52 protein-coding genes and 1 pseudogene (2 of these 53 running past the window's edge) are annotated in these 56,992 nt (G+C 73.1%); 34 read left to right on the top strand and 19 right to left on the bottom strand.

Going from position 1 to position 56,992, the window contains the following annotated elements:
* Positions 1 to 1,046: the 3' portion of a pyruvate dehydrogenase gene (locus tag HEK131_RS20635; RefSeq protein WP_244336500.1), read on the top strand. It extends 697 nt beyond the left edge of the window; the window shows 1,046 of its 1,743 coding nt (coding positions 698-1,743); its start codon lies off the left edge, out of view; its stop codon occupies positions 1,044 to 1,046.
* A gap of 355 nt (positions 1,047 to 1,401) precedes the next feature.
* Positions 1,402 to 1,845 (top strand): ATP-binding protein, encoded by a 444-nt coding sequence (locus HEK131_RS20630; RefSeq protein WP_374201512.1) that lies wholly within the window; start codon positions 1,402 to 1,404, stop codon positions 1,843 to 1,845.
* Between the two features lie 69 nt (positions 1,846 to 1,914).
* Here the strand turns inward: HEK131_RS20630 and HEK131_RS20625 are convergent, their stop codons facing one another.
* Both HEK131_RS20625 and HEK131_RS20620 read right to left on the bottom strand, forming a co-directional pair.
* Entirely contained in the window at positions 1,915 to 2,955 is a 1,041-nt protein-coding gene (locus HEK131_RS20625; RefSeq protein ID WP_217465322.1) for a DUF2637 domain-containing protein, read from the bottom strand.
* A gap of 197 nt (positions 2,956 to 3,152) precedes the next feature.
* Positions 3,153 to 3,998 (bottom strand): (2Fe-2S)-binding protein, encoded by an 846-nt coding sequence (locus HEK131_RS20620; protein WP_217465321.1) that lies wholly within the window; start codon positions 3,996 to 3,998, stop codon positions 3,153 to 3,155.
* 203 nt (positions 3,999 to 4,201) lie between these two features.
* Here HEK131_RS20620 and HEK131_RS20615 point away from each other — a divergent pair, with 203 nt between their 5' ends.
* Positions 4,202 to 5,005, top strand: a complete 804-nt coding sequence (locus tag HEK131_RS20615; protein ID WP_432215653.1) for a GntR family transcriptional regulator — start codon at positions 4,202 to 4,204, stop codon at positions 5,003 to 5,005.
* Between the two features lie 16 nt (positions 5,006 to 5,021).
* Here HEK131_RS20615 and HEK131_RS20610 read toward each other — a convergent pair whose 3' ends face one another.
* Complete coding sequence (locus tag HEK131_RS20610) at positions 5,022 to 5,789, bottom strand: hypothetical protein (RefSeq protein WP_217465354.1); 768 nt, start codon at positions 5,787 to 5,789, stop codon at positions 5,022 to 5,024.
* A gap of 213 nt (positions 5,790 to 6,002) precedes the next feature.
* Entirely contained in the window at positions 6,003 to 7,676 is a 1,674-nt protein-coding gene (locus HEK131_RS20605; RefSeq protein WP_244336499.1) for a PucR family transcriptional regulator, read from the bottom strand.
* Positions 7,677 to 7,957: 281 nt separating this feature from the next.
* Here HEK131_RS20605 and HEK131_RS20600 point away from each other — a divergent pair, with 281 nt between their 5' ends.
* From HEK131_RS20600 to HEK131_RS20580, 5 genes are read left to right on the top strand one after another with little or no spacing between them, the layout of a single operon-like run.
* Positions 7,958 to 8,851, top strand: coding sequence for an FAD binding domain-containing protein (locus HEK131_RS20600; RefSeq protein WP_244336498.1), 894 nt, complete (start codon positions 7,958 to 7,960; stop codon positions 8,849 to 8,851).
* Complete coding sequence (locus HEK131_RS20595) at positions 8,851 to 9,402, top strand: (2Fe-2S)-binding protein (protein ID WP_244336497.1); 552 nt, start codon at positions 8,851 to 8,853, stop codon at positions 9,400 to 9,402. Before HEK131_RS20600 ends, HEK131_RS20595 begins: the two co-directional genes overlap by 1 nt.
* A gap of 1 nt (position 9,403) precedes the next feature.
* Entirely contained in the window at positions 9,404 to 11,797 is a 2,394-nt protein-coding gene (locus tag HEK131_RS20590; protein WP_244336496.1) for a xanthine dehydrogenase family protein molybdopterin-binding subunit, read from the top strand.
* Between the two features lie 25 nt (positions 11,798 to 11,822).
* A complete protein-coding gene (locus HEK131_RS20585; RefSeq protein ID WP_244336495.1) occupies positions 11,823 to 12,974 on the top strand; it encodes an XdhC family protein in 1,152 nt (383 codons plus the stop codon).
* A 54-nt stretch (positions 12,975 to 13,028) separates the two neighbouring features.
* Positions 13,029 to 13,667, top strand: coding sequence for a LysE family translocator (locus tag HEK131_RS20580; protein WP_244336494.1), 639 nt, complete (start codon positions 13,029 to 13,031; stop codon positions 13,665 to 13,667).
* A gap of 2 nt (positions 13,668 to 13,669) precedes the next feature.
* On the opposite strand, the gene HEK131_RS20575 is transcribed toward HEK131_RS20580, so the two are convergent.
* From HEK131_RS20575 to HEK131_RS20560, 4 genes are all read right to left on the bottom strand, one after another.
* On the bottom strand, positions 13,670 to 14,110 hold the full coding sequence (locus HEK131_RS20575) for an SRPBCC family protein (RefSeq protein ID WP_217465313.1): 441 nt from the start codon (positions 14,108 to 14,110) through the stop codon (positions 13,670 to 13,672).
* A 221-nt stretch (positions 14,111 to 14,331) separates the two neighbouring features.
* Positions 14,332 to 15,123, bottom strand: coding sequence for a S1 family peptidase (locus tag HEK131_RS20570; protein ID WP_161146941.1), 792 nt, complete (start codon positions 15,121 to 15,123; stop codon positions 14,332 to 14,334).
* 236 nt (positions 15,124 to 15,359) lie between these two features.
* On the bottom strand, positions 15,360 to 18,197 hold the full coding sequence (locus HEK131_RS20565; protein ID WP_244336493.1) for an ATP-binding protein: 2,838 nt from the start codon (positions 18,195 to 18,197) through the stop codon (positions 15,360 to 15,362).
* 182 nt (positions 18,198 to 18,379) lie between these two features.
* Positions 18,380 to 19,213, bottom strand: a complete 834-nt coding sequence (locus HEK131_RS20560) for a LuxR C-terminal-related transcriptional regulator (protein WP_244336492.1) — start codon at positions 19,211 to 19,213, stop codon at positions 18,380 to 18,382.
* Positions 19,214 to 19,371: 158 nt separating this feature from the next.
* Here HEK131_RS20560 and HEK131_RS20555 point away from each other — a divergent pair, with 158 nt between their 5' ends.
* A complete protein-coding gene (locus HEK131_RS20555) occupies positions 19,372 to 21,045 on the top strand; it encodes an AMP-binding protein (RefSeq protein WP_244336491.1) in 1,674 nt (557 codons plus the stop codon).
* Between the two features lie 2 nt (positions 21,046 to 21,047).
* A complete protein-coding gene (locus HEK131_RS20550; RefSeq protein WP_279614289.1) occupies positions 21,048 to 22,646 on the top strand; it encodes an AMP-binding protein in 1,599 nt (532 codons plus the stop codon).
* A 192-nt stretch (positions 22,647 to 22,838) separates the two neighbouring features.
* Here the strand turns inward: HEK131_RS20550 and HEK131_RS20545 are convergent, their stop codons facing one another.
* The gene (locus tag HEK131_RS20545; RefSeq protein WP_217465308.1) at positions 22,839 to 23,072 is read right to left on the bottom strand and encodes a hypothetical protein; all 234 of its coding nucleotides are present in this window, start codon (positions 23,070 to 23,072) and stop codon (positions 22,839 to 22,841) included.
* Positions 23,073 to 23,242: 170 nt separating this feature from the next.
* On the opposite strand from HEK131_RS20545, the gene HEK131_RS20540 reads away from it, so the two are divergent.
* From HEK131_RS20540 to HEK131_RS20510, 7 genes are all read left to right on the top strand, one after another.
* The gene (locus HEK131_RS20540; RefSeq protein WP_244336489.1) at positions 23,243 to 25,657 is read left to right on the top strand and encodes a GH92 family glycosyl hydrolase; all 2,415 of its coding nucleotides are present in this window, start codon (positions 23,243 to 23,245) and stop codon (positions 25,655 to 25,657) included.
* A gap of 93 nt (positions 25,658 to 25,750) precedes the next feature.
* Entirely contained in the window at positions 25,751 to 25,999 is a 249-nt protein-coding gene (locus HEK131_RS20535; RefSeq protein ID WP_217465352.1) for a hypothetical protein, read from the top strand.
* Positions 26,000 to 26,362, top strand: a complete 363-nt coding sequence (locus tag HEK131_RS20530; protein WP_244336488.1) for a helix-turn-helix domain-containing protein — start codon at positions 26,000 to 26,002, stop codon at positions 26,360 to 26,362.
* 125 nt (positions 26,363 to 26,487) lie between these two features.
* Positions 26,488 to 27,009: a 2-oxo-4-hydroxy-4-carboxy-5-ureidoimidazoline decarboxylase gene (gene uraD, locus HEK131_RS20525; protein ID WP_244336487.1), complete on the top strand. Its 522-nt coding sequence runs from the start codon at positions 26,488 to 26,490 to the stop codon at positions 27,007 to 27,009.
* On the top strand, positions 27,006 to 27,350 hold the full coding sequence (gene uraH / locus HEK131_RS20520; protein ID WP_217465305.1) for a hydroxyisourate hydrolase: 345 nt from the start codon (positions 27,006 to 27,008) through the stop codon (positions 27,348 to 27,350). Before uraD ends, uraH begins: the two co-directional genes overlap by 4 nt.
* 5 nt (positions 27,351 to 27,355) lie before the next feature.
* Positions 27,356 to 28,279, top strand: a complete 924-nt coding sequence (pucL, locus tag HEK131_RS20515; protein WP_217465304.1) for a factor-independent urate hydroxylase — start codon at positions 27,356 to 27,358, stop codon at positions 28,277 to 28,279.
* A 38-nt stretch (positions 28,280 to 28,317) separates the two neighbouring features.
* The gene (locus HEK131_RS20510) at positions 28,318 to 29,697 is read left to right on the top strand and encodes an 8-oxoguanine deaminase (protein ID WP_244336486.1); all 1,380 of its coding nucleotides are present in this window, start codon (positions 28,318 to 28,320) and stop codon (positions 29,695 to 29,697) included.
* 23 nt (positions 29,698 to 29,720) lie between these two features.
* Here the strand turns inward: HEK131_RS20510 and HEK131_RS20505 are convergent, their stop codons facing one another.
* The 3 genes from HEK131_RS20505 to HEK131_RS20495 all read right to left on the bottom strand — a co-directional run bounded on the left by HEK131_RS20505 (position 29,721) and on the right by HEK131_RS20495 (position 32,080).
* Positions 29,721 to 30,143 carry an acyl-CoA thioesterase gene (locus HEK131_RS20505; protein ID WP_217465302.1) on the bottom strand — a complete coding sequence of 141 codons (423 nt, stop codon included), beginning with the start codon at positions 30,141 to 30,143 and terminating at the stop codon, positions 29,721 to 29,723.
* Positions 30,144 to 30,194: 51 nt separating this feature from the next.
* A complete protein-coding gene (locus tag HEK131_RS20500) occupies positions 30,195 to 30,800 on the bottom strand; it encodes a hypothetical protein (protein WP_244336485.1) in 606 nt (201 codons plus the stop codon).
* Between the two features lie 71 nt (positions 30,801 to 30,871).
* Positions 30,872 to 32,080, bottom strand: coding sequence for a pyridoxal phosphate-dependent aminotransferase (locus HEK131_RS20495; RefSeq protein WP_244336484.1), 1,209 nt, complete (start codon positions 32,078 to 32,080; stop codon positions 30,872 to 30,874).
* 87 nt (positions 32,081 to 32,167) lie between these two features.
* On the opposite strand from HEK131_RS20495, the gene HEK131_RS20490 reads away from it, so the two are divergent.
* Entirely contained in the window at positions 32,168 to 32,803 is a 636-nt protein-coding gene (locus HEK131_RS20490) for a winged helix-turn-helix transcriptional regulator (RefSeq protein WP_244336483.1), read from the top strand.
* A gap of 35 nt (positions 32,804 to 32,838) precedes the next feature.
* Here the strand turns inward: HEK131_RS20490 and HEK131_RS20485 are convergent, their stop codons facing one another.
* The 3 genes from HEK131_RS20485 to HEK131_RS20475 are packed head-to-tail and all read right to left on the bottom strand — an operon-like array spanning position 32,839 to position 36,431.
* Positions 32,839 to 33,639, bottom strand: a complete 801-nt coding sequence (locus HEK131_RS20485; protein ID WP_244336482.1) for a hypothetical protein — start codon at positions 33,637 to 33,639, stop codon at positions 32,839 to 32,841.
* Entirely contained in the window at positions 33,639 to 34,904 is a 1,266-nt protein-coding gene (locus HEK131_RS20480; RefSeq protein WP_244336481.1) for a VWA domain-containing protein, read from the bottom strand. Before HEK131_RS20480 ends, HEK131_RS20485 begins: the two co-directional genes overlap by 1 nt.
* A 9-nt stretch (positions 34,905 to 34,913) precedes the next feature.
* Positions 34,914 to 36,431: an IucA/IucC family protein gene (locus HEK131_RS20475; protein WP_244336480.1), complete on the bottom strand. Its 1,518-nt coding sequence runs from the start codon at positions 36,429 to 36,431 to the stop codon at positions 34,914 to 34,916.
* A gap of 105 nt (positions 36,432 to 36,536) precedes the next feature.
* Between HEK131_RS20475 and HEK131_RS20470 the strand changes: the two genes are divergently transcribed.
* Positions 36,537 to 38,054, top strand: a complete 1,518-nt coding sequence (locus tag HEK131_RS20470; RefSeq protein ID WP_244336479.1) for an IucA/IucC family protein — start codon at positions 36,537 to 36,539, stop codon at positions 38,052 to 38,054.
* 60 nt (positions 38,055 to 38,114) lie between these two features.
* Positions 38,115 to 38,710, top strand: a pseudogene (locus HEK131_RS20465) (YdeI/OmpD-associated family protein).
* A 49-nt stretch (positions 38,711 to 38,759) separates the two neighbouring features.
* On the opposite strand, the gene HEK131_RS20460 reads toward HEK131_RS20465, so the two are convergent.
* Positions 38,760 to 39,173, bottom strand: coding sequence for a hypothetical protein (locus HEK131_RS20460; protein WP_244336478.1), 414 nt, complete (start codon positions 39,171 to 39,173; stop codon positions 38,760 to 38,762).
* Between the two features lie 168 nt (positions 39,174 to 39,341).
* On the opposite strand from HEK131_RS20460, the gene HEK131_RS20455 reads away from it, so the two are divergent.
* From HEK131_RS20455 to HEK131_RS20445, 3 genes are all read left to right on the top strand, one after another.
* Entirely contained in the window at positions 39,342 to 39,740 is a 399-nt protein-coding gene (locus HEK131_RS20455; protein ID WP_244336477.1) for a hypothetical protein, read from the top strand.
* A 156-nt stretch (positions 39,741 to 39,896) separates the two neighbouring features.
* Positions 39,897 to 40,811: a HipA family kinase gene (locus HEK131_RS20450; RefSeq protein WP_244336476.1), complete on the top strand. Its 915-nt coding sequence runs from the start codon at positions 39,897 to 39,899 to the stop codon at positions 40,809 to 40,811.
* Positions 40,812 to 40,821: 10 nt separating this feature from the next.
* A complete protein-coding gene (locus HEK131_RS20445) occupies positions 40,822 to 41,109 on the top strand; it encodes a SelT/SelW/SelH family protein (protein ID WP_244336475.1) in 288 nt (95 codons plus the stop codon).
* A gap of 6 nt (positions 41,110 to 41,115) precedes the next feature.
* On the opposite strand, the gene aceB is transcribed toward HEK131_RS20445, so the two are convergent.
* Both aceB and HEK131_RS20435 read right to left on the bottom strand, forming a co-directional pair.
* Complete coding sequence (gene aceB, locus HEK131_RS20440; RefSeq protein WP_244336474.1) at positions 41,116 to 42,738, bottom strand: malate synthase A; 1,623 nt, start codon at positions 42,736 to 42,738, stop codon at positions 41,116 to 41,118.
* 101 nt (positions 42,739 to 42,839) lie between these two features.
* The gene (locus HEK131_RS20435; protein WP_244336473.1) at positions 42,840 to 43,478 is read right to left on the bottom strand and encodes a nucleotidyltransferase family protein; all 639 of its coding nucleotides are present in this window, start codon (positions 43,476 to 43,478) and stop codon (positions 42,840 to 42,842) included.
* 283 nt (positions 43,479 to 43,761) lie between these two features.
* Here HEK131_RS20435 and allB point away from each other — a divergent pair, with 283 nt between their 5' ends.
* From allB to HEK131_RS20415, 4 genes are all read left to right on the top strand, one after another.
* Positions 43,762 to 45,093: an allantoinase AllB gene (gene allB, locus HEK131_RS20430; protein WP_244336472.1), complete on the top strand. Its 1,332-nt coding sequence runs from the start codon at positions 43,762 to 43,764 to the stop codon at positions 45,091 to 45,093.
* 47 nt (positions 45,094 to 45,140) lie between these two features.
* Positions 45,141 to 46,271 (top strand): allantoicase, encoded by a 1,131-nt coding sequence (gene alc, locus HEK131_RS20425; protein WP_244336471.1) that lies wholly within the window; start codon positions 45,141 to 45,143, stop codon positions 46,269 to 46,271.
* A gap of 87 nt (positions 46,272 to 46,358) precedes the next feature.
* Positions 46,359 to 46,967 carry a dihydrofolate reductase family protein gene (locus HEK131_RS20420; RefSeq protein ID WP_244336470.1) on the top strand — a complete coding sequence of 203 codons (609 nt, stop codon included), beginning with the start codon at positions 46,359 to 46,361 and terminating at the stop codon, positions 46,965 to 46,967.
* Between the two features lie 139 nt (positions 46,968 to 47,106).
* Positions 47,107 to 47,502 carry a ribonuclease domain-containing protein gene (locus HEK131_RS20415; protein ID WP_217465286.1) on the top strand — a complete coding sequence of 132 codons (396 nt, stop codon included), beginning with the start codon at positions 47,107 to 47,109 and terminating at the stop codon, positions 47,500 to 47,502.
* A gap of 76 nt (positions 47,503 to 47,578) precedes the next feature.
* Here HEK131_RS20415 and HEK131_RS20410 read toward each other — a convergent pair whose 3' ends face one another.
* Complete coding sequence (locus tag HEK131_RS20410) at positions 47,579 to 48,601, bottom strand: Gfo/Idh/MocA family protein (RefSeq protein ID WP_244336469.1); 1,023 nt, start codon at positions 48,599 to 48,601, stop codon at positions 47,579 to 47,581.
* Between the two features lie 119 nt (positions 48,602 to 48,720).
* Between HEK131_RS20410 and HEK131_RS20405 the strand changes: the two genes are divergently transcribed.
* The 7 genes from HEK131_RS20405 to HEK131_RS20375 form a co-directional block, all read left to right on the top strand.
* Positions 48,721 to 49,470 (top strand): GntR family transcriptional regulator, encoded by a 750-nt coding sequence (locus HEK131_RS20405; RefSeq protein ID WP_161147059.1) that lies wholly within the window; start codon positions 48,721 to 48,723, stop codon positions 49,468 to 49,470.
* 198 nt (positions 49,471 to 49,668) lie between these two features.
* Complete coding sequence (locus tag HEK131_RS20400) at positions 49,669 to 50,685, top strand: sugar ABC transporter substrate-binding protein (RefSeq protein WP_244336468.1); 1,017 nt, start codon at positions 49,669 to 49,671, stop codon at positions 50,683 to 50,685.
* A complete protein-coding gene (locus HEK131_RS20395) occupies positions 50,682 to 51,758 on the top strand; it encodes an ABC transporter permease (RefSeq protein WP_244336467.1) in 1,077 nt (358 codons plus the stop codon). Before HEK131_RS20400 ends, HEK131_RS20395 begins: the two co-directional genes overlap by 4 nt.
* Positions 51,755 to 52,546, top strand: a complete 792-nt coding sequence (locus HEK131_RS20390; protein ID WP_161150765.1) for an ATP-binding cassette domain-containing protein — start codon at positions 51,755 to 51,757, stop codon at positions 52,544 to 52,546. Before HEK131_RS20395 ends, HEK131_RS20390 begins: the two co-directional genes overlap by 4 nt.
* A gap of 80 nt (positions 52,547 to 52,626) precedes the next feature.
* Entirely contained in the window at positions 52,627 to 53,772 is a 1,146-nt protein-coding gene (locus HEK131_RS20385) for an ROK family glucokinase (RefSeq protein WP_161150764.1), read from the top strand.
* A complete protein-coding gene (locus HEK131_RS20380) occupies positions 53,769 to 54,350 on the top strand; it encodes a sugar kinase (RefSeq protein ID WP_161150763.1) in 582 nt (193 codons plus the stop codon). The genes HEK131_RS20385 and HEK131_RS20380 overlap by 4 nt, the downstream gene beginning before the upstream one ends.
* A gap of 82 nt (positions 54,351 to 54,432) precedes the next feature.
* Positions 54,433 to 56,992, top strand: the 5' portion of a protein-coding gene (locus HEK131_RS20375) for a DEAD/DEAH box helicase (RefSeq protein WP_244336466.1). The gene runs 287 nt beyond the window's last position; 2,560 of the gene's 2,847 nt are visible here — the first part of the coding sequence; it begins with the start codon at positions 54,433 to 54,435; the stop codon falls past the right edge of the window.

The following is a 56,992-nucleotide window of genomic DNA, read 5'->3' as shown; positions in this document are numbered from 1 at the left end:
ACGCCCTGCGCGGCAAGGAGTGGATCCAGTACGACAACCCCTACGACGTGGGCATGAGCGGGCTGCTCGGCTACGGCGCCGCCTACGAGGCCACCCACGAGTGCGAGCTGCTGATCCTGGTCGGCACCGACTTCCCGTACAACGCGTTCCTGCCCGACGACGTGAAGATCGCGCAGATCGACGTGAGGCCCGAGGTCATCGGGCGCCGCTCCCGGCTGGACCTCGCGGTGTGGGGTGACGTCCGCGAGACGCTGCGCTGTCTGATTCCCCGGGTCCGGGAGAAGACGGACCGCCGCTTCCTGGACAAGATGCTGAAGAAGCACGCCGACGCGCTGGAGGGCGTGGTCAAGGCGTACACCCGCAAGGTGGACAAGCACGTTCCCATCCACCCCGAGTACGTGGCGGCCGTACTGGACGAACTGGCCGACGACGACGCGGTGTTCACCGTCGACACCGGGATGAACAACGTCTGGGCCGCGCGCTACATCTCGCCCAACGGCCGCCGCAGGATCATCGGGTCCTTCTCGCACGGCTCGATGGCGAACGCGATGCCCATGGCGATCGGCGCCCAGCTCACCGACCGGGACCGGCAGGTCGTCTCCATGTCCGGTGACGGCGGGTTCACCATGCTGATGGGCGACTTCCTGACCCTGGTGCAGCAGGATCTCCCGGTGAAGATCGTGCTGTTCAACAACTCGGCGCTCGGCATGGTGGAGCTGGAGATGCTGGTCGCGGGCCTGCCCTCGTACGGCACCACCGACGTCAACCCCGACTTCGCCGAGGTCGCCCGCGCCTGCGGCGCCTTCGGGGTGCGGGTGGAGAAGCCCAAGCAGCTCGCAGGGGCGCTCAAGGACGCCTTCAGGTACAAGGGTCCGGCGCTGGTGGACGTCGTCACCGACCCCAACGCCCTGTCGATCCCGCCGAAGATCAAGGCCGAGATGGTCACCGGGTTCGCGCTGTCCGCGTCGAAGATCGTGCTGGACGGCGGGGTCGGCCGGATGCTGCAGATGGCGCGCTCCAACCTCCGCAACATGCCCCGGCCCTGAATCCGCAACGTGCCCCGGCCCTGAACCGGCCCCCGGAAGCGGTGATTTCCGGTCAGTTTCACCGCGTGTGACCGGTTGGGGGCAGTGGGTGTCCGAATGGGCCCGCAGGAGTCGTCAGTCGGCTCCTGCGACGTCTTCAGGCCGCCGCGGCGCTTTCCGTACGGCTTCCGGGACGCCGGCCGGGCCGCCCGTGCGACCACCGTGCGTGGCCGAAGACCCGGCGGTCGCACGGCGGCCATGACTGGCCGGTGGCCCGCTGGGCAAGCATCCGTCGTGGACGCGGTCGACCAGAAGGGGGAGGGCCGGCGACGTGTGGGCGGGGGTCATGACGATGCAGGCGCGAGGGGGTGGTCCCGTGGCGGTGGGGGCCTCTCCGGCGGACATGGGGGACGACGAGACGGGCGGCACGCGTGAGGCCCAGCGGCTCAGACGGGACCTGGTGAGGGCCGACCTCGCGGCGGTGCCCGAGGCGCGGCGCGAACTGCGCGCCCTGCTGCGGCACTGGGACCGGCCGGACCGGTCCGACATAGCGGAACTGCTCACCAGCGAACTCGTCACCAACGCCCTGGTGCACACCGATGACGACGCGGTCCTCACCGCCGTCGTCTCCCCGCGCGGACTCCGTGTGGAGGTACGGGACTTCGTGGCCCGCGGCCCCCAGGTGCGCACCCCCGAGCCCGAGGAGGACACCAACGGCCGGGGCATGGTCCTGGTCCAGTCCCTCGCGGACGCCTGGGGCGTACGGGCGCACGACGTCGGCAAGTCGGTGTGGTTCGAGCTGGGCGCGGAGGCCGCGTAGGCGGACACGGCGGCGGGGGCGAGGAAGCGATTCATCAGGATCGCCTCCCCGCCCCCGCCGTGACGGAACTCAACCGAACTGCTGCTCGAGGTCCTTCAGCTTGCGCTCCAGCGAGTCGAGCCGGGGCAGTGCCATCGTGTCGTCCTCCGCGGTGAGGTCGACGGTGACGGGTTCACCGCCCTTGCGCACCGACTGCAGGGACGGCCGCTGGCGGGCGGTCAGCTTGTCCGGCGCCGCTATGGCGGGCTCCCCGGTCGCGGAGGCGGGGGCGCGGTCCATCTGCACCTCCACCGTCCGTGCGGGCGTCCGCGTCACGACGCCTCGGGCGCCTCGGCTGAGCGCCTTCAACTGGGCGCGTTCCACCCGCTGCTGGTCGCGCCGGCGCTGGCGTGCCTCGTCCTTCTGCCGCTTGTCGTCGCGCACCTCCTCGACCGCCTCGTCCAGGCTGCGCACGCCCTCCAGGAGCATGAGCGACCAGGCCCGGTAGGTCTCTCGGGGCGCCCGCGCCCAGCGGACGATGCGGATCTGGGGCAGCGGGCGCGGCACCAGACCCTGTTCGCGCAGGGCCGCCCGGCGGGTCTGCTTCAGCGCGCGGTCGAACAGCACTGCCGCCGAGAGGGACATGCCGGAGAAGAACTGCGGCGCCCCGTCGTGGCCCATCCCCCTGGGCGCGTGCACCCAGTTGAACCAGGCCGCGGCGGCGGCGAACATCCACACCAGCATCCGGGAACCCAGGGCGGCGTCGCCGTGGCTGGCCTCGCGCACGGCGAGGACCGAGCAGAACATGGCCGCGCCGTCCAGGCCGAACGGCACCAGGTACTGCCAGCCGTCGGTGAGCCCGAGGTTCTGCTCGCCGAAGCCGACCAGGCCGTGGAAGGAGAGGGCGGCGGCCACCGCCGCACAGCAGAAGAGCAGGACGTACGAGGCGCTTCCGTAGAAGGCCTCCTTGCGCCTGCGGCGCTCCTCGCTGCGTTCCCAGGAGTCGTCCGCGGCTGTCTTCTCCCCGGAAGAGCGCTTGCCGCGCGCGAGCACCGCGATCGCCGCCAGCAGGCCCAGGAGCAGCACGGCGCCCGGAAGCAGCCAGTTCAGCGATATGTCGGTCATTCGCATCAGGGGTCCCTTGCCTTGGGATAGGGCGTATCGCCCGTCATAGTGACCCATTCCCGGCGACCGGCCGGGGATTTCGAGGCAATGGACCGCCAAAGGGGCCCGAGGTCGGGGAGGTGACCGTGTTTTGCTCGAACTCATCGCGGTGAAGGGGCGGTTGAGTTCGATTAGCGGTGCTCGAACGAGTGGTTCCGGCGGCCTCAGGCGGCCGCGGCGGCGGTCAGCTTGGCGATCCGGTCGCTGTCGCAGGTGCGCGGGCAGGTGGCGCAGGTGTCCTCGGGGCGCAGCGTATAGAACATGCAGCAACTGACCCGGTCGCGGGTGGGCAGCGGCTCGCCGCCCGGGCCGGTCAGCTCACGGAAGGCGGCCGAGCCCGCGTACGGCGCGGTCGCGCCCGGCAGCAGCAGCTCCAGCTCGCGCACCGCGCGCCCCTCCTCGCCCTCGCCGAACAGGGAGGCGAGGTACCACAGGCTCTCCACGACCTCGTCCGTCGCCATGCCCCACAGGGCGCGGCCGCGCCGCCGCATGCGCGGCCCGAAGCCGCCCAGCACCGGTTCCAGGTGCTCGGCGACGGCCGCGCGCACCTCGGCCCGAAGCGCCTCCTCGTCGGCCACCACGACAGCCTCGGGCAGTCCGGCCGCCGGGTCGTCCGGCAGGCAGGCGAACCCGGCGGGGCGCACGGCCATGCGGCCCTCGGTGCGGTGGTAGGCGACGTGGGCCGCGGGCAGCCGGGGCACTCGGCGCTGCAGGAACCAGGGGACGGTGATCAGGAGGCAGGCGGGCCAGGCGTAGCGGTGCAGGCCGAAGCCGGCGATGACGTCCGGGCGGGCGGCCCGGCCGTAGTCCCGCAGCACCTGGGCGTCGTCCCAGGCGAGGAAGGAGTCGAGCTGGACCCCGCCCGCGGCGAGCCCGTCGGCGCTCACCCAGCCGTCGCCCGCGGGCAGCACCCCGTCCGCCGCGTCCTCCAGGACCGTCACGCTCAGCCCCGGATAGACCTCGCCGAGCCGGGCGTACGCGGCGGTGAGCGGCGAGGCCGTAGCGAGCATGGCGGGACCACCGATCCTTCGAACACGGGGGCGGGTGTAGAGGTAAGCCTAACCTTACCCGTCTCTCCGGGAATTTGAACTGCCGCCTCCTGCGCCTAAGGTGCTTGACGGACATGTGACGGTCCGTCGTCCGTGTCCCGGGGCCCGGCCCCAGGGCCGGGCGCCCCCGAAGCCCCGGCCGCCGACCAGCCCGAGGAGGACCCGTGAACCAGGGCCTGCACGACGTCTCCGGGACGGGGCTGCCCTGGCATGCCGCGCAGCCCGCACCCCCGCGGGTGCCGGCCCGGTCCGGCGCCGCCGAGATCCGCGAGCGGGCGGCGGGCACCTCCGGTGTGCGCGGTGAGCACACGCACAGCGAGCCACCGCTTCCCCGGCCGCGCACGGTCGTGCAGCGGGCCTCGGTGCGCGGCCAGATCCTCGACGCGCTGCGCACCGCGCTGACGACGGGCGAACTGTGCCCCGGCGAGGTCTATTCGGCACCGGTGCTCGGCGAGCGCTTCGGGGTCTCGGCCACCCCGGTCCGCGAGGCCATGCAGCAACTCGCGCTGGAGGGCGCCGTCGAGGTCGTCCCCAACCGGGGCTTCCGGGTCGTACGGCGTGGTGCCCGCGAGCTGGCCGAGCTGGCGGAGGTGCGGGCGCTGCTCGAAGTCCCCGTACTGCTGCGGCTGGCCGGCACCGTCGCGGCCAACCGCTTCGCCGAGCTGCGCCCGCTCGCCGAGGACACGGCCCGCGCCGCCGCCTCCGGCTGTCCCGCCCGGTACGCGGAGGCCGACCGCGCCTTCCACCGCGCCCTCCTCGCCCTCGCGGGCAACGAACAGCTCCTCCGCATCGCGGAAGACCTCCACCGCCGCGCCCAGTGGCCCCTGGTCGGCACCCCGCCCCGCCAGCACCGGGCCGTCCTGCTCCGGGACGCCGCCCAGCACACCGCCCTGCTGGACGCGTTGGCCTCCGGCGACCTCGACGCGGTGGGGGAACTGGTCGCCGAGCACTTCGCCCAGCGGGACTGAGCGGAGCCGTAGTCCGTCAGGCCGTGGCCGCCCCCGGTGCCGGTGGGGTCAGGTGGTCCGCGAGCCAGGTGGGGACCCCGCCGAGCAGGCGGAAGAGGCGCCGGGCTTCTTCCCGGAGGCGGGATGCCTCCGGTTCGGGCTCGGTCTCGGCGAGGGAGACCAGGGCGGGCGCCGTGCCGACCAGGTAGCCGAGTTCCTCGCGCAGGCGGAGGGACTCGGTGAAGCCGTGCCGCGCCTCGGCCAACTCGCCCTCGCGCAGGGCCAGTCCGGCGAGGTGGCGCCAGGTGAAGGACAGCAGGAGCGGCTCGGACTGGGCGGTCGCGCCCGCGTGGGCCCGGCGGTAGGCGGCGCGGGCGGCCTGCGGGGCATGAGCCAGGTTCTCGGCGAGCAGCCCCCGGCGGAAGTCCAGCAGGGCCCGCCCCGGAGCCCCCGGAGGGATCAGCGCGGCCGCCCGGCCGAGCGCGGCCCGTGCCTCGTCCGCCCGGTCTCGTACGCCGTGCAGCGTGGCGGTGTAGGCGAGCTGGCCGCGCTCGCAGGCGGCCGCCCCGCGCTCCTCGTCGCTGTGGGCCCGCGCCTCGGCGGTGCGCAGCGCGTCCTCGGCCGCCTCCCAGCCCCGCTCGGTGTACAGGCACCGCTCCACCAGCAGCGCGGCCCGCTGGAGCGTCGCCCTCGGGGTGTCCGTGGGCAGGAGGGCCGCGGCGTCGGCCCAGCAGGCCCGCGAGCGCAGCCGCCACACCGCTGTCTGGAGCGGATCGTCATCGGCGGTCGTTCCGTTACCAGACATGGCGGGATGCGCCACGTTGCCCTCCCCGAGCACGCCGTCGAGCTGTTGAGTGGTGGCGTGCATTCCAGCACCGATCACCGGGCCGGGCCAAGAGGGTGGGTGAAACTTTTCACAAAGTTCCGGAGCGGTGGCCGATCGGCCAGCCGGTGGCGCCGGAAGATCGAATCCGGTCCCCGGCGCCGACCGCCGCTGATCACGGGCGTGGGGGTGCGCTCAGCTCATCCTGAGGGCGAGGAAGAAGTCCAGCTTGTCCTCCAGGCGCGACAGGTCGCGGCCCGTCAACTGCTCGATGCGGCCCACCCGGTAGCGCAGGGTGTTGACGTGCAGATGGAGCCGGCTCGCGCACCGGGTCCAGGAGCCGTCGGAGTCGAGGAACGCCTCCAGGGTCGGGATCAGCTCGGCCCGGTGGCGGCGGTCGTACTCCGTGAGCGGGTCCAGCAGCCGGGCGGTGAAGGCGCGGCGCACGTCGTCCGGGACGAACGGCAGCAGCAGGACGTGCGAGGCCAGTTCCTGGTGCCCGGCGGCGCACACCCGGCCGGGCCGGGCGGCGGCGACCCGGCGGGCGTGCCGGGCCTCCTCCAGTGCCCCGCGCAGCCCCTCCGCCGAGTGCACCGCGGCGCTGACGCCGAGGGTGAGCCGCCCGTCGCCCTCCAGCCCCGCCGACAGCGCCTCGCGCACCGAGCGCAGCAGGGCGTCGGCGTGCAGGCCGGCCTCGGAGCCGTCGTGCTCGGCGGAGACGGCGGGCAGCGGCACCAGCGCCACGGCCTCGTCCCCGGTGTGCGCCACGGCCACCCGGTCGGCCGGCTCCGGGCCGGTGGCCAGCGGGTCGACGAGGACCTCCTCCAGCAGCGACTGCGCGACAGGACCGCCCGCGACGGCGCCGTCCTCCCACTCGACGCGGGCCACGACCACCTGCCAGTGCGGGGCCGCCCCGAGCCCCGGCAGCAGCACCGGCGCGGCGACGCGGAGACGCGCCGCGATCTCGGCTGGCGCGGCGCCGCTCTGCACCAGCTCCAGCACCTCCTGGGCGAGGCGGCGCCGCACCGTGCGGGCGGCGTCGCGCCGGTCCCGCTCGACGGCGATCAACTGGGTCACGCCCCGGAGCAGGTCGAGCCGCTCCTCGGGCCAGTCGGCGGCGTCCGCGTCGACGGCCAGCAGCCAGTCCGACAGCACGGTCTCGCGCACGTCCCGCACGGCCTGCGGGGCGCGGCCGGAGGAGCGGACCGGGAACAGGGAGTACGTGGTGCCGTCGAGCTGGACCCGGTGGGGGCCGCGCCGCCCGGTGCGCACGGCCGCGAGATGCTCGGCGGCCAGTCGCGCGCAGGTCTCCGGCGGCAGCGCCGGGCCCGCGACCTTGGACCCGGCTATCAGCCGCCCGGTCGGGGAGAGCACCCAGGCGCGCAGGTCGAGGTCGCTGCCGAGCAGGTCGAGGACCACGTCCGGGCCGCCGCCGGCGGGGCCGGAGGTCATCATCCGCCGGTGCCGGTCCACCACGGCGGCCAGGTCACCGGCCCGCTCGCCGGACACCTGGCGCACCACATGCTCGGTGATGGTGGCGAAGGCCACCGACTCGTGCACGGCGAACAGCGGCATCCGGTGCCGGGCGCAGGCCAGCACCAGGTCCTCCGGTACGTCGCCCAGCTCGGCCTCCCCGGCCGCCAGGGCGGTGACCCCGGCCTGCACCAGGAGGCGGACGAACGGCTCGGAGTCGGCGGCGTCGCGGCGCCAGGCCAGGCCCGTGAGGACCAGCTCACCCCCGGAGAGATAGCGGCTCGGGTCCCGCAGGTCGGTGGTCATGACCCCGCGGACCGTACGGTCCAGCTCGTCCTCGCCGCCGAGCAGCCGCAGCCCCAGCGCGTCGGTGTCCAGCAGTGCGCGCAGCCGCATCTCGTCGCCGCCGTTCTGTGTCGAAACTTCGATTGATCCTGATGGGTGACGGAGGCGGAGCCGGTGCGGGGCGCGCGGGCCGTGCCCCGCACCTGCGGTGTCTCCTGTGTTTCACGGGGAAAACAGAGAGGTTGCCGATGGCCTTCGTTCATACGAATCTACAAGATGACCGCCGTGGCCAGCCAACTCCTTCGGGTTTTCGGTGACTGACCCCGTTGGAACAAGACGGGTGTACTGACCTCACGACCCCCGTGCCACAAGACGGAAGAAGAGGGCCGGCCATGGACTTCCTTCGCCCCGCCAGTTGGGAGGAGGCGCTCGCCGCGAAGGCCGAGCACCCCACCGCCGTGCCGATCGCGGGGGGCACCGATGTGATGGTGGAGATCAACTTCGACCACCGCCGCCCCACCCACCTCCTCGACCTCACTCGCATCGGCGAGCTGACCGAGTGGGAGACCGGCGCGGACACCGTGCGGCTGGGGGCCTCCGTCCCGTACGCGCGGATCATGCGTCATCTGCGCGCCGAGCTGCCCGGTCTCGCGCTCGCCGCGCACACCGTCGCCTCACCGCAGATCCGCAACCGGGGCGGCGTCGGCGGCAACCTCGGTACCGCCTCGCCCGCCGGTGACGCGCACCCGGCACTGCTCGCGGCCGGGGCCGAGGTCGAGGTCGAGTCGGCCGCGCGCGGCACCCGGCTCATCCCGATCGACGCCTTCTACACCGGGGTGAAGCGCAACGCCCTCCAGCCCGACGAACTGATCCGCGCCGTCCGGATCGCCCGGGCGGACGGCCCCCAGCAGTACTCCAAGGTCGGCACCCGCAACGCCATGGTCATCGCGGTGTGCGCCTTCGGCCTCGCCCTGCACCCCGAGACCCGAACGGTCCGCACCGGCATCGGCTCCGCCGCACCCACGCCGATCCGGGCGGAGGTGGCCGAGCAGTTCCTCGACTCGGCTCTGGAGGAAGGCGGGTTCTGGGACAACGGCCAGGTGATCGCCCCCTCGGCCGTGAAGCGGTTCGCCGCCCTGTGCGCCGCCGCCTGCAACCCCATCGACGACGTGCGCGGCACCGCCGACTACCGGCGCCACGCGATCGGCGTGCTGGCCCGCCGCACGCTGATGTGGGCCTGGGAGTCGTACCGCGGAGAGCGCCGAGCCACCGAAGGAGCCGCGTGATGCGTGTCAGTCTGACCGTCAACGGACGCCCGCAGCAGGCGGACGACGTCTGGGAGGGCGAGTCCCTGCTGTACGTGCTGCGCGAACGCCTCGGCCTGCCCGGCGCCAAGAACGCCTGCGAACAGGGCGAGTGCGGGTCCTGCACCGTCCGCCTCGACGGCGAGCTGGTCTGTTCCTGCCTGGTCGCGGCGGGCCAGGCCGAGGGCCGCGAGGTCGTCACGGTGGAGGGCCTGGCCGACCACGCCGAACGGCGCCGGACCGCCGCGCCCGGTGTCGGCCTCGACGAGGCCCGCGACTGGCGGCCGGTGCCGGGGGACGGCACCCGACTCGCGCCCGTCCAGCAGGCGTTCGTCGACGCGGGCGCCGTCCAGTGCGGCTTCTGCACCCCCGGCCTGCTGGTCGCCGCCGACGACCTCCTGGCGCAGAACCCCGAGCCCACCGACGCCGACATCCGCGAAGCGCTCTCGGGCAACCTGTGCCGCTGCACCGGCTACGAGAAGATCATGGACGCGGTCCGCCTGGCGGCCGCCCGGCAGGCCGAGGAGGTCTGAGATGCCCCGAACCGGACCGGCCGGCGTCCCGACCAGGATCACCCAGGGTGCCCAGACCGCGGGCGGCATCGGCGAGTCCACGCTCCGCCCGGACGGCATCCTCAAGGTCACCGGCGAGTTCGCCTACTCCTCCGACCTGTGGCACGAGGACATGCTCTGGGGCCACCTGCTGCGCTCCACCGTCGCCCACGCCGAGATCGTGTCCATCGACGTCTCCGAGGCCCTGGCCCTGCCCGGTGTGCACGCCGTCCTGACCTACGACGACCTGCCCGCCGACGTGCGCACCTACGGCCTGGAGATCCAGGACACCCCGGTCCTCGCCCACGGCAAGGTCCGTCACCACGGCGAACCCGTCGCCGCGGTCGCCGCCGACCATCCCGAGACCGCCCGCCGGGCCGCCGCCAAGATCCGGGTCGAGTACCGCGAACTGCCCGTCATCACCGACGAGTTCTCCGCCACCGCCCCCGACGCGGTCCTGGTCCACGAGGGCCGCACCGACCACCACGCCCCCTACGTGTCCCACCCCAACATCCTGCACCGCCAGCCCATCGTGCGCGGCGACGCGGCCGCGGCCGCCGAGCGGGCCGATGTGATCGTGCGCGGGGAGTACACCTTCGGCATGCAGGACCAGGCGTTCCTCGGCCCCGAGTCCGGGCTCGCCGTGCCCGAGGAGGACGGCGGGGTCCACCTCTACATCGCCACCCAGTGGCTCCACTCCGACCTGCGCCAGATCGCCCCCGTCCTCGGCCTGCCCGAGGACAAGGTCCGCATGACGCTGGCCGGGGTCGGCGGCGCGTTCGGCGGCCGCGAGGACCTGTCGATGCAGATCCACGCCTGCCTGCTGGCCCTGCGCACCGGCCGCCCGGTGAAGATCGTCTATGACCGCTTCGAGTCCTTCTTCGGCCATGTCCACCGCCACCCGGCCAAGCTGACCTACGAGCACGGCGCGACCAGGGACGGCCTGCTCACCCACGTGAAGTGCCGGATCGTCCTGGACGGCGGCGCCTACGCCTCCGCGTCCCCGGCCGTCGTCGGCAACGCCGCCTCCCTCGGCATCGGGCCGTACGACGTGGACGACGTCGACATCGAGGCCGTCGCGCTCTACACCAACAACCCGCCCTGCGGGGCCATGCGCGGCTTCGGCGCGGTCCAGGCGTGCTTCGCCTACGAGGCACAGATGGACAAGCTGGCCGGGGAACTCGGGCTGGATCCGGTGGAGTTCAGGCAGCTCAACGCCATGGAGCAGGGCAGCACCCTCCCCACCGGGCAGGTGGTCGACTCACCCGCGCCGGTCGCCGAACTCCTGCGTCGCGTCAAGGCGATGCCGCTGCCGCCCGAGCGCCAGTGGGAATCCAGCGAGGGCGCCGACGTACGGCAGTTGCCCGGCGGCCTGTCCAACACCACGCACGGCGAAGGCGTCGTACGCGGGATCGGCTACGCGGTCGGCATCAAGAACGTCGGTTTCTCCGAGGGGTTCGACGACTACTCCACCGCCAAGGTCCGCATGGAGGTCGTCGGCGGGGAACCAGTCGCCGTCGTGCACACCGCGATGGCGGAGGTCGGCCAGGGCGGGGTCACCGTGCACGCGCAGATCGCCCGCACCGAACTCGGCGTGGAGCAGGTCACCATCCAGCCCGCCGACACCCGTGTGGGCAGCGCCGGTTCGACCTCCGCCTCCCGCCAGACGTACGTCACCGGCGGCGCCGTCCGCAACGCCTGCGCGCTGGTGCGGGAACGGGTGCTGGAGATCGGCCGCCGCAAGTTCGGTACCCACCACCCGGCCTGGGCGACCGCCGAACTCCTGCTGGAGCGCGGCAAGGTGGTCACCGACGGCGGTGAGGTCCTCGCCGACCTCGCCGATGTGCTGGAGGGGGAGAGCGTCGAGGTCGAGCGGGAGTGGCGGCACCGGCCGACCCAGCCCTTCGACCGGCGCACCGGCCAGGGCAACGGACATGTGCAGTACTCCTTCGCCGCGCACCGCGCCGTCGTCGAGGTCGACACCGAGCTCGGCCTGGTCAAGGTGGTCGAGCTGGCCTGCGCCCAGGACGTCGGCAAGGCACTCAACCCGCTCTCCGTCCTCGGCCAGATCCAGGGCGGCACCGTGCAGGGTCTGGGCGTCGCGGTGATGGAGGAGATCCTCGTGGACCCGGTCACGGCGAAGGTGCGCAACCCGTCCTTCACCGACTACCTGATCCCGACCATCCTCGACACCCCGACCATCCCGGTCGACATCCTCGAACTCGCCGACCACCACGCCCCCTACGGCCTGCGGGGCGCCGGCGAGGCCCCCACCCTGTCGTCCACCCCGGCCGTGCTCGCCGCCATCCGCGCCGCGACCGGACTGGAGCTGAACCGCACCCCGGTACGGCCCGAGCACCTCACCGGCACGGCATGAGAGCGATTCCCCAGGAGACCGACAGATGCTGGACATCGCCGAGGAACTGAACGCGTGGGCCGCCGAGGGCCGTGACTTCGCGGTCGCCACCGTCGTCGCCGTCAGCGGCAGCGCCCCGCGCCGCCCCGGCGCCGCCCTCGCGGTCGACGCCGTCGGCACGGCCGTCGGCTCGGTCTCCGGCGGCTGCGTGGAGAGCGCGGTGTACGAGCTGTGCCGACAGGCGCTGGCGGACGGCCGGCCGGTGCTGGAACGCTTCGACGACGACGAAGACGACGACGACGAGGACGGCCTCGGCACCGGGCTCACCTGCGGCGGCGCCATCGACGTCCTGGTGCTCCCGGTCCATGCCGCCGGGCCGGTCCGGCCGGTGCTCGCCGCCGCGCTGGCCGCCACCGCGAGCGGCGGGGCGGTCGCGCTCGCCCGGATCGTGACGGGACCGCCCGCCCTGCTCGGCGGCGCCCTGCTCGTCCACGGCGACGGCACCCGGCACGGCGGCTTCGGCGGCCACCCGGAGCTGGACGACACCGTCGCCGCCGAGGCCGCCGCCTTCCTGGACGCCGGCCGCACCGGCACCGTCGAGGTCGGCGGACGCGGCGCGCGCTGCGGCTCCCCGGTCACCGTCCTGATCGAGTCCGCCGTCCCCGCGCCCCGGATGATCGTGTTCGGCGCCGTCGACTTCGCGGCCGCGCTGGTCCGCGTCGGCAAGTTCCTCGGCTTCCACGTCACGGTGTGCGACGCGCGGCCGGTGTTCACCACCCGCGCCCGGTTCCCCGAGGCCGACGAGGTCGTGGTCGACTGGCCGCACCGCTACCTGGAGCGCACCGCCACCGACGCCCGCACGGTGCTGTGCGTCCTCACCCATGATCCGAAGTTCGACGTACCGCTGCTGCGGCTGGCCCTGCGCCTGCCGGTCGCCTACGTCGGCGCGATGGGCTCCCGCCGCACCCACCTCGACCGGCTGGAGCGGCTGCGCGAGGCGGGCGTGACCGAACGCCGGCTGGCCGGGCTGCGTTCGCCGATCGGGCTCGACCTGGGCGCCCGCACCCCGGAGGAGACGGCGCTGTCCATCGCGGCGGAGATCGTCGCGGCGCGGCGCGGCGGCACCGGGGTCCCGCTGACCGGCGCGCACACCCCGATCCACCACGACGGCCCCCTAGGGGTGGGGTCACCGGCCTGAGAGCGTGCGGAAAATTGGTTACGGCCGGTGCGGCGGGCGTGCTTGCATGAGGGCATGCTCCCCGCCGACCGGCTCCTCGCCTTCGCCGCGCTGTCCCTGCTGCTGATCGTGGTGCCGGGACCGAGCGTGCTGTTCGTCATCGGCCGGGCCCTCGCCCACGGCCGCCGCGCGGCACTCACCACCGTCGTCGGCAACACCTTCGGCGCCTATGTGCTCGTCGCGGCCGTGGCGCTCGGCGTCGGCTCGGTCGTCGAGCGCTCGCTCCTGGCGTTCACGGTGCTCAAACTCGCGGGCGCCGCCTATCTGGTGTACCTGGGCATCACGGCGTGGCGCCGACGCGGCTCGATGAAGGCCGCGTTCACGGGGGACGCCCCGGCGCACAGCGGTCCGCGCACCCTCTGGGACGGCTTCGTGGTCGGGGTGGCCAACCCCAAGACGATCGTGTTCTTCGCCGCCGTGCTGCCCCAGTTCACCGACCCCGCCCAGGGCCGGGTCCCGGTCCAGATGCTGCTGCTCGGGCTGGTGTTCAACGCCATCGCCCTGGCCTGCGACAGCGCGTGGGGGCTGGCCGCCTCCGCCGCGCGGGGCTGGTTCGCCCGGTCCCCGCGCCGGCTCGCCGCGGTCGGCGGCGCGGGCGGGCTCGCCATGGTCGGGCTCGGGGTGACGGTCGCGGTCACGGGCCGTACGGACTGAACTCACCCGCGCCTGAGCAGCCCGTTCACCACGCGTCCGAACATGGTCTGGGCGGCGCTCGTCACCACGCCGTCGAAGGCGCGCGGCAGGAAGGACACCCGCAGCTCCTCCCGCCACAGCACGCGGGTCCGCCCGCCGGGCCCAGGCCGCACCTCGATCTCCGCCCAGCCCAGGACCACCCGGCCGCGCTTCTCCAGGCGGCACAGCCCCGGTTCGTCGTCCAGCGGAGGGCACCACACGGTGATGTCCATCGGATCGTCGAAGAGCAGCGGGCCGACCCCCGTACGGGCGACGATGCGGGTGCCCACACCGGTCGGCGGGGGCGTGGCCACCGTCATCCGGGTGAGCGGCACCAGGTCGCCGTGGCCGGGCCAGTCGGTGAGTCGGCGCCACGCCTCGTCGAGGGAGAGCGGGACCGTGCGTTCGAGCGTGAAGAGAGACACGGCACGATCGTAGGGAATCCCCGTCCGCCGCCCGGAGGTTCACCCCGGCGGGTCACCTGCCCGGTGGAAGGACCGGAGTGCCACCGGCGCGCGGGGGGTCGCGCACGCCCACCGGCACGCCCCTTCACCGCAGATGGATAGGGAGGCGCTGCGGGCCGCTCGTGGTGGCTCGCAGCGCCCCCCTGGTCATGCACCCGAGCGCACTCGGGAAGTCCTTCCGGTCACGAGTTGACCTGTGCGGTCACCAGGCTGGAGAAGGTGGTCAGCCGGGTGTAGACACCCGGGTAACCGGCCTCCGCGCAGCCCTCGCCCCAGGAAGTGATCCCTGCCAGGACGCCCCCGATGATCAGGGGACCGCCGCTGTCGCCCTGGCAGGTGTCGACGCCACCGGACGTGAGTCCGGCGCAGACCATGTCGGACTGGACGAAGTCCGAACCGTAGGAGGTGCGGCAGCTCGAGTCGGACACGGTCGGCACGGTCGCCGTCCGGAGCTGGTTGGAGGAGCTGCCGTTCTCCGAGGTGGTGCCCCAGCCGAGGATCCGGGCCGTGGTGCCGGCCGCGTAGACGCCCGTCTGGGAGGAGGAGACGTAGGACACCGGGGTGTACGGCATCGACGTCGACAGGGTCAGCACGGCCACGTCGTCGCCGCGGGTGGCGTCCGTGTAGTCCGGGTTGATCCAGATCTTGCTGACGCGGCTCACCGTGCCGTTGGTGCCGTTCAGATAGGTGCGGCCACCGACCACCCGGACGCTGCTCGTCGACTCGCCGACCATGCAGTGCGCCGCCGTGACCACCTTCTTGGCGGACACCAGGGTGCCGCCGCAGAACTGGCTGCCGGACGCGTCCGTGATCTGCATGACGTACGGGTACGCGGTCGTGGTGGTGGTCGTGCCGCCCACGATGGGCTGGGGCGCGGCGCTCGCCGCGGGGGCGGCCACGAGCGCGGTCGCCGCGGCGGCGGCGGTGGCCAGCACGGTCGCGGCGGTCTTTCTGGCACGTCTGAGCCCGAACATGAGTCTCCTCAGTGGGGGTTGCCGGTGGGGGTCGCGCGGGTGTGGGGTTGGTGCACGGGGACGGGGCACCCCCGACTCCGGTGGAGCGGAGAGCGGAGACGTTCCGAACCCGTGTGCCCGGCGAGCGGCACGACCCTCACGCTAGGACCCGGAACTCCCGCCTCCCAATGAGGGAACCCCCTAGGGGGTCGCGGGAGGGAAAACCCTCGGTCCGGCTCAGTTAACCGGGGGTGCCGTCACTTCGCGCGGCGACCTGCGGCCAATCGGACGATGTCCACCCGCGACCGGATGCCCAGCTTCCGGTAGACCCGTGTCAGGGTCGCCTCCACCGTCTTCACGCTCACGAACAGCCGTGCCGCTATCTCCCGGTTGGTGGCGCCCTCCATCACCAGCGCGGCCACCTGACGCTCCATCGCAGCCAGCCCCGCCAGCGCGTCGAGCGCCTCCGGGGCGTCCGGCACCGGTACCGGCGGGGCGGGTTCGGGCGCGGTACGGGCCTCGTCCACCTGGCGCAGCCACGGCAGCGCCCGGCAGCGCCGGAACAGCCGGGTCGCCTCGTCGTACGCCGTGCCCTTCCGGCGGGCCCCCTCGGCGGAGCGGGCGCGGAGCTGGGCCAGGGAGAACGCGGCGCGGGCCGCCTCCAGGCCGTAGCCCAGCTCGGTGAGCCGGTCCTGAGCGGACGTCAGCCGGGTCAGCGCCCCCTCGTGGTCGCCGCGGGCCGCCAGCACCAGGGCCTCCGCCCGGTCCAGGACCGCCAGCACGCTCGCCCGGCCCAGCCGCTCGGCGTGCTCCCGGCTGATGTCGATGACGTCCTGCGCCTCGGCCGGTTCACCGATCCGGACCAGCGCCTCCGCGAGATCGCCGTGCCAGCGGCCGCGCGCCGGGTCGGTGATGCCGAGGTCCTGCTCCAGACGGCGTACCCGGCGCAGCGCGCGTACCGTCCCCGCCGCGTCCCCGGCCACCAGTTGGGCGTACCCGAGGGCGGCGAGCGCCCGCGAGAGGTACATCTGGTCGCCGTCCTGCTCGGCGTGCTCCACCGCCTCGCGGGCCAGCGACAGCGCCCGGCCCACGTCCCCGCCGGACGCCTCGGCCAGCGAGGTCAGCATGGCGGAGGCGGTCTCCCCGATCCCCGAGTCCCGTGCCAGCCGCAGGGCCTCGCGGGCCAGCTCCAGGGCGCGCCCGCAGTGCCCCGCGTGCAGCTCGGTCTCCGCGAGCCCGCGCAGGAAGTGCACCTCGCTCTCCACCGAGCCCCGCCGCCGCACCTCGCCCAGCAGCGCGGTGACCGTGCCGCGGGCCTCGGTCAGCCGGTCGCCCATGACCAGCCAGCGGAACCGCGCGCTGCCCGCCCCGTTGTGATGGCACGCCACCGAGGCGTCCTGCGGCTCGCGCAGCGCCCGCTTGATGGTGCGGGGCGCCTCCGGATGGCCCATCAGGGTCTCCGTCTGCGCCTGGAAGGCGAGGGCCAGCAGCTCGGTGCGCCGGTCCTGGCCGTGCGCGGCCAGCGCGGCCGCGTGCGCGGCGGCCGTACGGGCCTCGGTGAAGTCGCCCTGCACGATCAGCGCGCGCCAGGCCAACTGGTAGTTGACCAGGGCCAGCAGCCGGGGGTCCTGCCCGGCGTCGGCGAGCGCCTGCGGGAAGACGGCGTCCACCTCGGCCATGGTGTGGCCGGCGGTGTCGATGACGACGATCCAGGCCCGGACCCGTTCGGCGGGCACGGCGGTACGGCTCAGCACCTCGCGGGCGATGTCACGGGCGAGGTCGACCTCGCCCGCCGTGATCGCGTCCTCGGCTGCCGTCAGCCGCCGCTCCTCGGGGCCGGGCACCCCGTCGGCGGGGGTGCGGCGCGCGGCCAGTAGACCGAGCTGAGCGGCGACGGAGGGCGCGCCCCGGTCACGGGCGAGGGTCGCTGCCCCGGCGAGCCTGGCCGCCACGTCCGGGTCGGTGCCGGTGGTGGCGAGCGCCAGGTGCCGCGCGCGCTCGATGGGGTCGGAGGCGGCGGTGGACAGCGCGGCGTGCGCGGCCCGCCGTTCCGGCGCGGGCGCCTCGGCGTAGAGGGCGGCGGAGATGAGGGGGTGCGCGAACCGTACGGCCGGGGCCTCCGGCTCGGTGGCGAGCAGGCCGAGTTCGGCGGCCTGGGCGCACTCCGCCTCGGCGTTCTCCCGGCCGGCCGCGTGCAGCAGGGCCGGGGTGGGGCGGGCGCCCGCGCTGGCGACCAGCAGGGTGCGGCGGGCCTCCACCGAGAGCATGTCCAGCCGGCTGAGCACCAGGGCGCGCAGCGAGGTCGGCACCGGCAGCGGTTCGCCGGGCCGGGGCGGGGTGGGGCTGTCGGCGAGCGCGCGGCTCAGCTCCAGCGCGAACAGCGGGTTGCCGCCGCTGGTGCGGTGGATCTCGCGGACGGTGGACCGGGGCAGCGCGCCGTGTCCTCGGTGGTCCAGCAGCCGGGCCACCTGGGCGCGGTTCAGCGGGCCCAGCCGGACGGCTGCGGTGTCGGGCGGACAGGCACGCAGGTGACGGTCGTACTCCTGGCTCTCCGGGCCCTCCGTGCGTACCGCGCACAGCAGTTGGACCGGGGTGCCCTCCAGGCGGCGGGCGGCGAAGCCGAGCAGTTCGGCGCTGGCCGGGTCGAGCCACTGGAGGTCGTCGGCGACCAGCAGCACCGGGCCGCGCGCGGCGAGGGCGCGCAGGGCGGAGAGCACCGCCAGGCGCAGGGCGAGGCCGTCGCGCTGGAGGCTGGACTCGCCCCGGCCGGTGAGCGCCGACTCCAGCGCGGTCAACTGGGCCGAGGGGAGGTGCGGCGCGATCTCGTCCAGGACCAGCCCGAGGAGGTCGGCGAGGGCGAGGAAGGGCAGATGCGATTCGGACTCGGTCGCCGAGCAGCGCAAGACGGTGTGCGCGGTGGCGCCGTATTCCTCGGCCAATGCCCGCAGGAAGGTCGATTTCCCTATTCCGGCCGGGCCGTGCACCAGCACACTGCCGCCCGAGGCGAGCTGTTCCCTCGCGTCGGCGAACAGTTCCTCGCGGCCGATGAGCAGGTCGGGGCGGCATCGGGCAGGCTCCTGGAAGTCCCGTCGCACGGTTCGCCCGCTCCCCTCGTGTGTCGTGTCCGGGCCAAATTCTAGGCAACGGAGCCCGGAATTCGGCGAGAAGTCGTGGTGAGGGAAATAACAGCCCGTCAGGCACCGGCAAATTCAAAGCGGGCCTATGTGAATGGCATGTTTCGGTGGCGGTTGCCAAGGGCCCGGCCGGGTGCGGCCCCTTAGGGGAGGACCCCGGCCCGGCGGGCCGCCGTCACCGCCTCCCCCCGGGTGTGCGCGCCCAGCTTCCGCATCGCCGAGCGCAGATATCCCTTCACCGTCTCCGGGCGCAGACCCAGCCGGTCGGCCACGGCCGCGTTGGTGGCACCGGTCGCCACCCAGGTCAGTACGTCCAGCTCACGCGGCGCCAGCGCCGGGTCACCGGCCGGCGGCGGCGCCGTCAGCAGTCGGCAGGCCGCCAGCAGCTCGGCGCGCAGGTCCGGGTCGGCGATGCGCGGGGCCAGGGCCCGCAGCGCCGCGTGCGCCTCACGCACCCGCTCCCGGCCCGCGTCCGGCTCCGGCGGTCCGGCCGCGCCGGGCCGCAGCACCGCCAGCAGCCCGCGCGCCTCGTCCCGTACCGCGAGCGCCCGCTCCACCTCCCGCGCAGCCGCCACCGCGCCGCCCAGCGCCCGGTCCCCGAGCGGCTGGGCGGTGCGCAGCGCGCCGTAGAGCACCCCGCGCACCCGGTGCCGCACCACCAGCGGCACCGCCAGCACCGAGCGCAGGCCCTCGGCGGCCACCGGGGCGTCGTACTCGTGGCTGATCCGGCGGGAGCCGGCGTAGTCCGGCACCGCGCACGCCCGGCCCAGCGCCACCGCCCGGCCGCCGAGACCGGTGCCGGAGGTCACCACCAGCGAGCGCAGCGCGGCGGTCGCCGTGCCGCTCAGCTCGCTGATCCGGATCTGCGCCGCGCCGGGACCGACCGCCCCGCCGAACGCGACCGGCAGTCCCGTCGCGCGCCGCAGCCCGGCCAGCGCACCCCGAATCTCCGCCGTCGCCACGGCATCTGCTGCCACCTTCTCGCTCCTTCGTGCCGCCACCCCCGTTCGGGGGTGGTGAGACCCGCATCACGGATTAGACGATGGGGGAGAGCCGCCCGGCAATGGTCCGGGACGCGGGAGTGCACCCGACGGGGCCCCGGCGGTGGACGACCGCAGCAGCGAGGAGGACACGGATGACAAGCCCGACGGAGCTGTTCCGCAGCGCCCGCGATTTCCTGCTGGAACACCGGGAGGACTACCAGGGTGCCTACGACGGCTTCCGCTGGCCCGAGTTCGAGCACTTCAACTGGGCGCTGGACTGGTTCGACGTGATCGCGGACGGCAACGACCGCACCGCCCTGCACATCGTCGAGGAGGACGGCACCGAGACCCGGCTCTCCTTCGCCGAACTGGCCGACCGCTCCGACCGGGTGGCCGGCCATCTGAGGGCGCTGGGCGTCGGCGCCGGGGACCGGGTCCTCGTCATGCTCGGCAACCAGGCCGAGCTGTGGGAGACCATGCTCGCCGCGATGAAGCTGCGCGCCGTGGTCATCCCGGCCACGCCGCTGCTCGGTCCCGCCGACCTGCGCGACCGGGTCGAGCGCGGCGAGGTCAGGCACGTCATCGCACGCGCCGAGGACACCGCCAAGTTCGACGACGTCCCCGGCACCTACACCCGGATCTCGGTCGGCGGCCTCCCCGAGGAGGCGTGGGAGCCGTACGAGGACGCCTACGCGGTCCCCGCCGGGTTCCTGCCCGACGGCCCGACCCTGGCCGACGACCCGCTGATGCTGTACTTCACCTCCGGGACGACCGCCCGCCCCAAGCTGGTCGAGCAGACCCACACCTCGTACCCCGTCGGCCATCTCGCCACCCTGTACTGGATCGGGCTGAAGCCCGGCGACGTGCACCTCAACATCTCCTCGCCCGGCTGGGCCAAGCACGCCTGGTCCAACCTGTTCGCCCCCTGGAACGCCGAGGCGACCGTCTTCGTCGTCAACTACTCCCGCTTCGACGCCGCCCGGCTGATGGCGGAGATGGACCGGGCCCACGTCACCACCTTCTGCGCGCCGCCCACCGTGTGGCGGATGCTCATCCAGGCCGACCTGACCCAGCTCGCCACCCCGCCCCGCGAGGCCGTCGCCGCCGGGGAACCGCTCAACCCCGAGGTGGTCGAACAGGTCCGGCGGGCCTGGGGGGTCACCGTCCGGGACGGCTTCGGGCAGACCGAGACCGCCGTGCAGATCTCCAACAGCCCCGGCCAGGAGCTGCGTCCGGGCTCCATGGGCCGCCCCAGCCCCGGCTACCGCGTCGAGCTCCTCGACCCGGTCACCGGCGCGCCCGGCGCCACCGAGGGCGAGATCGCGCTCGACCTGTCCGCACGCCCGGCCGGCCTGATGACCGGCTACCACGGCGACCCCGCCCGCACCGCCGAGGCGATGGCCGACGGCTACTACCGCACCGGCGACATCGGCTCGCGTGACGAAGACGGATATGTCTTCTACACGGGGCGAAGTGATGATGTCTTCAAGGCCAGCGACTACAAGATCAGCCCCTTCGAGCTGGAGAGCGCGCTGCTGGAGCACGAGGCGGTGGCCGAGGCGGCCGTCGTGCCCGCGCCCGACGAACTCCGGCTCGCGGTGCCGAAGGCGTACGTCGTCCTCGCCGAGGGCTGGGAGCCCGGACCCGGCACCGCCAAGGCGCTCTTCGAGCACTCCCGCGAGGTGCTCGCGCCCTACAAGCGGCTGCGCAGGCTGGAGTTCGGGCCGCTGCCCAAGACCGTGTCCGGCAAGATCCGCCGCATCGAACTGCGCGAGGCCACGGCCGCGGGCTCGGCGGAGGAGTACCGCGAGGAGGACTTCCGGTGAGCCTGTCGTACACGCACGGCACGGGCGCCACAGCCCTGCTCGGCGACACCATCGGCGCCAACCTGGCCCGTACGGCGACCACTTGGCCGGACCGGGAGGCCCTGGTCGACGTCCCCTCCGGGCGCCGCTGGACCTACGCCGAATTCTCCGCCGACGTGGACCGGCTGGCCTGTGCACTGCTCGCCGCCGGGGTGGCCAAGGGCGACCGGGTGGGCGTCTGGGCGGTCAACCGCGCGGAATGGGTGCTCGTCCAGTACGCCACCGCCAAGGCCGGCGCGATCATGGTCAACGTCAACCCGGCCTACCGCACCCACGAGGTCGAGTACGTCCTCCGGCAGGCCGGTGTGTCCCTGCTGTTCGCCTCCGTCGAGCACAAGGGCAGCGACTACCGGGCCATGGTGGACGAAGTGCGCCCCAAGTGCCCGCGGCTCACGCGGACGGTGTACTTCGGCGACCGGAGCTGGGACCAGTTCACCGCACTCGGCGCCGAGGTCCCGGCGGAGGAACTGAGCGCGCGCGAGGCCGAGTTGTCCTGCGACGACCCGATCAACATCCAGTACACCTCGGGCACCACCGGCTTCCCGAAGGGCGCCACCCTCTCCCACCACAACATCCTCAACAACGGCTTCTTCGTGGGGGAGTCGATCGCCTACACCGAGCAGGACCGCATCTGCGTGCCCGTGCCCTTCTACCACTGCTTCGGCATGGTCATGGGCAACCTCGCGGCCACCTCCCACGGCGCCTGCATCGTCATCCCGGCCCCGTCCTTCGAGCCGAAGGCCACCCTGGAGGCCGTCCAGCGGGAGCGGTGCACCTCCCTGTACGGGGTGCCCACGATGTTCATCGCCGAGCTGAACCTCCCCGAGTTCGACGGCTACGACCTCTCCACCCTGCGCACCGGCATCATGGCGGGCTCGCCCTGCCCGGTGGAGGTGATGAAACGGGTGGTCGCCGAGATGCACATGGCCGAGGTGTCCATCTGCTACGGCATGACCGAGACCTCGCCGGTGTCCCTGCAGACCCGCGTCGACGACGACCTGGAGCACCGCACCGGCACCGTCGGCCGCGTCCTGCCGCATCTGGAGGTCAAGGTCGTCGACCCGGCCACCGGCATCACCCTGCCCCGGGGCGAGGCGGGCGAGCTGTGCACCCGCGGCTACAGCGTCATGCTCGGCTACTGGGAACAGCCCGACAAGACCGCCGAGGCCATCGACGCCGGCCGCTGGATGCACACCGGCGACCTCGCCGTCATGCGCGAGGACGGCTATGTGGAGATCGTCGGCCGGATCAAGGACATGATCATCCGGGGCGGCGAGAACATCTATCCGCGCGAGATCGAGGAGTTCCTCTACGCCCACCCCAAGATCCGTGACGTCCAGGTGGTCGGCGTACCGCACGAGCGCTACGGCGAGGAGGTCCTCGCCTGTGTCATCCCGCTCGATGCTGCCGACCCGCTCACCCTGGACGAGCTGCGTGCCTTCTGCCAGGACCGGCTCGCCCACTACAAGATCCCGAGCCGGCTGGAGCTCCTCGACACCTTCCCCATGACGGTGTCGGGCAAGGTCCGCAAGGTCGAGCTGCGCCGGAGCCACGGCGCCTGACCTGCTCGTGGGGCGCGGTCGCCCCCGTGGCCGTACGGCCGTGACCGCGCCCCCGAGTCCCCCGTGAGCGAGATCCCGCCACCCCCGTCCCGGCGGGACCTCGCACCCTCAATCTGCCCCTGCGCGAAGGCGGTTGAAGCCTTTCGGGCGGTCTTCAGAGGTGGATTTGAGGTTGGCCCGGCGGCCGGCGCCTCACAGCTCGTGCTCGGACAGCCCCGGCCAGTCGTCCGGGCCGCCGCCCTGCCAGTCGATCAGATCGCTCACCTCGACCTCGATCCGGTCCAGGTCGGCCATGCGCAGGATCTCGACCACGTCGTCCAGGTGCGAGGCGAGGCCGAGCGTCACGTCGCCCTCGGTGACCCGGCGCGAGCCGTCGAGCGCCGGGGAGTGGACCACGATGTGCGGGTGCGGTGTCGGACCGGCCATGCCTTCAGCGTCCTGCGGATCGCCCGGCGCCGCTACTCGGGCCGTGGGGGAGCGGGGCCGGGAATTCGCCGAGGTTTCACCGAGCGTGGCCCCCGGCCCCCTTCCCCCGCACGGGCCGGGCTTCTAGCCTCGCGGCGCCCGACGTCCTCCGCAGAAAGGCGACCCGACGCATGCGCCACGCCCTCCTCCGCGCCGCGAGACGGCTCGGCACGAGATCGGCCGTCACGGCCGTCACCACCGCGCTCGCCGTGGCGGCCCCCTTCCCGGCCGTCGCGGCGAGCGGCCCGGAGCGACTGTCGTCGCTGGTGGACCCGCTGATCGGCTCAGCGAACGGCGGCAACACCTTCCCCGGCGCCACCCTGCCCCAGGGCATGATCGCCTGGTCGCCCACCAGCACCGCCGGGGATCAGACCAGCACCGGCGCGGCCAACGGGTACGCGTACAACACCACCCGGATACGCGGCCTCAGCCTCACCCATGTCAACGGCGCGGGCTGCAACCCCGGCGCGGCCGGGGACGTCCCGATCATGCCGTTCACCGGCGACATCACGTCCTCCCCGTCCGCCGACACCAAGGACGCCGTCTACGCGGCGAACTTCTCCCACGCCGACGAGAAGGCCGTGCCCGGCCGCTACACCCTGGGCCTCGCCTCCGGCGCCTCGGCGGACCTCGCGGTGAGCAGGCGGGCCGGGGTCGCCGACTTCACCTTCCCCGCAGGGAGCCCGGCGAGCCTCCTCTTCCGCGTCTCCAACTCCCTCAACGGCAGCGAGGACGCGCACGTCGACATCGACGCCGCCCACCGCAAGGTGACCGGCTGGGTGCTGACCGGCGCGTTCTGCGGCCGCCGCGCCAACGGCGGGACCAACAACCGCAAGAGCTACTACCGGCTCCACTTCAGCGCCACCTTCGACCGCGCCTTCTCCACCACCGGCACCTGGCACGACGGCACCCTCTCGCCCGGCTCCACCACGGCCTCCGGCGGCGAGGGCTACGCCACGGGCGCCGACCGCGCGGGACGCGGTTCCGGCGGCTGGGTCGGCTTCGACACGGCGGCCGACAACGATGTCCACATGCGGGTCGGCATCTCCTACGTGAGCCTCGCGGGAGCCGAGGCCAACCTCCGCCACGAGATCCCGGCGCGGGCGAGCGTGGCCGATGTGGCCGCCACCGGGGCGCGGGACTGGGACCGCGAACTGGGCACCGTACGCGCCGAGGGCGGGAGTACGGCCCGGCGTACCGCGTTCTACACGGCGCTCTACCACTCCCTGATGCAGCCCGACCTGATCAGCGACACCGACGGCCGCTACCGGGGCATGGACCAGGCCGTGCACCGGCTGGCGCGCGGGCAGCGGGCGCAGTACAGCAACTTCTCCGGCTGGGACCAGTACCGGGCGCAGATCCAGTTGCTCGCGCTGCTCCGGCCCACGGTCGCGGGCGACTTCGCGCAGTCGCTGTACAACTTCGCCCAACAGAACGGCGGGGTCTGGGACCGCTGGGTGCACATCAGCGGCGCCACCCACGTCATGACCGGCGACCCGTCCGCCGCCACCCTGGCCACCTTCTACGCCATGGGAGTGCGGAACTTCGACTACCGCGGCGCCTACGCCTCCCTCGTCCGCCAGGCCACCGTCCCCACCCCGGACGACCTCTCCGACGCGGGCTGCCCCGGCCAGTGCGAGGGACAACGGCCCAATCTGGCCCAGTACTTGGTCTCCCACTACGCCCCCCAGGACGCCTGCCACTGCTGGGGAGGCGCGGCGGAGACCCTGGAGGACGCGGTCGCGGACTTCTCCCTCGCCCAGTGGGCCCGCCTGCTCGGCCACGACCAGGACGCGGAGGTCTTCACCGACCGCGCGGCCTACTGGCGCAACGTCTTCAACCCCGCCACCGGCCACATCCAGGCCCGCAAGCTCGACGGCACCTGGGTCACGCCCTTCGACCCCGCGAGCGACATCGGGTTCGCGCAGGGCACCAGCGCCACCTACACCTGGATGGTGCCCCACGACATCCAGGGCCTCGCCGACGCGATGGGCGGCCGGAGCGCGGCCGGGGCCCGCCTCGACGGCTTCTTCCACAACCCGGACGGCTCCTGGTCCGTGCGCGGCGGCGACCCCCTGCGCTACGACCCCACCAACGAGCCCGGCATCCACGCCCCCTGGCTCTACAACGCGCTCGGACAGCCCTGGAAGACCCAGGCGACGGTCCGCCGCATCCTCGACACCGTCTACGGCACCGGCCCCGCCGGCCTCCCCGGCAACGACGACCTCGGCACCATGTCCGCCTGGTACGTCTTCTCCGCCCTCGGCATCTACCCGCAGACCCCCGGCAGCGCCGCCCTCCTGCTCGGCGCCCCGGTCTTCCCGAAGGCGACCGTGGACCGGCCCGGCCCGGCCGACCTCGTCATCACCGCCCCCGAGGCCGACGACACCCACGTCTACACGGGCGCCGTGCGCCGCGACGGCCACCCCGTCACCCGCTCCTGGCTCACCCCGGCCCAGGCGCTCCCGGCCGGCAGGCTGGACTTCACCCTGACCACGGCGCCCGACACCGGCTGGGCGACCGCTGAGACCGGCCTGCCCCGCTGAGACCGGCCGGCCCCGCGGTACCGCCGTCCGCGGGGCCGACCGGTTCACGGCCGGGTCCACTAAGGTCGTACGACCTACAGCATGGGGGCACCGTTGAGACTGCGCGTGGAGTTCACGACCGAACCCTTCGACCTGGACGTGCCTCCCGCGCACGCCCTGGCGGCCCGCGAGGCGGTCGAGGGAGCAGCGCTGGACACCGTGGACTTCGGCCCGTTCGGCACCATGGCCGAGGGCGGCGCCGACGGGGTGCTCGGTGCCGTGGACGCGCTGCTGCGGCAGAGTCTTCAAGCGGGGGCGACCCGGATATCCCTCCAGGTCAACGTGGTCGGGGAGGGGCGGTAGGTGACCGCCGAGGAGCCGTTCGTCGCGGCTGTGAAACCCCTCATCGACGCCATGGGCGGGGAGCTGCTCCCACCCGGCGAGGCGGGCCCCGACGACGTGGTGCTGGCCTGGGAGGGCGCCGACGTCGTCGCCGTACGCCTGCCGCAGCTCGCGGACTCCCTCGACCACATCCTCGCCGCCCTGGAGCGCAGACACGGCCGGCCGCTGGCCGATCTGGACCGCAAGGCCAAGCAGGAGGCCGTCCGGACACTGGAGGCGCGGGGCGCCTTCACCGTGCGGCACGGCGTGGAGACGGTGGCCGGGGCGCTCGGCGTCAGCCGCTTCACCATCTACAACTACCTCAACCGCGAGAAGGAGCGCTGAGCCCCGGCGGCCGTCCGGGGCAGGTAACCCAGAATTTTCAACAAAGTGTTGACGTGCCGTCGCCGGGAGGCGTTAGCTGACGGCACCCGTCCGGCACGAAGGCCCTCGCGGCCACGGAGGCGCCCGTGACTTCGCCCGCCACGCCCCTGGGCCTGGCCCGGTTCAACGCCCTCGGGGAAGAGGCCGCGCTCGCCGCCCTGCACGAGGTGTGCGCCTCCACCGCCTGGGCCCGCCTGCTCCTCGTCGCCCGCCCGTACGCCACCCCGGAAGACCTGTACGTCGCCGCCGACGCGGCCCTGGCCGGACTCGGCGCCGAGGACCTGGCCGAGGCGATGGCGGGCCACCCGCCGATCGGACGCCCGAAGCCCGGCGACCCCGCCTCCGCGCGGGAGCAGCGCGGCATGGCGGACGCCTCCGGCGCCCTGCGCGCGGAGATGCTCGAACTGAACCTCGCCTACCAGGACCGCTTCGGCCATGTCTTCCTGATCTGCGCCACCGGCCTCACCGGCGAGGAGATGCGCGACGCCCTGAAGGAGCGGCTCGGCAACACGCCGGAGCGGGAACGGGAGACCGCCCGCGCCGAACTGGGCAGGATCAACCGCATCCGCCTGGCCCGACTCGTCTCTTCGAGGACACCTGAACCATGACCACCACCGCCTCCGTGTCCACGCACGTCCTGGACACCTCGCTCGGCCGCCCCGCCCGGGGCGTCACCGTCCGCCTCTCGGCCCGCACCGGCTCAGGCGCCGACTGGCGGCCGCTGGGCGAGTCGGTCACCGACGCCGACGGCCGCTGCCGGGACCTGCCGGCCCCGCCCGAGGGGACCGCCCAGGTGCGGCTCGACTTCGCCGTGGAGCCCTACCTCGGCGAGGACCGGGGCGCGTTCTTCCCGGAGGTGACCGTCACCTTCGCCGTCCGGGCCGGGGAGCACCACCACGTCCCGCTGCTGCTCAGCCCGTTCGGCTACTCCGTATACCGAGGGAGCTAGCTTTCATGGCAGAAACGTCCCGCCCGGACGGGCCCGCGGTCCTGGCGCAGAACCAGTACGGCAAGGCCGAGAACCGGGTCGTCAGGATCACGCGAGACGGCGCCACCCACCACATCAAGGACCTCAACGTCTCCGTCACCCTGAGCGGCGACATGGACGACGTCCACTACTCCGGCTCCAACGCGCACGTACTGCCGACCGACACCACCAAGAACACGGTGTACGCGTTCGCCAAGCAGCACGGCATCGAGTCCGCCGAGCAGTTCGGCATCCACCTCGCCCGGCACTTCGTCACCTCCCAGGAGGCGATCGGGACCGCGCGCATCCGCATCGAGGAGTACGACTGGGAGCGGATCGCGCTGCCCGGCGCAGCCGAGGGCGGCCACTCCTTCGTCCGCAAGGGCCAGGAGGTCCGGCTCACCCAGGTCTTCCACGACGGCACGTCCTGGCAGGTCGTCTCCGGGCTCAAGGACATGGTGGTGCTCAACTCCACCGACTCCGAGTTCTGGGGCTACGCCAAGGACGAGTACACGACCCTGCCAGAGGCGCACGACCGGGTGCTGGCCACCGAGGTGAGCGCCCGCTGGCGGTACGGCTGGACCGGCGGGGACGACACGCCCGACTGGGACGCCTCCTACGCCGAGACCCGGCGCCACCTGCTGGAAGCCTTCGCGGGGACGTACTCCTACTCCCTCCAGCAGACCCTGTACGAGATGGGCGCGCGGGTGGTCGGGGAGCGCCCCGAGATCGACGAGATCCGGCTCTCCCTGCCGAACAAGCACCACTTCCTGGCCGACCTCACGCCCTTCGGGCTGACCAACGACAACGAGGTGTACCTCGCCGCCGACCGGCCCTACGGCCTGATCGAGGCTACCGTCCTCCGCGAGGGCCGCGAGGCGGCGATCCCGGTGGACCTCACCAACCTCTGAGCAACCTCTGCGAGACCTCTGAGAGCGAAGGACGAACCGTGGCAGCAGCCGAGCGCATCGTCATCGAGAACTGTGCGATCGCCACCGTGGACGCCGACGACACCGAGTACGCCACGGGGCACGTCGTCATCGCGGACGACCGGATCGAGTCGGTCGGCGCGGGCCCGGCCCCCGAGGGGCTGACCGGTGTCACGCGCCGGATCGACGCCACCGGGCACCTGGTCACCCCCGGCCTGGTCAACACCCACCACCACTTCTACCAGTGGCTCACCAGGGGCCTGGCCGCCGACCACAACCTCTTCGATTGGCTGGTCGCCCTCTACCCGACCTGGGCGCGCATCGACGAGGAGATGGTGTCCGCGGCCGCGCGCGGCTCGCTGGCGGTGATGGCCCGAGGCGGCGTCACCACCGCGATGGACCACCACTACGTGTACCCGCGCGGCACCGGCGACCTGTCCGGCGCGATCGTGCGCGCCGCCCGTGACACGGGCGTCCGTTTCACCCTGGCCCGCGGCTCCATGGACCGGGGCGAGTCGGATGGCGGCCTGCCGCCGGACTTCGCGGTGGAGAGCCTGGACGACGCGCTGGCCGCCACCGAGGCCACCGTCCGCGAACACCACGACCCCGCCTTCGGCGCGCTGACCCAGGTCGCGGTCGCGCCCTGCTCGCCCTTCTCCGTCTCCACCGAACTGATGAGGCAGGGAGCCGAGTTGGCGCGGCGGCTCGGGGTGCGGCTGCACACCCACGGCTCGGAGACGGTGGAGGAGGAGAAGTTCTGCCACGAGCTGTTCGGCATGGGCCCGACCGACTACTTCGAGTCCACCGGCTGGCTCGGCGAGGACGTGTGGATGGCTCACTGCGTCCACATGAACGACTCCGACATCGCCGCCTTCGCCCGCACCGGCACGGGGGTCGCCCACTGCCCGTCCTCCAACGCCCGGCTGGCGGCGGGGATCGCGCGGGTGCCGGACCTGCTGAGGTCGGGCGTCCCGGTCGGGCTGGGCGTGGACGGCACGGCCTCCAACGAGTCCGGCGAACTCCACACCGAACTGCGCAACGCCCTGCTCGTGAACCGTCTCGGCCCGCACCGGGAGGCCGCGCTGACCACCCGCCAGGCCCTCCGCCTCGGCACCTACGGTGGCGCCCAGGTGTTGGGCCGGGCGCGGGAGATCGGCTCCCTGGAGCCCGGAAAACTCGCCGACCTGGTCCTGTGGCGCATGGACACCCTGGCCCACGCCTCCATCGCCGACCCGGTGGCGGCGCTCGTGCTCGGCGCTCCCGCCCCGGTCACGGCCTCGTTCGTGGGCGGGCGCCAGGTCGTGGCGGACGGGGTGCTGCTGCACGTGGACGAGGAGCGGCTCGCCCGGACCACCCGCGAACAGGCCCGGCGGCTCGCGCGGATCGCCGCCGGGGACTGATCAGCGGGTCCCTGGTCCGGCGCTCACAGACCGAAGAGGGCCGGGTCCGAGGCGAGCTTGCGGAAGCGCTCCCGAGGGTCGGGCACCAGCTTGCGGGCGGCCAGGTCCATCAGGCCGCCGACCGCGGTGATCTCGGCGGCCACGGTGCCGTCCGCCTTGGCGACCGTCTGCCCGATCCGGAACGTCTTGCCCTCGCCCCACTCGAAGGAGCAGGTCACGACGATCTCGTCACCGGCGAGGAGTTCACGGCGGTAGCGGATCGTCGTCTCCAGGGCGACCGGCCCCACACCCCCGCCGACCAGCTCGGCCTGGCTGATGCCCGCCGCGCGCAGCAGCGACCAGCGGGCGTGCTCGGCGTAGTTGAGGTACACGCTCTGGTTCACATGGCCCTGCACGTCGGTCTCGTACCCGCGGACGGTGATCCGGACGGAAAACGGCTCGCTCACTGCTTCCCCTTCGTACGCTCCTGGTCCAGCCCGTCGATCTTGGCATGTCCGTCACACCCGGCGCGGGGAAGCGAGGAGATGGCGGGCTCTGGTGCGTGCCTCGGTGTACTCGCCGCACTGCCAGCCCGCCGCCTCCAGGGTGGCCGCGTACGGCTGGAGTGCCGGGCCGTACACCGCGACCGCCTCCGGCTGCGGGGTGGCGCGGACGCGGTAGCCGGGTATCCCGCCGCTCTCCGGCTGGTGCCCGGCCGCCTCCAGGGCCAGGGCGGCGGCCCGGACCAGGTGGGTGCGTTCCCAGCCGCAGGGCCGGTCGGTGGCGCTGTCCGGGTTGGTCATGCGGCGCAGCTCCAGCAGGCCCTGCCAGGCTTCGCGCACCTCGCGGGCTCTGGACGGTCCGGGTGGCGCCTCCTCGCCGCCACCGACCCGTGCCGCGAAGACGCCACCGGGCTCGGCGGCGGGCGCGGGCTCCGGTTCGGCCTCGCGCAGGCGGTGGCCCGCGGGGGTCAGGAAGTGGTCGTGGGGCGGGCGGGGGTGACGGAAGGCGAGGCCGTGCCGGACGAGGGCGGCGAGCTGGGCGTCGGTACCCCGCAGCCGCCCGGTGTCGGGGTCGGCGGCCTCGATGACGCGCCGCTGCGCGGCGGTGGGCGGTCGTGCCACGGCGGTGCTCCCTCCGGTCCGCTTCTGGTCCTCGAAGCGTACGGCCGGGCACTGACAGCCCTGGCGCGCGGCTACTGCCGGTACCCGCTCAGGAAGCGTCCGATACGGCCGATCGCCGCCTCCAGGTCGTCGGCGTGGGGAAGGGTGAGGATGCGGAAGTGGTCGGGGGTGGGCCAGTTGAAGCCGGTGCCCTGCACGACCTGGATCTTCTCGCGGAGCAGGAGGTCGAGGACGAACTCCTCGTCGTCGTGGATCTTGTGCACCTTGGGATCGAGGCGCGGAAAGGCGTACAGCGCGCCCTTGGGGCGGACGCAGGAGACGCCCGGGATCTCGTTCAGCTTCTCCCAGGCCACGTTCCGCTGCTCGTACAGCCGGCCGCCGGGCGCGGTGAGTTCGTGGATGGACTGGCGTCCGCCGAGCGCGGCCTGGATGGCGTACTGGGCGGGGGCGTTGGGGCACAGCCGCATGGAGGCCAGCATGGTCAGGCCCTCCAGGTAGTTCTTCGCGTGCTGCTTGGGGCCGGTGACCACCAGCCAGCCGGAGCGGAAGCCCGCCACCCGGTAGGTCTTGGACAGGCCGCAGAAGGTGAGGACGACCAGGTCGGGGGCGAGGGCCGCGGCCGAGTGGTGGACGGCGCCGTCGTAGAGGATCTGGTCGTAGATCTCGTCCGCGAACACCATCAGGCCGTGGCGGCGGGCCAGGTCGAGGATGCCCTCGACGACCTCCTTCGGATACACCGCGCCGGTCGGGTTGTTCGGGTTGATGATGACCAGGGCCTTGGTGCGGTCGGTGATCTTCGACGCCATGTCGGCCAGGTCGGGCGCCCAGTCGGACTGCTCGTCGCACAGGTAGTGCACGGCCTTGCCGCCCGCCAGCGTCGTCACTGCCGTCCAGAGCGGGAAGTCCGGGGCCGGGATGAGGATCTCGTCGCCGTCCTCCACCAGCGCCGTCACGGCCATGGACACCAGCTCGGAGACGCCGTTGCCCAGGAAGACGTCGTCGACGTCCACCTCCAGGCCGAGGGTCTGGTAGCGCTGGGCCACCGCCCGCCGGGCCGAGAGGACACCGCGCGAGTCGGTGTAGCCGTGGGCCTGGGGGAGCATCCGGATCATGTCCTGGGTGATCTCCTCCGGCGCCTCGAAACCGAAGAGCGCGGGGTTGCCGGTGTTCAGGCGCAGCACGCTGTGCCCCGCCTCCTCCAGCGCGTCCGCGTGCTCGATCACCGGGCCGCGGATCTCGTAGCAGACCTCGCTGAGCTTGTTCGACTGCCGGAACTCCATGCGCCGCAACCCCTCCGGAAACTGGTGGTACTTGGTTTTACCAAGTGGGAGCTTGGTAAGTCCAACAACATGTCTAGACTGCGTCGCATGCCACCTCGCCGACGCTACGACCAGTACTGCTCCGCGGCCCGCGCCCTCGACCTCGTCGGGGACCGCTGGACCCTGCTGATCGTCCGGGAGCTGCTGGCCGGGCCCCGCCGCTACACCGACCTGCACGCGGACCTGCCCGGCGTGAGCACGGACGTACTCGCCTCCCGGCTCAAGGACATGGAGCGCGACGGACTCGCCGGCCGGCGGAAGCTCCCCCCGCCGGGCGCCGCCTATGTGTACGAACTGACCTCGCGCGGACGGGACTTGCTGCCCGTGCTGCACGCACTGGGGGAGTGGGGCAGCCCCGCGCTGGCGGAACTGCGGCCCACCGACGCGGTACGGGCCCACTGGTCGGCACTGCCGCTGCTGGCGGCGCTGGACGCGGCGCAGGTGGGCGCCGGAGTGGCCGAGATCAGCACGGAGGACGGTGAGTTCCATCTGTACGTCGGCGCGGAGGACGGGCCGGTGTACGGGCACGGACCGGCGCCGGTGGCTGCCGATGCCCGGCTGGTGATGGACGCGGCGACCTGTGCGGAGGTCTGCCGGGGTGAGTCGGGGATCGCCGACGCGGTGCGGGCGGGGCGGGTCACGGTGACCGGTGACGGGGCCCTCGCCAAGGCGCTGCGGAAATGACGAAGGCCCGCCGGAACGGCGGGCCTTCGTCCGGGTCAGGCGCCCGGTGGGACGTACGCCGGGCGGCCGCGGCCGCGGGTCAGGGCGTATCCGCCGATGCCCGCCAGTGCGGCCAGGACGCCGCCGACGGCGGTCCACACCCAGCGGCTGGACCACCAGTGCGAGGACCAGCCGTCGTCCGGCTCGATCGCGGAGAGCACGGCCGACTTCGAACCGTCCTTCTCCGCGTCGGACTCGACCGCGATACCGGGGACGAGCGGCTTGCCGAGCGAGCCGTCCACGGCCGCCGCGCCGCCGATGTTCTTCGAGTCCGCGCGGACCTCGGCCCGCACCGGCAGGCCGAGGTCGGCGGAGCCGAGGTTCAGCACCGTCAGCCGGACGTAGTAGGTGCCGGGCAGCGGGTCGTTGGCCCACGGCTCCGACCAGGCGCGCACCGTGCGCAGCACACAGGCCAGTTCGACCGTGGCCGTGCCCTGCTCGGCGGTGCGGGTGGCCGCGCCGTACATGCAGGACTGGTGGCGGCGCAGGCCGTCGTAGACGTCGAGCTGCCAGGTCTGCGCGGCGTGCGTGTCCGGCAGCTTCACCGTCGCCTTGACGGTCGGACGCTGCCCGGTGTCGGCCGGGAACGACCAGTACAGGTAGTCACCGGTCGAGGCGGAGGCGGTGGCGGTCTGCCCCTGGTCCATCTCGGCCGCCGTACGGAACGACGTGCCCGCCTGGGTGGGCGCCTTGCCGTCCGCCGAGGCGCTCGGGGAGGGGGAGGAGTCGGCCGCGGCGGGGGCGGCCGCCAGGCCCAGCGTCAGCAGGGCCGCGCTCAGCACACGTGTCGCACGCATCAGTTCGTCCTCCAGACCGCGACCCGCCAGCGGGACAGCCAGCCCCACAGCAGACCCGCGACGAAACCGGTCAGCACCAGCGCGGCCAGCAGCCACCAGCCCCGGCCGAGGCCGAAGGAGGCCACGTCGGAGGAGGCGGAGGGGCCGTCGACCACGTCGACCGTCAGCTCCAGCGGCATGCCAGGCGTGGTCTTCACACCGGCGGTGGCCGAGAAGGAGTTGGTCACCTGGAGACACACCGTCTCCGGGGTCGCGTCGTCGTCATCGGACTCGGGCTTCGGATAGCGCAGGCCGGTGGAGATCGCGTCGGTGCGGCCGGTGCCGGCACCCTCACCGCGCACGATCTCGCGGCCCTCCTGGGTCACCGCCCGCAGCAGCACACCGTAGTTGGGGTTGGTCGCGCGGTCGTCGGCGACGCTCACCGAGGCGCGCAGCTCCTGGCCGGGCTGGACGTCGACCTTGTACCAGCGCTGCTTGCCGAACTCCTCGCGGTCCGTGTACAGACCGGACTTGAGCGCGGGGGCCCCGGCACAGGCGTCGGTGCCCTCGGTGGCCACCGGCGTCACCACCGGATCGGCGGCCCGCTCGACCAACTGGCCCACCCGGTCCGTCAGTTCCTCCTTGTGCTGCACGGAGGTGTACGTGCCGCCGGTCGCGTCCGCGATGCAGCTCAACTGGTCACGGGTCTTGGCGTCCGGCACCAGGCCCAGGGTGTCGATGGTCAGGCCGATGCCCTTGGCGGCTATCTCACGGGCCACCACGCAGGGGTCGAGCGGCTGGCAGGTGTCCTCGCCGTCGCTGATCAGGACGATACGGCGGGTGCCGTCGCCGTTCCCGAAGTCGTCGGCCGCCTTCAGCAGCGCCGGGCCGATGGGCGTCCAGCCGGTCGGTGCCAGCGTGGCCACCGCCGTCTTCGCCTCGGTGCGGTCCAGCGGGCCGACGGGGTAGAGCTGCTCGGTGTCCTTGCAGCCCGTTCTGCGGTCGTTGCCGCGGTAGTTGGCGCCCAGGGTGCGAATGCCGAGCTCCACCTCCTCGGGCGTCGCGTCGAGCACCTCGTTGAACGCCTGCTTGGCCGCCGCCATCCGGGAGCCGCCGTCGATGTCCCGCGCCCGCATGGAACCGCTGACATCCAGGACGAGTTCGACCTTCGGAGCGGGCTGCGGCTCGGTCTCGTCCGCTGCGGCCCCGCCGGGACACGCGATCCCGGCCGCCAGGGCGGCGAGCAGAGCGCAGACGCCCGCCGCCAGCCGTTGTCTTCTGATCATCGGCGGATCTTATTGATCGTACGTGTCGGGCTCCAAAACGAAGGGGTTCGGAAGCGCCGTCCACAGGTCGCCCGGCGTCTCGGGGGACAGCCTCATCAGGGTCAACGCCTTGACGGGCAGCGGATTTTCACAGAGCGCCGTCAGGTCGGGCGTACGGGGCAGATCCGGCAGCGCGGCGCGCAGCGCGGTGCCGAGTGCCGGGCCCGAACCCGCCGTCGCCGCGAGCGCTCCGCCCACCAGCGAACCGAACAGCTTGCGGCGCAGGGCGACTTCGTCGTCGGTGACCAGACGTCCCGTCAACTCCCCTGCCGGTATGCCGTTCCGGGCCAGCCGGGCGGGGCTGACGCGGATGTCGGCCAGGTCGCGGTAGACCAGCCGCAGCGGGGTGTCGTCCGGCGCGAGCACCACCAGGAGATTCTGGCCGTGGGCCTCCAGCGCGACCCCCAGCTCCAGCAGCCGCAGCCCCGCCGTGAGCGCCAGCCGGGTGAACGCGGCGAGCCAGCCGGGGGAGTTGGGCAGCGAGGTGGTGGCCAGCGCGGCCACCGGCAGCACCCGCTCACCCGGAGCCGCGTACGCCTCGGGCGACTCGCGCAGCAGCACCGCCAGATCCGGCGAGTGGGCCGTGGCCGCGCCCAGGGTGTGCGTGATGTCCAGCAACCCGCCCATGCGCCCGACCAGTTCCGCCGCCAGCACGGACAACGCGGCCGACGCCCGGACCGAGTACGTGGAGATGTCCCGCACCGAGGAGGTCAGCCGCGCGCTCAGCGCGGTCTTCACATGCGGTCCGCCGGGCAGCGCCAGCGTGCGCAGCGACATCAGCGGATGCGCCGGACGCCACGGCACGCAGGACCGCTTGAGCACATGCGCCGCCTGCCAGGGATGCACGGGCAGCAACAGGTCGTCCCCGGAGCGCAGTTCGTCCGGCCACCGGCCCGACACCAGGCACTCGGCCACCGGCACCGCCACCGTGCCCAGCTCCACCACCGGCCGGTGCTCCGGGCCGTACGCGAGCTGGTCGGCCACCGAGAAACCCGGCCGGGAACGGCAGTTGGGATGGAAGGGGTGCCCGTCCACCACCCGCTGCTCCCACTCCCAGTCCCGCTCCGGCCGCCCCGCACCCGGATCTGCCGCCCCGGCCCGGGACAGTGCCAGCGAGGCCACGCTGTTCGCCAACTCCGCGGCGAACGCGGCCGCGTGCGGCACCGCGAGGTCCGTCATCATCCTCGCGGGGTCCGCGTACCGCTCCCGGTCCAGCCGTACCTCCGCGACCCGGTCGCCGGTCGCGTACGGGTCGCAGCGCGGGCCGTGCAGCGCCCGGCCGTCCGCCAGCCGTACCGTCAGCCCGTACGCGCCCTGCGTCCGGGCCACGACCCACGGCAGCGGCTCGTGCGCCAGCGCCCGCCACAGCCGGGTCAGCACCGCCGCACGGGCCCCCGGCAGCACGGCCGCGTAGCGGTCGCGCAGGCCGGGACGCACGGCGGCCAGCTCCTCGGCGACCTCGGCCTCGGCGGTGGGAGAGTGGTACACGGTCGGCTCCTCGGGGACTGGCAGCTCAGGGCACGATTGTCGGATACGGCAGACATACTGAGCACGGTCGGCCCCCCCCCGAGGGCTCGATCAGCACGACGACGAATGGAACGCGTGGACCTCCAGCCCCCCACCGACGCCGCCGCCCGGCGGGCCGACGCCTACGCCTCGGCACCGCTGCTGAACTGCCTGCTGCGCGAGGTGGCCCGGCCGGTTCCGGACACCGGGGATCGGGCCGTGTACCGGCTGCCCGGCACCGGCCGGCTGCTGCGCGTGCGTCCGGGCCGCCGCCCGGCCGGCCCGGAGGTGCGCACGGACGGGGAGTGGCGCCGGGTCACCCACGCCGAACTGGTCAAACTCGTCGCCGAGGAGCTGCGCGGCCACACCGGGCTGCCCAACGACGACCTGCCCGCCGAGATGCTGGACAGCCGCGACACCGTCGCCGCCCTGCTCGCGGCCCGCGCCCGCACGATCGCCCCCGACGACGCCTATCTGCGCTCCGAGCAGTCACTGATCACCGGCCACCCCCACCACCCGGCCCCCAAGGCGCGCGGCGGCGGCCCGGTCGCGGCCTGGCTGCCGTACGCCCCCGAGGCGCACGCCCGGTTCCCGCTGGTGCTGCTCGGCGTCCGCGAGGACCAGGTCGCCGAGGAGGGCGACACCTCCGCCCTGGACGCCCTCGGCACCGCCCCGCCCGGCTACCGCCTGCTGCCCGCCCACCCCTGGCAACTGGACCTCCTCGCCCGCGAACTCGCCCCCGCCTTCGCCGACCGCCGCCTGATCCGGCTCGGCACGACCGGGTTCGTCGTGTGGCCGACCGCCGCCGTGCGCACGGTGTACGAGCCCGCCCGCGACCTGTTCCTGAAGTTCAGCCTGGACGTCCGCATCACCAACGACATCCGCCGGCTGTGGCGCCACGACCTGGAGAAACTCGGCCGCACCGACACCGCGGCCCGCCATGCCTTCGCCGCCATGGACCCGCCCGCGGCCTGGCTGAGCGACCGGGGGTACCGCACGGCCGCGTTCGCCTTCGAGGAACTCGCCGTCCTGGTCCGCGACGGCCTGCGCGGCCACCTCGTGCCCGGCGCCACGCCGCTGCTCGCGGCCGGGCTCGCGGAGGGCTTCGACGGCGACCCGCTGGCCGCCGCGCCCGATCCGGACGCCTGGTGGTCCGCGTATCTGCGCCAGGTCGTCCCGCCCGCGCTCACCGCGTTCGACGCGCACGGGGTCGTGCTGGAGGCGCATCTGCAGAACACCCTGGTCGCCGTCGACGCCGCCGGTATCCCCGTGCAGGCGCTGTTCCGGGACGCCGAGGGCGCCAAGCTGCTGACCGACGTGACCCGCGAAGCCGGGTGGGAGCGGCTGGTGTACTGCCTGCTGGTCAACCACCTCGGCGAGATCGCCGCAGCCCTCGCCGAGCACCACCCCGGCTTCGACCCCTGGCCCGCCGTCCGCCGCGAGCTGGCCCGCCACCCGCTGCCCGAGATCCCCGCCCTGCTCACCGCGCCCGCCCTGCCCGGCAAGACCAACCTCCTGCTGCGCTGGACCGGCGCGGCCGGCGCCGACGCCCGCTATCTGCCCCTGCCCAACCCGCTGCGCGACGGCACGGACGGCGCTAGCTAGACCAGCGCCCACCGTTGACCATCGCGAGCCGTGCCCGAACGCCTCCCGAAGACCGGCCGGGTGTGGTTCGCTGCCGGGGTGACTCAGGATGTGGAGATCGCCGTATTCGAATCCGCCGAAGCGTTCCGCGCATGGCTCGACGAGAACCACACCGCCTCGTCCGGCATCTGGCTCAAGCTGCGCAGGAAGGGCCCCGGAATCGTCGCGCTGGACTACGCCCAGGCGCTCGACGTGGCACTCTGCTACGGCTGGATCGACAGTCAGAAGGCCAGGTTCGACGACGAGTGGTGGCTCCAGCGGTTTACCCCCCCCGCAGGCCGCGCAGCAAGTGGTCCAAGGTCAACCGGGACAAGGTGACCGCCCTGATCGAACAGGGCCGGATGCGTCCCCAGGGACAGGCCGAGATCGACCGCGCCAAGGCGGACGGGCGCTGGGACGCGGCCTACGACAGCGCGAAGACCGCCACGGTGCCGGACGACCTCGCGGCCGCCCTGACCGCAGAACCGGCCGCGGCGGCCTTCTTCGCGACACTGGACCGGCAGAACCGCTACGCGATCCTGTACCGGCTCCAGGACGCCAAGAAGCCCGAGACCCGGGCGCGCCGGATGGAGAAGTTCGTGGCGATGCTGGCGAAGGGCGAGAAGCCGTACCCGTAGTCCCGGAGAGGGTGTGCCGCCGTGCGGTGCTTCGTTGCGCTCCGGGCGATCACTCCACCGTCAGCAGGAAGAAGACCAGGTACAGCAGCATGAGGAGCGAGCCCACGAGGGTCGCCAACAGGATGGTGCCCGCGACGCGGGCACTCAGCGTGCCCCAGAACTCCCTCCGCCGACCGTCGGTCGTGTCGGTGCGCAGCTCGGACGGTATGTCCACGTGCCCTTCGGTGATGGCCGCCGTGGCCCTCCGCACGTCCCCGGGATGGAAGTGGTAGAACGTCGGCTCCGCACCCCATGTGCCCCGGCTCTCCCCGCCGAAGCGGCGGACGCGGACATCCGCGAGGTGAGCGGCTCTGGGCAGCCAGTCCTTCCGCACCGGCCACAGCTCGGCGACCTCGTCGCTGCTGAGCCAGGGTTCCTCCTCTTCCGCGTCCTCAGGTGTTTCCGGATCCGGCGTGTGCGGCATGCTTCCCCCCTGATACGGCCGACGTCGTCCAGTACATACCCGTTTCCCCGCACGACGTAGACAGAGCGTCTGTGATCACGTACTCATGCCGGCGGCGACTCAGGTACTCAGCCGCAGGTGAGTAGACGCCCTCTGCCGAGAAGACGGGCGAGCGGCAACGCTGAAGCCATGACGATCCCTCACCTGAAGAAGTCCGGCGCCCAGCCGCTGTCCGTCCTGCTCCACGCCGTCGTCTCCGCCGCGCTCTGGGCCGCCTGGCTCGGCTGGGACCAGCAACGGGACACGCACCCTGACGGCTCCACGACCGGCCCGTACGAGCCGTGGCAGGTGATCGGCCTGGTGCTGACCCTGCTCGTGCCGGTGTGCTGGGGCGTGCTGCGGCGCCACGTCCCCGGCGCGGTGGTCGGCACGTCGGCGGGTCTCACCGTCGCCGCCTTCTACGACTGGTCGGACGATGCCACCGGGCTGTTCATGGTCGGCGTGACGCTGGTCCTGCTCGGCAGCCTCGCCGCGACCAGCACCGTGGCCGCGGCTCTGAGAATCAGGGGCCGGTCCGGCCCCGCGTGACGACCCGCCGACACCGCACGCGGCGCGGACCTCGCCGCGAGGTGGGCGGTACGCGGGCCCACTGGCCGGCCGCGGGCTCCGCCGAGGGGTGCCACTCGCGGCGGAGGAGGCATTTAAGGGGCCGAGCCGACGGCGGTGATCGCATAACCTGGATGGATGCTGACCGAGGTGACCGCGACCCGCTACATCGAGCCACTGCGGTCCGGTGGCTCCGTACCCGCGGTGGTCGAGGCCGACGACCTGGGGACGTACGTCGTCAAGTTCACCGGCTCCGCGCAGGGCCGCAAGGCGCTGGTCGCCGAGGTGATCGTCGGCGAGCTGGCCCGCGCCCTCGGCCTGCGCTTCCCCGAGCTGGTCCTCGTGCACTTCGACCCGGCTGTGGCCGCCGACGAGCCGCACCAGGAGGTGCGCGAGCTGCACGGCGCCAGCGCGGGCGTCAACCTCGGCATGGACCATCTGCCGGGTGCTCGGGACTTCACCCCCGAGATCGCCCGGCACTTCCCCGTGGACCCGCTGGAGGCGGGCCGGATCGTCTGGCTGGACGCGCTCACCGCCAACGTGGACCGCACCGTCCACAGCTCCAACCTCATGGTCTGGCCGACCCTCGGCGTCGCGCCCCCGCGCCTGTGGCTCATCGACCACGGCGCCGCCCTCGTCTTCCACCACCGCTGGGACACCACCGACCCCGGCCGCAAGTACGACTTCCGCCACCACGCCCTCGGCCAGTACGGCCCCGACGTGCGCGCCGCCGACGCCGAGCTGGCCCCGAAGGTCACCGAGGAGCTGCTGCGCCGCATCCTCGCCGAGGTGCCCGACGCCTGGCTCACCGACGACCCCGCCTTCGCCACGCCCGACGAGGCCCGCGCCGCCTACGTCGACCACCTGCTGGCCCGCGCCCGGCTGTCGGCCCAGTGGCTGCCCACGGACTTCCCCGACCGCGCGGAACTCGCCGCCGAGGAGGCCGCGCGCGCCGAGCAGTCCCAGCGGGGCCGCCCGGACTGGCTCAAGCGGGTCCCCGACCTGCACGGCCGCCCGGCGGCCGAACAGGACTGGTCGGTACACCTGGGATGAAAGGACGTCCGTGAGTCACCGCGTCGAGATCGAGTACTGCACCCAGTGCCGCTGGCTGCCCCGCGCGGCCTGGCTGGCGCAGGAGCTGCTCACCACCTTCGAGACCGAGCTGGAGGCCCTCGCGCTCAAGCCCGGCACCGGCGGCGTCTTCGTCGTCCGGGTGGACGGCGAGCCCGTCTGGGACCGCCGTGAGCAGGGCTTTCCCGAGCCCACGGCGGTCAAGCGGCTGGTGCGCGACCGGGTTGCGCCGGAGCGGTCCCTCGGCCACTCCGACAAGCCCGGCCACTCCGAGCAGTGAGTGTGCTCAGCCGGTGAGGTGCCGGTAGGCAGGGAGGGTGAGGAAGTCGGCGTACTCCTCGTCCAGCGCCACCGTCAGCAGCAGGTCGTGCGCCTCCTGCCAGTGCCCGGCCGCGAACGCCTCCGCGCCGATCTCCGCGCGCACCGCCTCCAGTTCGGCCGCCGCCAGCGCGCGGGCCAGCTCGGGGGTGGCGCGTTCGCCGTTCTCGAACTCGACGCCCGCGTCGATCCACTGCCAGATCTGCGAGCGGGAGATCTCGGCGGTGGCCGCGTCCTCCATCAGGTTGAAGATGGCCACCGCGCCGAGCCCGCGCAGCCACGCCTCGATGTACCGGATGCCGACCTGCACCGCGTTGACCAGCCCGGCGTACGTCGGCTTCGCGTCCAGCGAGGCGATGTCGATCAGGTCGGCCGCCTCGACGTGCACGTCCTCGCGCAGCCGGTCCTTCTGGTGCGGCCGGTCGCCGAGCACCTTGTCGAAGGACTCCATGGCGATCGGCACCAGGTCCGGGTGGGCCACCCAGGAGCCGTCGAAGCCGTCGTCCGCCTCCCGGTCCTTGTCGGCCCGGACCTTCTCGAAGGCCACCTTGTTGACCTCCTCGTCCCGGCGGGACGGGATGAAGGCCGCCATCCCGCCGATCGCGTGCGCGCCCCGCTTGTGGCAGGTGCGGACGAGGAGTTCGGTGTACGCCCGCATGAACGGCGCGGTCATCGTGACCAGGTTGCGGTCCGGCAGCACGAACTCGGCACCGCCGTCCCGGAAGTTCTTCACGATGGAGAACAGATAGTCCCAGCGGCCGGCGTTCAACCCCGAGGCGTGGTCGCGCAGTTCGTGGAGGATCTCCTCCATCTCGTACGCGGCTGTGATCGTCTCGATCAGCACAGTGGCCCGTACGGTGCCCTGCGGGATGCCCAGTCGCTCCTGGGCGAAGACGAACACGTCGTTCCACAGCCGGGCTTCGAGGTGGGACTCGGTCTTCGGCAGGTAGAAGTAGGGCCCCTTGCCCAGCTCCAGCAGGCGGGCGGCGTTGTGGAAGAAGTACAGGCCGAAGTCGACCAGGGCACCCGGGATCGGTGCCCCGTCGGCGCCCACCAGATGCCGCTCGTCCAGGTGCCAGCCGCGCGGACGCATCACGACCGTCGCCAGCTCCTCCTGCGGGCGCAGCGCGTACGACTTGCCGCTGCGGGCGTCGGTGAAGTCGACGCGGCCGGCGTAGGCGTCGGTCAGGTTGAGCTGGCCGAGGATCACGTTCTCCCAGGTGGGGGAGGAGGCGTCCTCGAAGTCGGCGAGCCACACCCTGGCACCGGAGTTGAGGGCGTTGACCGTCATCTTGCGGTCGGTCGGGCCGGTGATCTCCACCCGGCGGTCCTCCAGCGCGGGCGGCGCCGGGGCCACCCGCCAGGACTCGTCGGCCCGTACGTCAGCCGTCTCGGGGAGGAAGTCCAGCGTGCCGGTACGGGCGATCTCCGCGCGGCGCTCGGCCCTGCGGGCCAGGAGTTCGTTCCGGCGCGGGGTGAACCTGCGGTGCAGCTCCGCGAGGAAGTCCAGCGCCGGGCCGGTGAGGACCTCCTCCTGCCGGGGCAGCGGCTCGGCGTCGACGACGACCGGCGGGGACGCGGGTGCGGACATGAGCGGTCACTTCCTCCGTGGCGGGGGCTGATCGGACGCCTCTGTGCGTCCCTGTGCTGACGGGAAGGCTGCGGGCAGCGTAATTTCCTGATCGTCGAAGCTCAATGGGCCCCGCCGGTGCCGGGCCCCTCCCGCAGCCGGCCGAGGTCGGCCCCGGTGTCGATGTCGTACGGCTCGGCCACGTCCCCGCACTCCACGAGCCGGATCAGCGCGCTGTGCCGCCGCAGATAGTCCCGAGCACCCCGGTCGCCCCGCGCGCTCTCGGCCACACCGGGCCAGTGGGCGGCGCCCAGCAGCACCGGGTGACCACGCCTGCCGTCGTACGCGGCCGACACGAGGGAGGTCTCGTCGGTGTACGCGGCCAGCACCCGTGCGTGCGCCTCGGGGCCGATGCCCGGCTGATCGACGAGGCTCACCAGGGCGCCGCGCGCGTCCGTGCCCGAGAGTGACTGAAGCCCGGCACGCAGGGACGAGGCCATCCCTTCGGCCCAGCCGGGGTTGTCCACGAGCACGAACCCGCTCAACCCGGCGTGTGCGCAGACCTCTTCGATCCCTGCTCCGAGCACCACGTGCACGGGGGTGCACCCGGCGTCCCGCAGGGCGCGGGCCGCCCGCTCGACCAGCAGGGCCCCGTCATGCCGCAACAGCGCCTTGGGGCGCCCACCGAGTCTCAGCCCGCCACCGGCGGCGAGCAGGAGCCCGGCGACCGGGGGGTGGCGGAGGGCCTGGTCGGATGTCATGGGACCAGGATGCCGGGACGCGGGCCGGGGTGAAGGCCGGCGTGGGGGTGTCCGACGACCGGGTCCCGTGCCGGCCCGTGTGACGTGCGGCGACATCTGCGGCCGGCCGCGTGGACACTCCCTCGCCCGCTCAGGCCGCGCGGCCCCGGCGCCTGGCACCCTTGACTCGTGAGGGAGTGGGCGGCAAGACTCCTTCAACAGAACGTTGAATTCCGTTACATGGGTGTAAATCCCGTTTCCCGGACGTGAACGGCCGGGAGGCGCACGACGGAGAGGGGTCCGGGTGTCCGACGCCGAGCTGGCGCTGCGCTCCACACGCGTCATCACCCCCGAGGGGGCGCGGCCCGCCACGGTCACCGTCACCGCCGGGACCGTCACGGCCGTGCTGCCGTACGACACGGAGCTCCCGGCCGGCACCCGGCTCGCCGAACTCGGCGACGACGCCCTGCTGCCCGGCCTGGTCGACACGCACGTGCACGTCAACGACCCCGGCCGCACCGAGTGGGAGGGCTTCTGGACCGCCACCCGCGCGGCGGCCGCCGGCGGCATCACCACGCTCGTCGACATGCCCCTGAACTCCCTGCCGCCGACCACCACGGTCGACCATCTGCGCGTGAAACGGGAGGCCGCCGAGGGCCGTACCCATGTCGACGTCGGCTTCTGGGGCGGCGCGCTGCCCGGCAACGTCAAGGACCTGCGCCCACTGCACGAGGCCGGGGTGTTCGGCTTCAAGGCGTTCCTCTCGCCGTCGGGCGTGGACGAGTTCCCGCACCTGGACGGCGCCCGGCTGGCGCGCTCGCTGGGCGAGATCGCCGGGTTCGACGGGCTGCTGATCGTGCACGCCGAGGACCCGTCCCGTCTCTCGGAGGCCCCCGCCGGACCGGCGTACGCGGGCTTCCTCGCCTCCCGCCCGCACGCGGCCGAGACCGAGGCCATCGCCCAACTACTGGACCTGGCCGAGCGGTTGCGGGCGCGTGTGCACGTGCTCCATCTCTCCTCCGCCGCCGCGCTCCCGCTGATCGCCGCCGCCCGCGCCGACGGCGTCCGGGTGACCGTGGAGACCTGCCCGCACTACCTCACCCTCAGCGCGGAGGAAGTCCCGGACGGGGCGAGCGAGTTCAAGTGCTGTCCGCCCATCCGCGAGGCCGCCAACCGCGACCTGCTCTGGCAGGCTCTCGCGGACGGCACCATCGACTGCGTCGTCACCGACCACTCGCCCTCCACCGCCGACCTCAAGACGCCGGACTTCGCCACCGCCTGGGGCGGCATCTCCGGTCTCCAGCTCAGCCTTCCGGCCGTCTGGACCGAGGCGCGCGAGCGCGGGCACGCCCTGACGGACGTGGCGCGCTGGATGTCCGCCCGGACGGCGGCGCTCGCCGGTCTGGACCGCAAGGGCGCCATCGCGCCGGGCCGCGACGCCGACTTCGCCGTCCTCGCCCCGGAGGAGACCTTCACCGTCGACCCGGCCCGTCTCCAGCACCGCAACCCGGTCACCGCGTACGCCGGAAAGACTCTGAGCGGCGTCGTGAAGTCCACCTGGCTGCGCGGCCAGGAGGTCTACCGCGCAGGCGAGTTCACCGAGCCGAAGGGCCGCCTGCTGACCCGGACCGGCTGAGCCCCGCCCGCCGAGCCGCACCCCTGCCGAAAGGACCCCCGATCACCGTGACGGCGCAGCAACCCCCCGCCCCGCCCCGCTTCACCGGCGACGCGGCTCCCTACGGCGGCGGCGACCCCTACGCGGACTACCGCACCGCCGACTTCCCCTTCACCCACCACCCCGACCTCGCCGACCGGCGCCTGGGGGCCGGGGTGATCGCCGCCAACGACGAGTTCTTCGCCCAGCGGGAGAACCTGCTGCTGCCCGGCCGCGCCGAGTTCGAGCCCGGCCGCTTCGGCCACAAGGGCAAGATCATGGACGGCTGGGAGACCCGCCGCCGGCGCGGCACGAGCGCCGAGGACCCCTGGCCCGGCGCCGACGACCACGACTGGGCGCTGATCCGCCTCGGCACGCCCGGTGTGATCCGGGGGATCATCGTCGACACCGCGCACTTCCGGGGCAACCACCCCCGGGCCGTCTCCGTCGAGGGCACGTCGGTGCCCGGCACGCCGTCCCCCGGGGAACTGCTCGGCGACGACGTCAAGTGGACGACACTCGTCCCGCCCACCCCGGTCGGCGGCCACGCGGCGAACGGCTTCACCGTCTCCGCGCCCCAGCGCTTCACCCACCTCAGGCTGAACCAGCACCCGGACGGCGGCATCGCCCGCCTGCGCGTGCACGGCGAGATCGTCCCGGACCCGGCGTGGCTGGCGACGCTCGGCACCTTCGACGTGGCCGCGCTGGAGAACGGCGGCCGGGCCGAGGACGCGTCCGACCGCTTCTACTCCCCGGCCGCCAACACCATCCGGCCGGGCCGCTCCCAGCGGATGGACGACGGCTGGGAGACCCGGCGCCGACGCGACCGGGGCCACGACTGGATCACGTACCGGCTGACCGCGCAGGCGGAGATCAGGGCGGTCGAGATCGACACGGCGTACCTGAAGGGGAACAGCGCGGGCTGGGCGTCGGTGTCGGTGCGCGACGGCGAGGGCGGCGAGTGGACCGAGATCCTGCCGCGCACCCGGCTCCAGCCGGACACCGTCCACCGCTTCACGCTTGCGGCCCCCGCCGTCGGCACCCACGCGCGCGTGGACATCCATCCGGACGGCGGGATCTCCCGGCTGCGTCTCTTCGGCTCCCTCACCGAGAGCGGCGCGAGTCGCCTGGCCGCCCGGTACCGGGAGCTGGACGGCTGACGCCCGCCCAGGGCACCGATGAGTTGCGGGCCGGCGCGGGGTCTGCACCGTTGACAGCAGGACCCCGCACCCGGAAGAAGGCACCTCATGGGCAAGCTCGTCTCCACCGTCTTCGTCTCCCTCGACGGCGTGTACCAGGCCCCCGGCGGCCCCGAGGAGGACACCAGCGGCGGGTTCCGCCAGGGCGGCTGGACCTTCCCGTACGCCGACGAGGGCTTCGGCGGCTTCGTCGACGAGAGCTTCGGCCGGGCCGGTGCCTTCCTGCTCGGCCGCCACACCTACGACATCTTCGCCGGCTACTGGCCGAAGGTGACCGACCCCGACAACCCGGTCGCGGCCAAGCTCAACGCGCTGCCGAAGTACGTCGTCTCCGCCACCCTCCAGGACCCCGGATGGTCCGGCACCACCGTGCTCACCGGCGACCTCGGCAAAGAGGTCCAGGCGGTGAAGGAGCGCACCGAGGGCGAGGTCCAGATCCACGGCAGCGGCGCGCTGGTCCGCTCGCTGGTCAACCTCGGCCTGATCGACACCCTGCACCTGATGACCTTCCCCGTCGTGCTCGGCGAGGGGCGCCGCCTCTTCGTGGAGGGCGCGGTCCCCACCCGCTTCCGGCACGCGGGCGGCCTGGTCACCGGGAAGGGCGTCTCCATCCAGTCCTACGACCTGGCGGGCAGCCCCGAGTACGGGTCGTTCTGAATGCCTGACGGAGCGTCAACAGGAGTGCGAACACCTCCTGTTGACGCAGGTTAACTTCGTGAGAAGTCATCGGACCTGCCGGGAAAATCCACATCTTGTTCATTGACATGAACGCGTCTACGCGCGTCATCATGAATCCATGAGATTCCCCCCACGCACCACTCGCATCGGCGCCGCGGCGGCCCTCCTCTCCGCCCTCCTCGTCGGCGGCACCGTCTCCGCCACCACCGCGGACGCGGCCACCGCGTCGGTCGGCAGCATCTGTTACGGCGCCCTGCCGTCGCAGGCTCACGACACCCTCGACCTCATCGAGCAGGGCGGCCCGTACCCCTACTCGCAGGACGGCGTGGTCTTCCAGAACCGCGAGGGCGTCCTGCCCGGCCAGTCCTCCGGGTACTACCACGAGTACACGGTCATCACCCCCGGCGAATCCACCCGGGGCGCCCGCCGCGTCGTCACGGGCCAGGACTACGAGGAGGACTACTACACCTCCGACCACTACGCCACGTTCGACCTCATCGACTACGGCTGCTGACCCGCCCCGCACGGCCCGCCCCGCGACCCTTCCCCCCACACCAGGGGTCGCGGGGCGGGGCCATGTCCGGGACGGCTCAGGTGTACGAGGGCTCCACCCGGTCCGGGACCTCCGCCAGGGCCACCGCTCTCCGCTCGCGCCGCGAGATCTCGCACGCCTCGGCGATCCGCAGGGCCTGCAACGCCTGCCAGCCGTCGCAGGGGTTGGCGCGTTCGCCGCGTACGACGTCGACGAAGGCGCAGAGTTCGGACTCGTAGGCGGTGCCGAAGCGTTCGAGGAAGCCGGGCCAGGGTCTGTCGGCCGGGGGCGGGCCGGTCGGTTCGGTGGAGGCGATCGGGGTGCGGTCGTCCAGCCCCACGACGACCGTGTCCAGTTCGCCGGCCAGCTCCATGCGTACGTCGTAACCGGCGCCGTTCAGCCGGGTCGCGGTCGCTGTTGCCAGGGTGCCGTCGTCCAGGGTGAGCAGGGCCGCGCCGGTGTCGACGTCACCGGCCTCCCGGAACATCGGGGGACCGGCGTCGGAGCCGGTCGCGTACACGTCCACCACCTCGCGGCCGGTCACCCAGCGCAGTACGTCGAAGTCGTGGATCAGGGTGTCCCGGAAGAGGCCGCCGGACAGCGGCAGCCACTCGGGCGGGGGCGGGGACTGGTCGGAGGTCAGGGCGCGCACCGTGTGCAGCCGGCCGAGGCGGCCCGAGCGCACGGCCTCGCGGGCGCCGACGTACCCCGCGTCGAAGCGTCGCTGGAACCCCATCTGGAGCACGGTCCGGGCCGCCGCGACCTCGGCGAGGGCGTGCAGGGTGCCGGGCAGGTCGAGCGCGATCGGCTTCTCGCAGAACACCGGCAGCCCGGAGCGGGCCGCGCGGCCGATCAGTTCCGCGTGCGCCGCCGTGGCGGTGGTGATCACCACCGCGTCCACGCCCCAGTGGAAGACCTCTTCCACGCTCGGCGCCGCCGTCTCGCCGAGCCGGTGCGCCAGTTCCTGCGCGCGTAACGGATCGGAGTCCGTAAGGATCAGCGATCCGACCTCCCGGTGGCGGCTCAGCGTGTTGGCGTGGATGGTGCCGATGCGGCCCGTACCGATGACCCCGATGCGCATGAGGACACATTGAGGGGGAACAACGTGCACCTGTCAATTCACATGTCAGGACAACCGGACTTCACGACTTCCCGTCAACCGGTCGCCGGACTACGCTCGGGGCCGTGCCGAAACCTGATGTGGACCCGACCGCGCCGCTCGATCTCCGGGTGGACCGAAGCTCCCCGGTGCCGCTGTACTTCCAGCTCGCCCAGCAGTTGGAGGCGGCCATCGAGCGCGGCGCCCTCACCCCCGGCAGCCTGCTCGGCAACGAGATCGAGCTGGCCGCCCGGCTCGGCCTGTCCCGGCCCACCGTCCGCCAGGCCATCCAGTCCCTCGTCGACAAGGGGCTGCTGGTGCGCCGCCGGGGCGTCGGCACCCAGGTCGTGCACAGCCAGGTCAAGCGCCCGCTGGAGCTGAGCAGCCTCTACGACGACCTGGAGGCGGCCGGGCAGCGGCCCGCCACCAAGGTCCTGGTCAACACGGTCGTCCCGGCCACCGCCGAGATCGCCGCCGCGCTCGGCGTCACCGAGGGCGGCGACGTGCACCGCGTCGAGCGGCTGCGCCTGGCGCACGGCGAGCCGATGGCGTACCTGATCAACCATCTCCCGCTCGGCCTGCTGGACCTCGACACCGCCCGGCTGGAGGCGACGGGCCTGTACCGGATGATGCGCTCGGCCGGCATCACCCTGCACAGCGCCCGGCAGTCCATCGGCGCCCGCGGCGCCACCCCGGCCGAGGCCGACCGGCTCGCCGAGGCCGAGGGCGCACCGCTGCTCACCATGAGGCGCGTCACGTTCGACGACACCGGCCGCGCGGTCGAACACGGCGACCACACCTACCGTCCGGCCCGGTATTCCTTCGAGTTCCAGCTTCTCGTGCGCTCCTGAACCACCCCCGGTCGCGTCACATTGTCCGGACAAACGCCTCATCAGGTACGCCCCGGACATGTAACGAGTGTTCCTTGTGTTCGATACTGAAGTGTTTGGGGCAGGTGCAGGCGCCGGCTGGACGTACCGTCGGCGCGCTCGCCCGCCCCTCTCGCACGTAGGAGCACGTCAGAACACGGCAAGAAGGGGCATGGCCTCGTGGCACGGTTTCAGAACCGGGTAGGCATGACGGTGGCAGGGGCGCTCGCGCTGCTCGCCTGCGTCTCGCTGACCGCCTGCAGCAGCACCGGCGGCAAGCGGGCCGAGGACGCCCGCAAGGCTGCCACGGCTCAGGGCAGGGCAGCGGTGACCACCCCCCGCTGGACCATCGCGATGATCACCCACTCCGGAGACGGCGACACCTTCTGGGACATCGTGCAGAGCGGCGCCAAGCAGGCGGCGATCAAGGACAACATCAACTTCCTGTACTCGCACGACGACGAGGCACAGCAGCAGGCCCAGTTGGTGGACGCCGCGATCGACAAGAAGGTCGACGGGATCATCGTCAGCCTCGCCAAGCCCGACGCCCTCAAGGCGGCCGTGGCCCGCGCCCGCAAGGCCGGCATCCCGGTGGTCACGGTGAACTCCGGCTCGGCGCGGTCCAAGGCGTTCGGCGCCCTCAGCCACATCGGCCAGGACGAGACCATCGCCGGTGAGGCCGTCGGCGAGGAGCTGAACAAGCGCGGCCGCAAGAACGCCCTGTGCGTCCTGCACGAGCAGGGCAACGTCGGCCACGAGCAGCGCTGCGACGGCGTGGAGAAGACCTTCAAGGGCAAGGTCCGCAAGCTCTACGTCAACGGCACCAACATGCCCGACGTGCAGTCCGCCGTCGGCGCCAAGCTCCAGGCCGACCGGGACGTGGACGCCGTCGTCACCCTCGGCGCCCCCTACGCCGACACCGTCGTGAAGGCCAGGGAGGACGCCGGCAGCAAGGCCGAGGTCGACACCTTCGACCTCAACGCCAAGGTCGCCGCCGAGCTCAAGGACGGCACCCTCGGCTTCGCCGTCGACCAGCAGCCCTACCTCCAGGGCTACGAGGCGGTCGACCTGCTGTGGCTGTACAGGTACAACGGCGACGTCCTCGGCGGCGGCAAGCCGGTCCTGACCGGCCCGCAGATCATCACCAAGGACCAGGCGGGCGCGCTCGCGGCGTACACCGATCGGGGCACCCGATGAGCACCACCACCGACACCCGGCCGGCCGGAGGGCCGGCCCCGGGCGGCGAGCAGCCCCGCGACGAACGGCTGCTGCGCACCTCACCGCTGCGCAAGCTGCTGTCCCGGCCCGAACTGGGCTCGGTCGTCGGCGCCCTCGCCGTCCTCGTCTTCTTCGCGGTCGCCGCCGACGGGTTCCTGCGCCCGTCCAGCATCGGCACCGTGCTGTACGCCTCCTCGACCATCGGCATCATGGCCGTCCCCGTGGCCCTGCTGATGATCGGCGGCGAGTTCGACCTCTCGGCGGGCGTCATGGTGACGTCCTCCGCGCTGATCTCCTCGATGTTCAGCTACCAGATGACGGCCAACATCTGGGTCGGCGCGGGCGTGTCCCTGCTGGTCACCCTGGCCGTCGGCGCCTTCAACGGCTTCATGCTGACCCGCACCAAGCTGCCCAGCTTCATCGTCACGCTGGGCACCTTCCTGATGCTCACCGGCATGAACCTGGGCTTCACCAAGCTGATCGACGGCACGGTCTCCACCAAGGCCATCGGTGACATGGAGGGCTTCCCGAGCGCGCAGGCGGTCTTCGCCTCGACGCTCACCCTCGGCGGGGTCGACATCAAGGTCACCGTGCTGTGGTGGCTCGGCCTGGTCGCACTCGCCTCCTGGGTGCTGCTGCGCACCCGCGTCGGCAACTGGATCTTCGCGGTCGGCGGCAACGAGGACGCGGCCCGCGCGGTCGGTGTCCCCGTCGCCAAGACCAAGATCGGCCTCTACATGGGCGTCGCCTTCGGCGCCTGGGTCTCCGGCCAGCACCTGCTGTTCTCCTTCGACACCGTCCAGTCCGGCGAGGGCGTCGGCAACGAGCTGATCTACATCATCGCGGCCGTCATCGGCGGCTGCCTGATCACCGGCGGCTACGGCAGCGCCATCGGCTCGGCGGTCGGCGCCCTGCTGTTCGGCATGACCAGCAAGGGCATCGTCTTCGCCGAGTGGAACCCCGACTGGTTCAAGTTCTTCCTCGGAGCGATGCTCCTCCTGGCGACCCTGCTGAACACCTGGGTCCGCAAGCGCGCGGAGGCCACGAAATGACCGTCACCGAAGAGCGCACGCCGCTGGTCGAGCTGGCCGACGTCAGCAAGTACTACGGCAACGTCCGCGCCCTGGAGGGTGTCTCGCTGGAGGTGCACGCCGGGGAGATCACCTGTGTCCTCGGCGACAACGGCGCGGGCAAGTCCACCCTGATCAAGACCATCGCGGGCCTCCACCAGCACGACGGCGGCACCCTGCGCATCGAGGGCGAGGAGACCCGGCTCGCCTCCCCGCGCGACGCCCTGGACCGGGGCATCGCCACGGTCTACCAGGACCTCGCCGTCGTCTCCCTGATGCCGGTCTGGCGCAACTTCTTCCTCGGCTCCGAGCCCCGCAAGGGCAAGGGCCCCTTCCGGCGCCTGGACACCGACCTGATGCGCCGCACCACCCGCGAGGAACTGCTGCGGATGGGCATCGACCTGCGCGACGTCGACCAGCCCATCGGCACCCTCTCCGGCGGCGAGCGCCAGTGCGTGGCCATCGCCCGTGCCGTCCACTTCGGCGCCAAGGTGCTCGTCCTGGACGAGCCCACCGCCGCCCTGGGCGTCAAGCAGTCCGGTGTGGTCCTCAAATATGTGGCCGCGGCACGGGACGCGGGCCTGGGTGTCGTGTTGATCACCCACAACCCGCACCACGCGCATCTCGTCGGCGACCGCTTCGTGCTGCTGCGCCGCGGCGCCATGGTGGGCAACCACACACGCGACGAGATCACCCTCGACGAACTGACCAAGCAGATGGCGGGCGGAGCGGACCTGGACGCTCTGCACCACGAGCTGAAGCGCGGCTGACGGGCGCGGCGCCGCGGGATTCGCGGCTCCGTCCCCGACAGCGCCGCACTCGGCATGACCGTGAGGCACAATCGAGCCCGATGAGCACCTACCGCGACCTCGCCGCCCCCATCGGCTCCCGCCGCGCCCCCGTCCTGCGCACGGTGGGCACCCGGGAACGCCGCTCCCACCTGACCGCGCCCAGGGTGCCGACGGTCGGCATCGACATCGGCGGCACCAAGGTCATGGCGGGCGTCGTGGACGCCGACGGCAACATCCTGGAGAAGCTCCGCGCGGAGACCCCGGACAAGTCCAAGAGCCCCCAGGTCGTCGAGGACACCATCGTCGAGCTGGTGCTCGACCTCTCCGACCGGCACGACGTGCACGCCGTCGGCATCGGGGCCGCCGGCTGGGTCGACGCCGACCGCAACCGGGTCCTGTTCGCGCCCCACCTGTCCTGGCGCAACGAGCCCCTGCGCGACCGGCTCTCCGGCCGGCTGTCCGTGCCCGTCCTCGTGGACAACGACGCCAACACCGCGGCCTGGGCCGAGTGGCGCTTCGGCGCCGGGCGCGGCGAGGACCACCTGGTCATGATCACCCTCGGCACCGGCATCGGCGGCGCCATCCTGGAGGACGGCCAGGTCAAGCGGGGCAAGTTCGGCGTCGCGGGCGAGTTCGGCCACATGCAGGTCGTGCCCGGCGGCCACCGCTGCCCGTGCGGCAACCGCGGCTGCTGGGAGCAGTACAGCTCCGGCAACGCCCTGGTCCGCGAGGCGAGAGAGCTGGCCGCCGCCGACTCCCCGGTCGCCTACGGGATCATCGAGCACGTCAAGGGCAACATCGGCGACATCACCGGCCCGATGATCACCGAGCTGGCCCGCGAGGGCGACGCGATGTGCATCGAGCTGCTCCAGGACATCGGCCAGTGGCTCGGCGTCGGCATCGCCAACCTCGCCGCCGCCCTCGACCCCTCCTGCTTCGTCATCGGCGGCGGCGTCAGCGCCGCCGACGACCTGCTCATCGGCCCCGCCCGCGACGCCTTCAAGCGCCACCTCACCGGCCGCGGCTACCGCCCCGAGGCCCGCATCACCCGCGCCCAGCTCGGCCCCGAGGCCGGCATGGTCGGCGCCGCGGACCTCGCCCGGCTGGTCGCCCGCCGCTTCCGCCGCGCCAAGCGCCGCCGCGTGGAGCGCTACGAACGCTACGAGCGGTACACCCAGACCCGCCGCGACCGGGACACCGCATGACCACCTCGCTTCCCCACCAGGCGGCCGCCCCCGCCACCGCACACCCGGCGGGTGAGGACCCGCGCCACCGCATCCGGCGCCGCGCCCTCACTCTGCTGATCATCGTGCTGCTGATCGGCGTACCGGCCGGCTACCTGGTGATCTCCGCCAACCAGAGCCGTGACAGCGGCAAGGCCAAGGAAGCGAAGTACTCCGCCACCGGCCTCACCCCCGGCTGGCCCTCCAAGGTGCAGCGCCGCCTCTACCAGGTGCCCGTACCGCACCCCGCCGACCGGCTCGCCTACTACGAGACCAACAACTGGAAGACCAGCCGCCTTTACGTGCAGTTCCGCACCAACGGTGCGGGCCTGGACAGCTTCCTCGGCGCCCTCGGCCTGCGCCGGGACCAGTTGAAGCAGGGCCCGGTCACCATCGGCACCCGCGACCGGCAGATCTCCGGCTGGGAGCTCGCCGGCCCTGGCCCCTGGGCGAGCTTCACCCACAAGCAGAAGAACCCCGCGCCCACCCAGGACGTGGTCGTGAACATGTCCGACCCGGAGTATCCGATGGTGTACGCGGTCTCGCGCACGGTGCCGTGAGCGCGCTCCGGAACCCGTTGTCAGACCCCGCCCGTACAGTCGGAGACAGTTGATCCGGCAGGGACGGGAGGTGACAGGACGCATGAGCGACGGCACGGCCACGGCACAGGCCCCCACGACAGGCCGCGCGTGGACCGAGGACACGGTCCCGGCGCGCCTCGCCTCCGTCTACCTCCCCGCCCCGCTCCCGCGCGAGGCCCGCATCGCCTTCTGGGACCCCGACGGCGACCCCCTGCCCGGCCAGGACGACACCGGCGAGCTGACCGTCGTACGACCGCACGGCACCGGAGTGCGCCGCCGCCAGGTGCCCGCGCTGACCCTGCCCCTCGCCGACGCCCTGCCCCTGCTGGTCCGTGCCCGGCACGATCCGGCCGCCCACCCGGCCACCGCCTGCTGGGGCGCCGCGGCGCTGCACGCGCTGCGCCTGGCCGCCCGCGGCCGCCTGCTGCCCGGCCTCACCCCGAGCGGGCACGACGCCTGGCGTGCCGGACCGCTGGAGCCCGACGACATCGCGCACCTGCGCGCGGTGGCCGCCGCCCTGCCGCCCGAGGGCCACGCCGTACCGCTGCCCGGACCCGGCCCGCTGACCCTGCCCGAGCCCGAGGCGCTGGTCCGCTCCTTCCTGGACGCCGTCGCCGACACCCTGCCCCGCACCCCGGCCGCCCCGCACACCAGCGGGCGCCCCTTCGCCGCCCGCGAACCCCAGTCGCTGCCCGGCGCCCACGACTGGGCGGCCGAGGTCGCCGCGGGCATGGACGCGGGGGTGCGCATCTCGCTGCGCCTGGACCTGTCCGGGTACAGCGTCTTCGACACCGGCGACGACGAGCGGGCGCGGTCCGCCGGCGCCGCCGTCGTCCAGGTCCACAGCCTCGCCGACCCCACCCTGGTGGCCGACGCGGCCACCGTGTGGGCCGGGGACGCCGACGCCTTCGGGCCCCGCGCGCACGTGGACGCCGCCCTCGCCGTCCGGCGCGCGGCGCGCGTCTGGGCGCCGCTGGACCGGCTCGCCGCGCAGGACGTGCCCGACGTGCTCGCCCTGACCGAGGAGGAGGTCACCGACCTGCTCGGCGTCGCGGCGGGCAGGCTCGCCGCCGCCGGGGTCGCCGTGCACTGGCCCCGCGACCTCGCGAGCGACCTCGCCGCCACCGCCGAGGTCCGCACCGCCCCCGGCTCCGCGACCGACGGCACCGGGTTCTTCGAGAGCGAGGAACTGCTCAGCTTCCGCTGGCAGCTCGCGCTCGGCGGCGACCCGCTCACCGAGGCTGAGATGGACACCCTCGCCGAGGCCCACCGCCCCGTCGTCCGGCTCCGCGACCGCTGGGTACTGGTCGACCCGGCCCTGGTCCGCAAGGCCCGCAAGCGCGAGCTGGGCCTGCTCGACCCCGTCGACGCGCTCGCCGTCGCCCTCACCGGCACCGCCGAGGTCGACGGGGAGAGCGTCGAAGCCGTCCCGACGGGGGCGCTGGCCGCCCTGCGCGACCGGCTCACGGCGGGCATCGCCCCGGCCGAGCCCCCCGCCGGTCTCGACGCGACCCTGCGCGACTACCAGTTGCGCGGGCTCGCCTGGCTGGACCTCATGACCTCCCTCGGCCTCGGCGGCTGTCTCGCCGACGACATGGGCCTCGGCAAGACGATCACCCTCATCGCCCTGCACCTCGAGCGCGCCCGCACCGAGCCGACCCTCGTGGTCTGCCCCGCCTCCCTGCTGGGCAACTGGCAGCGGGAGATCGAGCGGTTCGCGCCCGGCGTCCCCGTCCGCCGCTTCCACGGCGCCGACCGCACCCTCGACGGCGTCACCGGCGGCTTCGTCCTCACCACCTACGGCACCATGCGCTCCGCCGCCGCCCAGCTCGCCGAGCGGCCCTGGGGCATGGTCGTCGCCGACGAGGCCCAGCACGTGAAGAACCCGTACTCCGCCACCGCGAAGGCGCTGCGCACGATCAGGACCCCCGCGCGGGTGGCGCTCACCGGCACCCCGGTCGAGAACAACCTCTCCGAGCTATGGGCCCTGCTCGACTGGACCACCCCCGGCCTGCTCGGCCCCCTGAAGTCCTTCCGCGCCCGGCACGCGCGCGCGGTGGAGAACGGCGAGGACGCCGAGGCGGTGGAGCGGCTGGCCCGGCTGGTGCGGCCGTTCATGCTGCGCCGCAAGAAGTCCGACCCCGGCATCGTGCCCGAACTGCCGCCCAAGACCGAGACCGACCACCCCGTCCCGCTCAGCCGTGAACAGGCCGCGCTGTACGAGGCGGTGGTGCGCGAGTCGATGCTCGCCATCGAGGAAGCGGACGGCATCGCCCGCCGGGGCCTGGTCCTCAAGCTGCTCGGCGCCCTCAAGCAGATCTGCGACCACCCGGCGCTCTACCTCAAGGAGGAGCCGTCCCGCCCGGACCGGCTCTCCGCCCGCTCCGGCAAGCTCGCCCTGCTGGACGAGCTGCTGGACACCGTGCTCGCCGAGGACGGCTCGGTGCTGGTCTTCACCCAGTACGTCGGCATGGCCCGGCTCATCACCGCCCACCTCGCCGACCGCGCGATCCCCGTCGACCTCCTGCACGGAGGCACCCCGGTGCCCGAGCGGGAGCGGATGGTCGACCGCTTCCAGGCCGGCGAGATCCCCGTCCTGGTGCTCTCCCTCAAGGCGGCGG

The sequence above is a fragment of the Streptomyces seoulensis genome, from assembly GCF_022846655.1.
In the GTDB taxonomy this organism is placed as follows: Bacteria; Actinomycetota; Actinomycetes; order Streptomycetales; family Streptomycetaceae; genus Streptomyces.
Note: the sequence above shows the minus strand (reverse complement) of the source record. Positions and strands in the feature narration are given on the sequence as shown.

Coding starts and splice junctions, on each gene's coding strand:
- HEK131_RS20625 (WP_217465322.1), bottom strand. CDS start 2,955: ATGCGAATGACCGACATATCGCTGAACTGGCTGCTTCCGGGCGCCGTG.
- HEK131_RS20620 (WP_217465321.1), bottom strand. CDS start 3,998: ATGCTCGCTACGGCCTCGCCGCTCACCGCCGCGTACGCCCGGCTCGGC.
- HEK131_RS20610 (WP_217465354.1), bottom strand. CDS start 5,789: ATGTCTGGTAACGGAACGACCGCCGATGACGATCCGCTCCAGACAGCG.
- HEK131_RS20605 (WP_244336499.1), bottom strand. CDS start 7,676: ATGCGGCTGCGCGCACTGCTGGACACCGACGCGCTGGGGCTGCGGCTG.
- HEK131_RS20600 (WP_244336498.1), top strand. CDS start 7,958: ATGGACTTCCTTCGCCCCGCCAGTTGGGAGGAGGCGCTCGCCGCGAAG.
- HEK131_RS20595 (WP_244336497.1), top strand. CDS start 8,851: ATGCGTGTCAGTCTGACCGTCAACGGACGCCCGCAGCAGGCGGACGAC.
- HEK131_RS20590 (WP_244336496.1), top strand. CDS start 9,404: ATGCCCCGAACCGGACCGGCCGGCGTCCCGACCAGGATCACCCAGGGT.
- HEK131_RS20585 (WP_244336495.1), top strand. CDS start 11,823: ATGCTGGACATCGCCGAGGAACTGAACGCGTGGGCCGCCGAGGGCCGT.
- HEK131_RS20580 (WP_244336494.1), top strand. CDS start 13,029: ATGCTCCCCGCCGACCGGCTCCTCGCCTTCGCCGCGCTGTCCCTGCTG.
- HEK131_RS20570 (WP_161146941.1), bottom strand. CDS start 15,123: ATGTTCGGGCTCAGACGTGCCAGAAAGACCGCCGCGACCGTGCTGGCC.
- HEK131_RS20555 (WP_244336491.1), top strand. CDS start 19,372: ATGACAAGCCCGACGGAGCTGTTCCGCAGCGCCCGCGATTTCCTGCTG.
- HEK131_RS20545 (WP_217465308.1), bottom strand. CDS start 23,072: ATGGCCGGTCCGACACCGCACCCGCACATCGTGGTCCACTCCCCGGCG.
- HEK131_RS20540 (WP_244336489.1), top strand. CDS start 23,243: ATGCGCCACGCCCTCCTCCGCGCCGCGAGACGGCTCGGCACGAGATCG.
- uraH (WP_217465305.1), top strand. CDS start 27,006: ATGACCACCACCGCCTCCGTGTCCACGCACGTCCTGGACACCTCGCTC.
- pucL (WP_217465304.1), top strand. CDS start 27,356: ATGGCAGAAACGTCCCGCCCGGACGGGCCCGCGGTCCTGGCGCAGAAC.
- HEK131_RS20495 (WP_244336484.1), bottom strand. CDS start 32,080: ATGGAGTTCCGGCAGTCGAACAAGCTCAGCGAGGTCTGCTACGAGATC.
- HEK131_RS20490 (WP_244336483.1), top strand. CDS start 32,168: ATGCCACCTCGCCGACGCTACGACCAGTACTGCTCCGCGGCCCGCGCC.
- HEK131_RS20485 (WP_244336482.1), bottom strand. CDS start 33,639: ATGCGTGCGACACGTGTGCTGAGCGCGGCCCTGCTGACGCTGGGCCTG.
- HEK131_RS20480 (WP_244336481.1), bottom strand. CDS start 34,904: ATGATCAGAAGACAACGGCTGGCGGCGGGCGTCTGCGCTCTGCTCGCC.
- HEK131_RS20470 (WP_244336479.1), top strand. CDS start 36,537: ATGGAACGCGTGGACCTCCAGCCCCCCACCGACGCCGCCGCCCGGCGG.
- HEK131_RS20460 (WP_244336478.1), bottom strand. CDS start 39,173: ATGCCGCACACGCCGGATCCGGAAACACCTGAGGACGCGGAAGAGGAG.
- HEK131_RS20455 (WP_244336477.1), top strand. CDS start 39,342: ATGACGATCCCTCACCTGAAGAAGTCCGGCGCCCAGCCGCTGTCCGTC.
- HEK131_RS20450 (WP_244336476.1), top strand. CDS start 39,897: ATGCTGACCGAGGTGACCGCGACCCGCTACATCGAGCCACTGCGGTCC.
- aceB (WP_244336474.1), bottom strand. CDS start 42,738: ATGTCCGCACCCGCGTCCCCGCCGGTCGTCGTCGACGCCGAGCCGCTG.
- HEK131_RS20435 (WP_244336473.1), bottom strand. CDS start 43,478: ATGACATCCGACCAGGCCCTCCGCCACCCCCCGGTCGCCGGGCTCCTG.
- HEK131_RS20420 (WP_244336470.1), top strand. CDS start 46,359: ATGGGCAAGCTCGTCTCCACCGTCTTCGTCTCCCTCGACGGCGTGTAC.
- HEK131_RS20415 (WP_217465286.1), top strand. CDS start 47,107: ATGAGATTCCCCCCACGCACCACTCGCATCGGCGCCGCGGCGGCCCTC.
- HEK131_RS20410 (WP_244336469.1), bottom strand. CDS start 48,601: ATGCGCATCGGGGTCATCGGTACGGGCCGCATCGGCACCATCCACGCC.
- HEK131_RS20395 (WP_244336467.1), top strand. CDS start 50,682: ATGAGCACCACCACCGACACCCGGCCGGCCGGAGGGCCGGCCCCGGGC.
- HEK131_RS20390 (WP_161150765.1), top strand. CDS start 51,755: ATGACCGTCACCGAAGAGCGCACGCCGCTGGTCGAGCTGGCCGACGTC.
- HEK131_RS20385 (WP_161150764.1), top strand. CDS start 52,627: ATGAGCACCTACCGCGACCTCGCCGCCCCCATCGGCTCCCGCCGCGCC.
- HEK131_RS20380 (WP_161150763.1), top strand. CDS start 53,769: ATGACCACCTCGCTTCCCCACCAGGCGGCCGCCCCCGCCACCGCACAC.